Origin of the sequence: Glutamicibacter protophormiae (genome assembly GCF_014647495.1) — a bacterium.
GTDB lineage: Bacteria > Actinomycetota > Actinomycetes > Actinomycetales > Micrococcaceae > Glutamicibacter > Glutamicibacter protophormiae.
Genome location: NZ_BMPH01000011.1, coordinates 1 through 57,671, shown reverse-complemented (window position 1 = coordinate 57,671; position 57,671 = coordinate 1). Strand labels below are relative to the sequence as shown.

Annotated in this window: 46 protein-coding genes; 19 read left to right on the top strand and 27 right to left on the bottom strand. The window is 63.2% G+C overall.

The window, feature by feature from the left end; all coding sequences use genetic code 11:
- Positions 1 to 173: 173 nt before the first annotated feature.
- Both IEY43_RS13080 and IEY43_RS13075 read left to right on the top strand, forming a co-directional pair.
- Positions 174 to 1,538 (top strand): hypothetical protein, encoded by a 1,365-nt coding sequence (locus tag IEY43_RS13080; RefSeq protein WP_188949021.1) that lies wholly within the window; start codon positions 174 to 176, stop codon positions 1,536 to 1,538.
- A gap of 315 nt (positions 1,539 to 1,853) precedes the next feature.
- The gene (locus tag IEY43_RS13075) at positions 1,854 to 2,183 is read left to right on the top strand and encodes an ATP-binding protein (RefSeq protein ID WP_161449274.1); all 330 of its coding nucleotides are present in this window, start codon (positions 1,854 to 1,856) and stop codon (positions 2,181 to 2,183) included.
- On the opposite strand, the gene IEY43_RS13070 is transcribed toward IEY43_RS13075, so the two are convergent.
- Entirely contained in the window at positions 2,129 to 5,137 is a 3,009-nt protein-coding gene (locus IEY43_RS13070; RefSeq protein WP_188949020.1) for an alpha-mannosidase, read from the bottom strand. The genes IEY43_RS13075 and IEY43_RS13070 overlap by 55 nt on opposite strands.
- 454 nt (positions 5,138 to 5,591) lie before the next feature.
- Between IEY43_RS13070 and IEY43_RS13065 the strand changes: the two genes are divergently transcribed.
- Positions 5,592 to 6,167 (top strand): TetR/AcrR family transcriptional regulator, encoded by a 576-nt coding sequence (locus tag IEY43_RS13065; RefSeq protein ID WP_188949019.1) that lies wholly within the window; start codon positions 5,592 to 5,594, stop codon positions 6,165 to 6,167.
- A 9-nt stretch (positions 6,168 to 6,176) separates the two neighbouring features.
- Here IEY43_RS13065 and IEY43_RS13060 read toward each other — a convergent pair whose 3' ends face one another.
- Positions 6,177 to 7,514, bottom strand: a complete 1,338-nt coding sequence (locus tag IEY43_RS13060) for an MFS transporter (protein WP_188949018.1) — start codon at positions 7,512 to 7,514, stop codon at positions 6,177 to 6,179.
- 151 nt (positions 7,515 to 7,665) lie between these two features.
- Here IEY43_RS13060 and IEY43_RS13055 point away from each other — a divergent pair, with 151 nt between their 5' ends.
- The 5 genes from IEY43_RS13055 to IEY43_RS13035 all read left to right on the top strand — a co-directional run bounded on the left by IEY43_RS13055 (position 7,666) and on the right by IEY43_RS13035 (position 15,019).
- Positions 7,666 to 8,442 carry a DUF4303 domain-containing protein gene (locus IEY43_RS13055; protein ID WP_188949017.1) on the top strand — a complete coding sequence of 259 codons (777 nt, stop codon included), beginning with the start codon at positions 7,666 to 7,668 and terminating at the stop codon, positions 8,440 to 8,442.
- Positions 8,443 to 8,539: 97 nt separating this feature from the next.
- A complete protein-coding gene (gene purH, locus IEY43_RS13050; RefSeq protein WP_188949016.1) occupies positions 8,540 to 10,210 on the top strand; it encodes a bifunctional phosphoribosylaminoimidazolecarboxamide formyltransferase/IMP cyclohydrolase in 1,671 nt (556 codons plus the stop codon).
- A 421-nt stretch (positions 10,211 to 10,631) separates the two neighbouring features.
- The gene (locus IEY43_RS13045; protein ID WP_229777397.1) at positions 10,632 to 12,632 is read left to right on the top strand and encodes a BCCT family transporter; all 2,001 of its coding nucleotides are present in this window, start codon (positions 10,632 to 10,634) and stop codon (positions 12,630 to 12,632) included.
- A 344-nt stretch (positions 12,633 to 12,976) separates the two neighbouring features.
- The gene (locus IEY43_RS13040) at positions 12,977 to 14,197 is read left to right on the top strand and encodes an NRAMP family divalent metal transporter (protein ID WP_188949015.1); all 1,221 of its coding nucleotides are present in this window, start codon (positions 12,977 to 12,979) and stop codon (positions 14,195 to 14,197) included.
- 12 nt (positions 14,198 to 14,209) lie between these two features.
- On the top strand, positions 14,210 to 15,019 hold the full coding sequence (locus tag IEY43_RS13035; RefSeq protein WP_188949014.1) for a putative hydro-lyase: 810 nt from the start codon (positions 14,210 to 14,212) through the stop codon (positions 15,017 to 15,019).
- Positions 15,020 to 15,097: 78 nt separating this feature from the next.
- Here the strand turns inward: IEY43_RS13035 and IEY43_RS13030 are convergent, their stop codons facing one another.
- From IEY43_RS13030 to IEY43_RS13020, 3 genes are all read right to left on the bottom strand, one after another.
- Positions 15,098 to 16,603 carry an APC family permease gene (locus IEY43_RS13030; protein WP_188949013.1) on the bottom strand — a complete coding sequence of 502 codons (1,506 nt, stop codon included), beginning with the start codon at positions 16,601 to 16,603 and terminating at the stop codon, positions 15,098 to 15,100.
- Between the two features lie 85 nt (positions 16,604 to 16,688).
- A complete protein-coding gene (locus IEY43_RS13025) occupies positions 16,689 to 17,348 on the bottom strand; it encodes a PDC sensor domain-containing protein (RefSeq protein ID WP_188949012.1) in 660 nt (219 codons plus the stop codon).
- Complete coding sequence (locus tag IEY43_RS13020; RefSeq protein WP_188949011.1) at positions 17,348 to 18,100, bottom strand: FadR/GntR family transcriptional regulator; 753 nt, start codon at positions 18,098 to 18,100, stop codon at positions 17,348 to 17,350. The genes IEY43_RS13025 and IEY43_RS13020 overlap by 1 nt, the downstream gene beginning before the upstream one ends.
- Positions 18,101 to 18,422: 322 nt before the next feature.
- On the opposite strand from IEY43_RS13020, the gene IEY43_RS13015 reads away from it, so the two are divergent.
- On the top strand, positions 18,423 to 19,691 hold the full coding sequence (locus IEY43_RS13015; RefSeq protein WP_188949010.1) for an MFS transporter: 1,269 nt from the start codon (positions 18,423 to 18,425) through the stop codon (positions 19,689 to 19,691).
- A gap of 21 nt (positions 19,692 to 19,712) precedes the next feature.
- Here IEY43_RS13015 and IEY43_RS13010 read toward each other — a convergent pair whose 3' ends face one another.
- The 4 genes from IEY43_RS13010 to IEY43_RS12995 are packed head-to-tail and all read right to left on the bottom strand — an operon-like array spanning position 19,713 to position 24,578.
- Positions 19,713 to 20,408 carry a GntR family transcriptional regulator gene (locus IEY43_RS13010; RefSeq protein ID WP_374189868.1) on the bottom strand — a complete coding sequence of 232 codons (696 nt, stop codon included), beginning with the start codon at positions 20,406 to 20,408 and terminating at the stop codon, positions 19,713 to 19,715.
- A 41-nt stretch (positions 20,409 to 20,449) separates the two neighbouring features.
- Positions 20,450 to 22,192, bottom strand: coding sequence for an acetyl/propionyl/methylcrotonyl-CoA carboxylase subunit alpha (locus IEY43_RS13005; protein ID WP_188949008.1), 1,743 nt, complete (start codon positions 22,190 to 22,192; stop codon positions 20,450 to 20,452).
- Positions 22,189 to 23,823 (bottom strand): 5-oxoprolinase subunit B/C family protein, encoded by a 1,635-nt coding sequence (locus tag IEY43_RS13000; RefSeq protein WP_188949007.1) that lies wholly within the window; start codon positions 23,821 to 23,823, stop codon positions 22,189 to 22,191. The genes IEY43_RS13005 and IEY43_RS13000 overlap by 4 nt, the downstream gene beginning before the upstream one ends.
- Complete coding sequence (locus IEY43_RS12995) at positions 23,820 to 24,578, bottom strand: LamB/YcsF family protein (protein WP_188949006.1); 759 nt, start codon at positions 24,576 to 24,578, stop codon at positions 23,820 to 23,822. The genes IEY43_RS13000 and IEY43_RS12995 overlap by 4 nt, the downstream gene beginning before the upstream one ends.
- Positions 24,579 to 24,825: 247 nt before the next feature.
- Between IEY43_RS12995 and IEY43_RS12990 the strand changes: the two genes are divergently transcribed.
- Positions 24,826 to 26,931 (top strand): catalase, encoded by a 2,106-nt coding sequence (locus IEY43_RS12990; RefSeq protein ID WP_188949005.1) that lies wholly within the window; start codon positions 24,826 to 24,828, stop codon positions 26,929 to 26,931.
- 74 nt (positions 26,932 to 27,005) lie between these two features.
- Here the strand turns inward: IEY43_RS12990 and IEY43_RS12985 are convergent, their stop codons facing one another.
- Together IEY43_RS12985 and IEY43_RS12980 are read right to left on the bottom strand one after the other, a co-directional pair.
- Positions 27,006 to 27,167, bottom strand: coding sequence for a hypothetical protein (locus IEY43_RS12985; RefSeq protein WP_188949004.1), 162 nt, complete (start codon positions 27,165 to 27,167; stop codon positions 27,006 to 27,008).
- A 163-nt stretch (positions 27,168 to 27,330) separates the two neighbouring features.
- A complete protein-coding gene (locus tag IEY43_RS12980) occupies positions 27,331 to 28,788 on the bottom strand; it encodes a DHA2 family efflux MFS transporter permease subunit (RefSeq protein ID WP_229777396.1) in 1,458 nt (485 codons plus the stop codon).
- A 145-nt stretch (positions 28,789 to 28,933) separates the two neighbouring features.
- On the opposite strand from IEY43_RS12980, the gene IEY43_RS12975 reads away from it, so the two are divergent.
- The 3 genes from IEY43_RS12975 (at position 28,934) to IEY43_RS12965 (ending at position 32,795) form a co-directional block, all read left to right on the top strand.
- Positions 28,934 to 29,527 (top strand): TetR/AcrR family transcriptional regulator, encoded by a 594-nt coding sequence (locus IEY43_RS12975; RefSeq protein ID WP_188949003.1) that lies wholly within the window; start codon positions 28,934 to 28,936, stop codon positions 29,525 to 29,527.
- Between the two features lie 213 nt (positions 29,528 to 29,740).
- The gene (locus tag IEY43_RS12970) at positions 29,741 to 31,975 is read left to right on the top strand and encodes an NADP-dependent isocitrate dehydrogenase (protein WP_188949002.1); all 2,235 of its coding nucleotides are present in this window, start codon (positions 29,741 to 29,743) and stop codon (positions 31,973 to 31,975) included.
- Positions 31,976 to 32,315: 340 nt separating this feature from the next.
- Positions 32,316 to 32,795 (top strand): GtrA family protein, encoded by a 480-nt coding sequence (locus IEY43_RS12965; RefSeq protein WP_188949001.1) that lies wholly within the window; start codon positions 32,316 to 32,318, stop codon positions 32,793 to 32,795.
- A 192-nt stretch (positions 32,796 to 32,987) separates the two neighbouring features.
- Here the strand turns inward: IEY43_RS12965 and IEY43_RS12960 are convergent, their stop codons facing one another.
- The 4 genes from IEY43_RS12960 to IEY43_RS12945 all read right to left on the bottom strand — a co-directional run bounded on the left by IEY43_RS12960 (position 32,988) and on the right by IEY43_RS12945 (position 37,858).
- Positions 32,988 to 34,520 carry a deoxyguanosinetriphosphate triphosphohydrolase family protein gene (locus IEY43_RS12960; protein WP_188949000.1) on the bottom strand — a complete coding sequence of 511 codons (1,533 nt, stop codon included), beginning with the start codon at positions 34,518 to 34,520 and terminating at the stop codon, positions 32,988 to 32,990.
- 114 nt (positions 34,521 to 34,634) lie between these two features.
- Positions 34,635 to 35,582, bottom strand: coding sequence for an ornithine cyclodeaminase family protein (locus IEY43_RS12955; protein WP_188948999.1), 948 nt, complete (start codon positions 35,580 to 35,582; stop codon positions 34,635 to 34,637).
- Between the two features lie 36 nt (positions 35,583 to 35,618).
- A complete protein-coding gene (gene brnQ / locus IEY43_RS12950) occupies positions 35,619 to 37,019 on the bottom strand; it encodes a branched-chain amino acid transport system II carrier protein (RefSeq protein ID WP_188948998.1) in 1,401 nt (466 codons plus the stop codon).
- Positions 37,020 to 37,183: 164 nt separating this feature from the next.
- On the bottom strand, positions 37,184 to 37,858 hold the full coding sequence (locus IEY43_RS12945; protein ID WP_188948997.1) for a GntR family transcriptional regulator: 675 nt from the start codon (positions 37,856 to 37,858) through the stop codon (positions 37,184 to 37,186).
- Between the two features lie 191 nt (positions 37,859 to 38,049).
- Here IEY43_RS12945 and IEY43_RS12940 point away from each other — a divergent pair, with 191 nt between their 5' ends.
- Positions 38,050 to 39,270, top strand: coding sequence for an NAD(P)/FAD-dependent oxidoreductase (locus IEY43_RS12940; protein ID WP_188948996.1), 1,221 nt, complete (start codon positions 38,050 to 38,052; stop codon positions 39,268 to 39,270).
- Here IEY43_RS12940 and IEY43_RS12935 read toward each other — a convergent pair.
- On the bottom strand, positions 39,267 to 40,193 hold the full coding sequence (locus IEY43_RS12935) for a 2-hydroxyacid dehydrogenase (protein WP_188948995.1): 927 nt from the start codon (positions 40,191 to 40,193) through the stop codon (positions 39,267 to 39,269). The two genes, IEY43_RS12940 and IEY43_RS12935, sit on opposite strands and share 4 nt — an antisense overlap.
- Positions 40,194 to 40,338: 145 nt before the next feature.
- Here IEY43_RS12935 and IEY43_RS12930 point away from each other — a divergent pair, with 145 nt between their 5' ends.
- On the top strand, positions 40,339 to 40,539 hold the full coding sequence (locus IEY43_RS12930) for a hypothetical protein (protein WP_188948994.1): 201 nt from the start codon (positions 40,339 to 40,341) through the stop codon (positions 40,537 to 40,539).
- A gap of 59 nt (positions 40,540 to 40,598) precedes the next feature.
- Here IEY43_RS12930 and IEY43_RS12925 read toward each other — a convergent pair whose 3' ends face one another.
- From IEY43_RS12925 to IEY43_RS12875, 11 genes are all read right to left on the bottom strand, one after another.
- Complete coding sequence (locus IEY43_RS12925) at positions 40,599 to 41,342, bottom strand: SDR family NAD(P)-dependent oxidoreductase (protein ID WP_053797442.1); 744 nt, start codon at positions 41,340 to 41,342, stop codon at positions 40,599 to 40,601.
- A 468-nt stretch (positions 41,343 to 41,810) separates the two neighbouring features.
- Positions 41,811 to 43,310 (bottom strand): Y-family DNA polymerase, encoded by a 1,500-nt coding sequence (locus IEY43_RS18215; protein ID WP_229777395.1) that lies wholly within the window; start codon positions 43,308 to 43,310, stop codon positions 41,811 to 41,813.
- Positions 43,311 to 43,801: 491 nt separating this feature from the next.
- Entirely contained in the window at positions 43,802 to 44,593 is a 792-nt protein-coding gene (locus tag IEY43_RS12910) for a cytochrome c biogenesis CcdA family protein (protein ID WP_188948993.1), read from the bottom strand.
- Positions 44,593 to 44,943, bottom strand: coding sequence for a TlpA family protein disulfide reductase (locus IEY43_RS12905; protein ID WP_188948992.1), 351 nt, complete (start codon positions 44,941 to 44,943; stop codon positions 44,593 to 44,595). Before IEY43_RS12905 ends, IEY43_RS12910 begins: the two co-directional genes overlap by 1 nt.
- Before the next feature lie 104 nt (positions 44,944 to 45,047).
- Complete coding sequence (locus tag IEY43_RS12900) at positions 45,048 to 46,574, bottom strand: multicopper oxidase family protein (protein WP_188948991.1); 1,527 nt, start codon at positions 46,572 to 46,574, stop codon at positions 45,048 to 45,050.
- A 284-nt stretch (positions 46,575 to 46,858) separates the two neighbouring features.
- Positions 46,859 to 47,536, bottom strand: coding sequence for a GNAT family N-acetyltransferase (locus IEY43_RS12895; RefSeq protein WP_047118363.1), 678 nt, complete (start codon positions 47,534 to 47,536; stop codon positions 46,859 to 46,861).
- Positions 47,533 to 48,408 (bottom strand): F510_1955 family glycosylhydrolase, encoded by an 876-nt coding sequence (locus IEY43_RS12890; RefSeq protein ID WP_188948990.1) that lies wholly within the window; start codon positions 48,406 to 48,408, stop codon positions 47,533 to 47,535. The genes IEY43_RS12895 and IEY43_RS12890 overlap by 4 nt, the downstream gene beginning before the upstream one ends.
- An 84-nt stretch (positions 48,409 to 48,492) precedes the next feature.
- Positions 48,493 to 49,098, bottom strand: a complete 606-nt coding sequence (locus tag IEY43_RS12885) for a DUF305 domain-containing protein (RefSeq protein WP_013348043.1) — start codon at positions 49,096 to 49,098, stop codon at positions 48,493 to 48,495.
- Between the two features lie 121 nt (positions 49,099 to 49,219).
- Positions 49,220 to 49,606, bottom strand: a complete 387-nt coding sequence (locus tag IEY43_RS18210; protein ID WP_268240072.1) for a DUF6153 family protein — start codon at positions 49,604 to 49,606, stop codon at positions 49,220 to 49,222.
- A 186-nt stretch (positions 49,607 to 49,792) separates the two neighbouring features.
- Complete coding sequence (locus IEY43_RS12880; RefSeq protein ID WP_229777394.1) at positions 49,793 to 51,865, bottom strand: copper-translocating P-type ATPase; 2,073 nt, start codon at positions 51,863 to 51,865, stop codon at positions 49,793 to 49,795.
- A 278-nt stretch (positions 51,866 to 52,143) separates the two neighbouring features.
- Positions 52,144 to 52,551 (bottom strand): four-helix bundle copper-binding protein, encoded by a 408-nt coding sequence (locus IEY43_RS12875; RefSeq protein ID WP_038992381.1) that lies wholly within the window; start codon positions 52,549 to 52,551, stop codon positions 52,144 to 52,146.
- A 335-nt stretch (positions 52,552 to 52,886) separates the two neighbouring features.
- Here IEY43_RS12875 and IEY43_RS12870 point away from each other — a divergent pair, with 335 nt between their 5' ends.
- The 4 genes from IEY43_RS12870 to IEY43_RS12855 all read left to right on the top strand — a co-directional run bounded on the left by IEY43_RS12870 (position 52,887) and on the right by IEY43_RS12855 (position 57,622).
- On the top strand, positions 52,887 to 53,153 hold the full coding sequence (locus IEY43_RS12870) for a type I restriction endonuclease subunit R, EcoR124 family (RefSeq protein WP_047118367.1): 267 nt from the start codon (positions 52,887 to 52,889) through the stop codon (positions 53,151 to 53,153).
- A gap of 96 nt (positions 53,154 to 53,249) precedes the next feature.
- Entirely contained in the window at positions 53,250 to 53,618 is a 369-nt protein-coding gene (gene cmtR, locus IEY43_RS12865) for a Cd(II)/Pb(II)-sensing metalloregulatory transcriptional regulator CmtR (RefSeq protein WP_047118370.1), read from the top strand.
- Positions 53,615 to 55,555 carry a heavy metal translocating P-type ATPase gene (locus IEY43_RS12860; protein ID WP_188948988.1) on the top strand — a complete coding sequence of 647 codons (1,941 nt, stop codon included), beginning with the start codon at positions 53,615 to 53,617 and terminating at the stop codon, positions 55,553 to 55,555. The genes cmtR and IEY43_RS12860 overlap by 4 nt, the downstream gene beginning before the upstream one ends.
- 516 nt (positions 55,556 to 56,071) lie before the next feature.
- Positions 56,072 to 57,622, top strand: a complete 1,551-nt coding sequence (locus IEY43_RS12855; protein WP_229777392.1) for a DNA methyltransferase — start codon at positions 56,072 to 56,074, stop codon at positions 57,620 to 57,622.
- Positions 57,623 to 57,671: the final 49 nt, after the last annotated feature.

The window sequence follows — 57,671 nt, the reverse complement described above, 5'->3', positions numbered from 1 at the left end:
TAACGCGGGATTCGCCCTTGTGCATTCCGGCTCTTTCGCGCTATTTCATTGTCGCACTTCGGCAGCGCAGACCTGTGTTCATCGTTGTACGCGGTCAGAGATGGTCAGAGATGGGAGGACGCGCCTGTCAAGACGGGACTTCCTCGTCGTTGTCGGAACCCTATACTGGACGCATGCAGAGTTCATTCGATGCTGTGCGCGAGGCGCTTGGCGAATCGGCGGGCCCCGACCTGACGTCGGCGATCGACGCCCTTTCACCGGACCGGGTCGATGCGCTGGCGGAGACGATTCTCTCCGTGCCGAGGTCCGGAGCGCTGCCGAAACGCCCTGTCACCGAGATCTGGCCGCTGATCCCTCTGCGCTCGTCGTTGTTCTTCGACCATCTCAACAACGAGTCGCCAGCGAGCGGGTATGCGCCGTCGGGCATCCGGCTCTCCGCGGCGACCGACCCCCGGGCGAGCGGGACCGGGGAGTTCTCGACGGGGATTATGCGAGCGCTCCTGTACAGCCACGGGCTCGCGATCGAGGACCCTCTGAGTCATGCCGCCGAGATGCACCTGAGCCAGCACCGGGAGCTCCGCGAGGTGACCCGCGCGAGCATATCCGCGGCGGCTGCATCGCTGTCCGAGATCGCGCAGCTCCTTGACCATGATGTTGTCAACGTCTTCTACACCGGTGGCGATGAGCTGGGGGCCGCCGGCGAGCTGGGAGACAGCATCCTGACCACGCTCGACGCCGATGCCTCACCGTACACGGTCGCTGATGCGTGGGACGAGTTCGAGGTCGAGTTCGTCTCCGGCCTGTCACCCGCCCTGCAGACGCTGTGGAAAGAGATACGCGGCGGCAATCGCGCACCCGACCTCTCCTACGTGCAGCGCGCCGTTGACGAGGGCGACGCCGCTCTGGCCGAGACGTTCATCGATGTAGTACGGATCCTTAACCCGAGGAACATCGTCGAGAATGCGATCGCGGGGACCGCGTCGACGCTAGCCCTCATCCGGATGCTCGGTGGATCCTCTGACGTGCTGTGCGCCACGCCGCTGATGGGCCGTCTGCTGTTCATCGGCGCTCCCGACCCTGCCGAGCAGCTCAGAATGCACGAGGTTGCTCGCACTGAGGTTCCGAACATTGACGTCCTCAGCCCTGCAGACCTAGTGACGATTCGTCGATCGAGCGACTCGCTCGCGACGTGGCGCAAGGACCTGGCCGAGGCGCTGGACTACGCCGACCGGAACCGGCGCGCAGGCATCGACTCGCGCACCATCCAGACCGGCGTCGAGGAGAAGCTCGCGGATGCCCGTGAGTCGTTGCGCCGTGAAGCGAAGAAATCGAGGGTCTGGGGTGGGCAGAACACGATCAGCTTCATCGCAGGTGGACTCGGTGGGGCCGGCGGTGCGGCGATCGGCGGGCCGCCCAGCGCGGTAGCGGCCGGGGCGGCCTCCGGCGTGATCGCCGCCTTCATACAAGCGGCTGCGCAGCGACGCAGCGTGCCGGGCTTCCTCGACCGACATTACGTGGCCTTCGCCAAGGCGCGCTGACTCTCCCCCCACGCCTTAAACATCGGATGACCTACCGGGGGCACGGTTCTGTCCTCCCGAACCCGGCAATCGAGACCGTTCTGAGCGGGACCGGCCGGACTCCAGATACGCCGGGGAACCAAAATCACCTGCTCTTGCCGACTCCCTCAAAAACGATTGATTGAAGCCGCGTCACGATTTGATGCAATGGTGGTGTCTCGGTCTGTACCCCCGTGATTCCGGTGGTGAGAGGTAGGTTTTCCTCTCGAAGAGGAGCCGATAACCATCACAGAGCACTGACCTCCCGGCGCGGGCAGTACCCTGCCGGCCAGCTAGCTGCCAGAGATCCTGCCGCCGCTGAACCACCTGCAGGCGCTGGAGGCGACCGCGGTGCATTCGATCACCTACGGTGCGCAGGAGCCGATTACGGCCCTCCGCCGCGAACCGGAGTTCATTGCCCCGCACCACACCGCGTCGCTGACCGTGCTGATCGGCAGCGGCACCCGGAAGATGCTGCCGGGGGCGATCACCCGAGCCCACCACGGGGTGCTGTTTCTTGAAGGACTACGAACCTTCGCCCTGGTGATGCCGGGCCCCGGGACGCGGCAAGCCTACCGCAGCGTGAAGCGCAGGGTGCGCACCTCGAAAGCCCCGAGCTTGAGCTGAACAGAATTTTTGTTCACTTCCACCGGCTCCAACGGATCCTCCAGCAGGCTGGCCGTGGCGGCCGAGGCCACCGGGCGGTTGATGCCCAGCGTGCCGGAGGCGCGGCGTCCCAGCGACTCGTACACGCGCACCACCAGGTCGCCGGAGCGGTCGGCGGCCAGCTTCACGCTGGAGACCACCAGGCCCTCGCCGGAGATCGCCGCCAGCGGCTCGACCTCGCGGGCGCCGGAGCGCACGGTCTGTGCGCTGTTCAGCAGCGCGCCGGCTTCGGTGGCGCTGGCGATGTCTGCGCCGATGACCAGCCCGTAGCGGTGGGTCTGCAGCCCCTGGTCGGTCTGCGGATCCGGGAAGCGCGGGGCGCGCAGCAGCGAGAGGCGCACGGTGGTGGTGACCCGGGCGTCCTCGGCGTCGCGGGTGACGTCGAAGCCGTAGATCGAGTCGTTGACCAGCGCGGCGCCGAAGCCCGGCTCCTGCGCCAGCACGAAGCGGTGCATCGAGGTTTCGAACTTCGCCGCTTCCCAGCTGGTGTTCACGTGGGTGACGCGCTGGTGGTAGCCGAACTGGGTTTCGGCGATGGTCTGCTCCGCGCGGATATCCAGCGGGAAGGCGACCTTGAGGAACTTCTCCGCCTCGTGCCAGTCGGTGCTCTGGGAGATCTGCACGGTGCGCTCCCCGGGAGCCAGCGACAGTTCCTGGACCAGCGTCGAGTTGGAGAAGCTGCGGGTCACCGTCACCGTGGCAGTGCCTCCGGATTCGGAGAGCTGGATGCTGTCCGCCGCGCGCAGGTCGGTGACCTGGTTGCGGTAGTACTTGTCCACGTCCCAGGCGTCCCACATGTTCGGGAAGTCCTGGTGCAGTTGCAGCAGGTTGGCTTCCTTGCCCTCGGCAATGGTTTCGCGGCCGGTGGCCAGGTCCACGGCGGAGGTGATCAGGCCGTCTGAGTTGATGACCACGCGCACCAGCTCGTTGCCCAGCACGTAGCCGCCGTCCAGTGCCTCGGCGCGCACCAGCTGCGCAGTGGCGGGCTCCAGCTCGCGGGCCGCGCCGAAGGCCACCCCATGGCGGGTGTAGGCGGCCGCGTTGAACTCCAGCTGCAGGCCGCCGGTCCCGGACAGCACCTGCTGGGCGCGGGCGATCAAGGCCTGCGCCTGCGTGATGACCTCGGCGTAGCGGGCCACCACTTCGCGGTGCACCCAGGCGATCGAGGTGCCGGGCAGGATGTCGTGGAACTGGTGCAGCAGCACCGTCTCCCACAGCTCGTCGAGCTGCTCGTACGGGTAGGGCTCGCCGGCGTAGACGGCCGCGGTGGATGCCCACAGCTCGGCTTCGACCAGCAGCTGCTCGGTGCGGCGGTTGCCCTGCTTGGTCTGGTGCTGGCTGGTCAGGGTGGCGCGGTGCAGCTCCAGGTAGAGCTCGCCCACCCACACCGGCGGGTTGGGCAGCTCGGCCTTGGCCCGGTCGAAGAAGTCATTGGGATGCTCCCAGGCCACCGTGGCGCTGCCTTCCAGGTTGGCCAGGCGCTTAGCCTTGCCGGTCATCTCCCGGGTGGTGCCGCCGCCGCCGTCGCCCCAGCCCACCGGGGCGATTGAATTGTTCGTGACCCGCGCTTCGCGGAACTGGCGGGCGGCCTTGGCCACTTCCTCGCCCGAGAGCTGGGAATTGTAGGTGTCCATGGACGGGAAGTGGCTGAACATGCGCGACCCGTCGATGCCCTCCCAGTCGAAGGTGTGGTGCGGGAACTTGTTCTGCTGGTTCCAAGAGATCTTCTGGGTGAAAAACCACTCGAAGCCTGCGCGGCGCATCAGCTGCGGCAGCGCGGGGGAGTAGCCAAAGGAGTCGGGCAGCCAGACGCCCTTGGAAGTGATGCCGAATTCCTTGCGGAAGAAGTTCTGTCCGTAGAGGAACTGGCGCACCAGGGATTCGCCCGAAGGCATGACGGTGTCGGATTCCACCCACATGCCGCCCAGCGGCAGGAAGCGGCCCTCGGCCACCTGGCGCTTGACCCGGTCCCAGACCTCGGGCCGGTGGGTCTTCAGCCACTTGTACTGCTGGGCGCTGGACATGCCGTAGAGGAATTCATCCTCGGTCTCCAGCAGCTCCACCATCGAGGAGCAGGTGCGCGAGACCTTGCGGATGGTTTCGCGCAGCGGCCACAGCCAGGCCGAATCGATATGCGAGTGCCCGATGGCCGAGATCTTGTGGGCGCTGTGCTCGGCCGGGGCGGCGAGCACCGCGGCCAGCTGGTCGCGGGCGTCCTGCGCGGTTTCGGTGATGCGCTGCAGGTCCAGCACGTCCAGGGCGTTGTCCATGGCTTGCAGGATCTGGAAGCGGCGCGGGCCGTCGGCCAGCTGCTCCTGCAGGTCGAAGAGCACCTCCAGATCCAGCGCCAAATCGTGCACCACCGGTTCGAAGACCGCCAACTCCAGGCGGCGCAGCGTGTACAGCCGGCGCGAAGAGGACGTGAGGATGTCGCCCTGCTCGGTGGGCAGGAACGGATGGTAGTCCAGCAGCACCGGGTTGGAGGCCGCTTCCATGTGCAGGTCGACCACCTCGCCGCCGGCGGCGGACTCGGCGACCGGCACCCACTGGTTGCGCGGGTTCAGCGCCTTGACGGTGATGCCGTCCGGTCGGTAGATCAGTCCCTCGCACTGGAAGCCTGTCATGTTGATATCGAAGCCCAAATCGATGACTGCCTCGACCCGGCGCCCGGCCCAGGCGGCAGGAACCTCGCCCTGCAGGTGGAACCAGGTGGTGCCCCAGGCGGCGCCCCACGGGGTGCCGACCGCGACCGGGGTGTAGTCCAAAGCCAAGCCTTCGGCCGGGGCCACCGGCTCACCGGGCAGTTCGTGCCACGACACCTGCAGCGGAACGCTCTCCGAGTAGATGGCCGGACGAATTCGTTCGTCTAGTACGCGCTTGACTCGTCCGATGGTCAGCGAAGTGTCGTCGTGCATGAAGACCTTTCAAGGATGGGACCTGCTTCGGTACAGCTCACTGGCCACACTACCGAAAAAACCGGGACGCGAGCTGGTGCGACTCCCAGCTGCCACGGGTCCGTGCCGACAACCTGCGGCAGGTGGCGGAGGGGGAGCCCGGGCCTCCCTCGGCGTGCGAGCCGCACCCGGTCCATGGCCCTGGGCCGCCGGTGCACGGCTCGTTGGCGAGGAGCCCGGGAACTTTCTGCGGTCCGGAAAGTTCGAAGTGGGGCCGGCGAAGCAAGCGCATTTCCAGCGTGGATTCGGCAGAATTCCAGCGGATACTCAAGGTCGGGAACTACGATGGATGCCTTGCAGAATGGAATGAACGCTTCCACTTCGTCAGATCTTCCCTCAACGACTACCGTTAGATCGTTACGGGGCAGGAAGGTTGCCCCGGACACCCCGAAAACTGTGAAAGGTGGGGAAACGCATGCGCGCAGATGCACTACGACGACGTAAGCAAATTCTCCGCACGTCTCGTGAACTCTTTGCAACCCACGGCGCCAATGTCGCCATGGAATCCATTGCCGAGGCAAGCCACGTCGGCATCGGCACGCTGTACAGGAACTTTGCCGCACGCCCCGAACTGGTCGAGGAAGTCACCTTGGACATGCTCCATGATGTCCAGCAGGCAGCCGAGCACGCCGCCGAGGGCTTGTCGCGGGGCGAGCCCCGGGCTTGGCAGGAATTTTTGGATGCACTGATTGAGCTGAACCTCGGTGCGCTCAGCGAATCGCTGAGCCTGCAGCTCCCGCAGACCATCAGCGACCGGATCCTGCAGCCGCAGCGGGCCGCCGCGCAGGCGGTGAGCCGGGCGCTGGAATTGGCCCAAGCCGCTAATCTGGTCCGCCAGGACCTCACCGGCCATGAGCTGATCACCGGCATCGGCTTGGCGACGCGGCCGCTGCCGCGCGCCTTCGCCAGCGCCGCCCCCGGCATTGGCCCGCGGCTGACCCGCATCATGCTTGACGGCATGCTGCCGAACCCCGCGAAGGGAAATTCCTAGCCGGGATTTCTAGCCCAGTTCCCGTCCCCGGGTTTCCGGCGCGAACTTCGCCATGAACAGCACCGCGAGTACCACCAGCACGGTGGCACCGGCGAACAGCCAGGACAAGCCCACCACCGGCCAGAGCGCCGCGAACAACAACGGGCCGAAACCGGCCGCGAAGCGCGACATGGTCGACGCCCAGCCGAATCCGCTGGCCCGCAGCTCGGTCGGATACAGCTCCGAGACGTAGGCGTAGAGCACCGGGACCGCGACCTGGACCACCACGCCGAATACCAGGATCCAGCCCACGGCGGTGGCCGGCACATCCAAGCTCTGCGCCACCACGATCAGCACGAGGCCGGAGAGCGGACCGAAGATGCCCAGCAGCCACTTGCGCCCGACCTTCTCCACCAGCAGCGCGGCGATCACCACTCCGATCAGGCCCATCGCCGCCATCACCGCCGTGGCGAAGAAGGACGCCGACTGCGCCATGCCGGCTTCGGTCAGGATGGTCGGAAGCCAGGTCAAAGCGAGGTAGTAGACCAGCAGGATGGTTACGAAGAGCAGCCAGCTGGTGGCCGTCAGCTTCCACGAATAGCGCCACAGCGAAGCTGCCTGCTCCCACCAGCGCGGAGCCTTGGGCAGCGCGGCCTGCTCGATCACGTAGTCGCGCGGTGCGGCCCCGGTGCGCGCCACCAGCTGGTCGATCACCGCACGCGCCTCGGTTTCACGGCCCTTGGCCGCCAGGAACAGCGGGGACTCCGGGATGGAGCGGCGCACCACGTACACCATGAAAGCCGGCAGGATCATCACCACGAGGATCAGCCGCCAGTTGTCGGAGGTCGCCATGACCCAGCCGGAGACGAAGAAGGACAGGGCGGCGCCGATCGGCCACCAGCCGTCCATCGCGGTCAGCACCCGGCCGCGGTACTTGGCCGGGGTGAATTCGCCCACCAGCGCGTAGTCCACGGGGATGCAGCCGCCCAGGCCCACGCCGGCCAGGAAGCGGAAGGCCACGAAGAAGCCGAAGTTCGGGGACAGGGCGCCCAGCACGGTGAACAGGGCGAACATCAGCAGCGTCAGGCTGAAGGCGTTCTTGCGTCCGTAGCGGTCGGCGATGCCGCCCCAGAGGAATGCGCCGAGGGCCATGCCCACCAGGTTGGAGGTGCCCAGCAGGGCGGCGGTGGGACGGTCCAAGCCCCATTCCTGGGCGACCAGCGGGATCAGGGCGCCGTTGAGCGTCACATCCCAGGCGTCGAACATGAAGCCGAGTCCGCCGATGATGAAGATGGTTCCCTGGACCTTCCACTTGAAGGGAAGCTCCTGCACCACATGGGTGCCGGAGGGGAGGGTGGCTGTGGACACGGTGGTGTACCTTTCGCGCGGTGCAGATGATGCGGCTTCTACCGCGTCGAAGCTTAGCCGAAATTCCCGCGCGGCGCGTAGCCGCCGTACGCCTCTTTGCGGGAGCCGTCAAGGCCTTTTGAAAGTGCAGGCAAGAGAGTAATCTCTGGACATGGGAGTAGATTGGACCGCTCTCGAAGAGGCGATACGGGTTGCAGCCCTTCGACACGCGGCTGAAGTAATTGAGGCACACCCGGAGCAGACCTTCTATGCCGTTGCCCTGCACGGGGTGAGCACCGAAGAGAGCGAATCCATCGCCATGCCGCTGCTGGCGCTGAACTCGCTGCAGGCGCTGGCCCGCGACCGGGCCGCCGAGTCGCGCGAACAGCTGGTCGAACGCGGCGAAGACGTGGACGAGCCGGACGACTACGAGGACCGTCCCGACGCAGACGAGCACAACACCCTGGAACCGGAACCGCTGGTTGTCGACGAGGATTCCCTGGTGATCTCCGACTCGGAACACGACGAGGAATCCGAAGACGATGACGACTCCGACGACGGCGAGGACCTGGACGAGGTGCTTGCCTCCATCGAAGCCGACCTGGACGCGGACGACTCGGAAAGCTTCTACTCGGACAAGTGGGAGCCCAGCGACTGGCACTGGTCCTCCATCGACCTGTGCGAGGAACCGGCGGCCGGCATCTGGTCCGAAGCGCTGACCGACCAGGCCTCCCGCGAGGGCTGGGAACCGACCATCAAGCGCTACTATCACTGCCTCGTGGCGGCGGCGCACTCGCTGCGCGACGAGCTGAACGCCAAGACCTCGGTGGATCTGGTGACCTACGTGGCCGATGAGGACCATGCGGAGAAGCTGCTGCGCCTGTGCCTGACCGACCAGCAGCTGGCCACGCATTTCCCGCAGCTGGGGAACCTGGTCCAGGGGCACTGACACGAACTGAAGGGAAACCGGCAGATTTCGCTAGAATAGGGGCGGCGGCCTTTTCGCCGCCCGCCCCATTCATTCTCACCGCCGGGAGAAAATTTTCGTGAGTAAGACCGTCTTGGACAAAGTCGCTATCCGCCGCGCATTGATTTCCGTCTACGACAAGACCGGCTTGGAGGAACTGGCCGCTGGACTTCACAACGCAGGCGTCCAGCTGATTTCCACCGGCTCCACCGCCAAGAAGATCGCTGCCGCAGGCATCCCAGTGACCGAGGTCGAGCAGGTGACCGGTTCGCCGGAAATGCTCGACGGCCGCGTCAAGACCCTGCACCCCATCATCCACGGCGGCATCCTGGCTGACCGCCGCGTTCCCGAGCACATGGACACCCTGGCCGAGCGCAGCATCGGCCAGATCGACCTGGTCGTGGTGAACCTGTACCCGTTCGTGCAGACCGTCGCCTCCGGCGCGGCGCAGGACGAGGTTGTCGAGCAGATCGACATCGGAGGCCCGGCCATGGTCCGCTCCGCCGCGAAGAACCACGCCGCAGTGTCGATCGTGGTCGATCCTTCCTTCTACCCGCAGGTCATCGAGGCCGCAGCCGCAGGCGGCTTCGAGCTGAAGACCCGCCAGCGCCTGGCCGCCAAGGCCTATGCGCACACCGCCGCCTACGACACCGCGGTCGCCACCTGGACCGCCAGCCAGTTCCTCGACGAAGACGGCGACGGCGTCATCGACTGGCCCGCCTACTCCGGCGTCGCCCTGCAGCGCGCCGCCGTGCTGCGCTACGGCGAGAACCCGCACCAGCAGGCAGCCCTCTACGTGGACGAGGCCGCCCCGGCCGGCATCGCCCAGGCAGACCAGCTGCACGGCAAGCCGATGAGCTACAACAACTACGTGGATGCCGATGCGGCGCTGCGCGCGGCCTTCGACTTCGACAAGCCAGCCGTGGCGGTCATCAAGCACGCCAACCCGTGCGGCGTGGCCGTGGCCTCCGACGACGCCGCAGACCCGATCGCCGACGCGCACCGCAAGGCGCACGCCACCGACCCGGTCTCGGCCTTCGGCGGCGTCATCGCAGCCAACCGCACCGTCACCAAGGGCATGGCCGAAACCGTGAAGGGCATCTTCACCGAGGTCGTCATCGCACCGGACTTCGAGCCGGAGGCCGTCGAGATCCTCTCGGCCAAGAAGAACATCCGCCTGCTGGCCCTGCCGGACGGCTATGCCCGCAACTCCAACGAGCTGCGCCAGGTCTCCGGCGGCATGCTGGTCCAGGCCGGCGACAAGATCGACGCCGACGGCGATGATCCGGCCAACTGGACCCTGGCCGCCGGCGAAGCCGCCGAGGCCGCCACCCTGGCCGATCTGGCCTTCGCCTGGCGCTCGGTGCGCGCCGCGAAGTCCAACGCCATCCTGCTGGCCAAGGGCGGCGCCGCCGTGGGCATCGGCATGGGCCAGGTCAACCGCCTGGACTCCTGCAAGCTGGCCGTGGAGCGTGCCAACACCCTGGGCGTGAAGATCGAATCCGGCGCGGACGCCGCCGGCGGTGCCGAGAACGCCGACACCGCGGCTTCCGAGCAGCGCGCCGTGGGCGCAGTCGCGGCTTCGGATGCGTTCTTCCCGTTCGCCGACGGCCTGCAGATCCTGATCGACGCCGGCGTCAAGGCCGTTGTCCAGCCGGGCGGTTCGGTGCGCGATGAGGAAGTCATCGCCGCCGCGAATGAAGCAGGCATCACCATGTACTTCACCGGTGCACGCCACTTCTTCCACTAGGAACTAGCCACGCCGTTTCGGGCCGTGCAGCCAGCGCTTGCCGCGCTGGCTGCACGGCCCGCGGTAGTTAAGGGACTTTCCGGCACCTCCGACGTCGAAGCACCATGCTGCGCCGCAGTGGACCGCGCTCCCGAAGCGTGGCCCGACGAAGCCTGCTGCCGGGCGGCTGACGAGCTGCCATCCAAGTACCTCCCAGTCAGGGGCGAAAACGACCATTAATCCAGCCTGCGCGGGCCTGGAAAATGTGTGGTGAACTCCCGAAAAGCGGTGCGTCACGCGGTCAAAAAGCATCTTTTTTCTGCGCTTGGCGAATCCCTGTTTGGCCCCGGGATCATGGGGCAGGATCGAGGTCAGACCCGGCGGGTTCGCGCTGGAATGGGGTCAAAAACCGCGGAATCTCAAGGTTTTTATAGTAAACTTGATGGCTATGGATTCTGATACGTCACGTCCACACCCGCCAGCTGCGGGGTCCAAAGCCACTGACAAGGGAAGTGAAAAAGACCAAAAACCGGTCCGGGGACACAAGGGCGAACGCGTACTCAACGCCCTGCGCCATGCCAAGGAACCCTCCTTCGGCATCCACCCGGGACTGATCCCCGGCATCAGCGTCGAAGACACCAACGCCACGTTCCCCACCCGCCGCGGGGTGTTCATTTCAGCACTCGTTGCAGTCCTCGCGGTACTGCTCTGGGCCATCATCGCCCCAACCAACCTGAACGAGGTCGGCGTGGGCATGCAGGAGTGGGTCGTCACCCACTTCGGCTGGCTGTTCAACGTCATCGTACTGGGCATCGTGCTATTCATGCTGGTGGTCGGCTACGGACCCACCGGAAAGATCCGCCTTGGCGCGGATGACAGCAGCCCTGAATATTCCACTACCTCGTGGATCTCCATGCTGTTCGCCGCGGGCCTGGGCATCGGCCTGATCTTCTACGGGCCGCTGGAACCACTGAGCCACTTCACCGCGCCGCCGCCATCCACCGATGCTCAGGCAGGCACCAACGAGGCAGTGCTCCCGGCCATGACCGATTCCTTCCTCCACCAGGCGACCTTCGCATGGTGCATCTACGCATTGGTCGGCGGCGCCCTGGCCTACGTCTCCTATCGTCGTGGACGCCTGCCGCTGATCTCATCACTCTTCGAGCCGGTGTTCCCGGACGGCAATAACCGTCTGCTGGGCAAGATCATCGACGTCTTCGCCGTGCTGGTGACGCTGTTCGGCACTGCGACCTCGCTGGGCATCGGTGCGCTGCAGATCCGCACGGGTACGAGCATCATCACCGGGATGGAACTGGGCAACGGGTTCGTGGTCGTGGCGATCAGCCTGCTGACGGTGGTCTTCACCATTTCGGCCGTGGCCGGCATCAAGAAGGGCATTCGCCTGCTCTCCAACACGAATATGGCCCTGGTGATCTTCATGGCGATCTTCGTGCTGGTCGCCGGTCCGACCATGTACATCCTGGATCTTCTGCCGGCCGCCGTGATCTCCTTCTTCGACAACCTGCCGCAGATGCTCACCGTCTTCGCCAGCGAGGGCACCGTCGAGAAGGAATACCTGACCGCCTACACCACCTTGTACTGGGCCTGGTGGATTTCATGGTCGCCGTTCGTCGGCATGTTCATCGCCAAGATTTCCAAGGGCCGGTCGCTGCGCCAGTTCGTCACCGTGGTGATGCTGGTTCCTTCGGCGATCTCCGTGACCTGGTTCACCGTCTTCGGCGGTTCGGCGATCTGGATGAACCTCAACGGACAGGAAATCGAGATCCAGGGTTCGGGCGAAAACGTCATGTTCGACTTGTTGGCCAACCTGCCGATGAGCCCGGTGATGTGGATTGTCGCCCTGCTGGCGATCCTGGTGTTCTTCGTGACTGCCGCGGATTCCGCTTCCAACGTCATGGGTTCCATGTCGCAGTCCGGACGTCCGGTGCCGTCCAAGCCGGTCACCATCGTCTGGGCCGTGGCGCTGGGGCTGATCTCCATGTTCCTGCTGCTGGCCGGCGGGCGCAATGCGCTCTCCGGTCTGCAGTCGATCATGGTCACCTGTGCCTTGCCGTTCGCGATCATCCTGATCGGCGTCATGATTTCCTGGGGCATCGAGTTGCGCAACGATCCGCTGATGATCCGCCGCCGCTATGCGCTGGAAGCCATCAAGGGCGGTGTCCGCCAGGGCATCGACGAGCACGGCGACGACTTCGTCTTCGGCATCTCCCAGGTTCCGGAGGAACTCGGCGCCGGCGCCGACTTCGATAGCGAGGACCCGGCGCTCACCGAGTGGTACACCGACAATGCTCCGGAATTCACCGGAGAGCTGCCACAGGTCGAGGCCCGCGACCCGAAGCCTGCACAGCTGACCGGGAAGGACGTGCGACCGAGCCTTGAGAAGTCCACGGACGACGACGCTTCGGAGCCGGTCAAGAACTGATCAATTTTTTTGATCTGAATTTGAAAGTCCACCGATCCTCGGCACCTGCCGAGGACCGGTGGACTTCGTGCATCCGGGCATTAAACGGGGTCTCCATGGCATACGAGCAGTGCATGCCATCGGATCACAAGCCATGACGCTATCTGCGCTGTTGGGACTAGGTTTTGGTGTCAAGGACGCGAGCTAATGCGCTGACCCTGCGTCCCTTGCAGCCGCTGCCCGAATTATGTCCTCCATGTAAATTGTTCAACAACTACTTGCCCAGATTGTTCAACAACCTGTATTGTCTTGTGCGTTACATTAGTTCTGTGACAGCAGTCACCGCTACCGCAACGGATGAAACCATGTCTACTCAAGATTCGAAGCCCCAGGCTAGTTCGAAGGCCCGGCGCACAGCGCTGCTGGGCGCCATGTTCCTCATGGCTACCAGCGCCATCGGCCCGGGCTTCATCACCCAGACCACTGAATTCACCGTGCAAATCGGTGCGGCGTTCGCCTTCGCGATCGTCGTATCGATTCTCGTGGATATCGCGGTGCAGCTGAACGTCTGGCGCGTGATCGGCGTCAGCGGCCTGCGCGCACAGGAGCTGGGCAACAAGGTGCTTCCCGGTGTGGGCTGGGTGCTGGCCGCGCTGGTCTTCGTGGGCGGCATGGTGTTCAACATCGGCAACATCGCCGGCACCGGCTTGGGCTTGAACGCGATGCTGGGTGTGGATGCGAAGGTCGGCGGCGCCATTTCCGCGGTGATCGCCATTTTGGTCTTCCTGTCCAAGAAGGCTGGCATGGCCCTGGACCGAATCGTCGTCTTGCTCGGTGCGATCATGATCCTGCTGATGCTCTATGTCGCCATCGTGGCCGCACCTCCGGTCGGCGACGCCCTGCGCAACGTGGTGCTTCCCGAGCAGGTCGACTTCCTGATCATCACCACCCTCATCGGCGGCACCGTGGGCGGCTACATCACCTATGCCGGTGCGCACCGCATGCTGGACTCCGGCACTGCAGGCGTGGAGCACGTCAAGGAAATTTCCAAGACTTCGGTGCTTGCCATCATCGTCACGGGTGTCATGCGAGTCCTGCTCTTCCTGGCAATCCTCGGCGTCGTGGCCGGCGGTGTGGCATTGACCAGCGACAACAAGGCCGCTGAAGCATTCGGCGCCGCCGCTGGCGACATCGGGCTGCGCTCCTTCGGCATCATCCTGTGGGCCGCCGCGCTGACCAGCGTGATCGGCGCCGCCTACACCTCGGTCTCATTCGTTACCAAGAGCACCACCCCTGAACGCACCCGCAACCTGATCACCGTTGCCTTTATCGCCGTCTGCGCGGTGATCTACCTTCTGCTGGGCAAGGCCCCGGCCACGTTGCTGATCTTCGCCGGCGCCTTCAACGGCCTGATCCTGCCGGTCGGACTGGCCGTGCTGCTTTGGGTGGCGTGGCGCCGCCGGGATCTGCTGGGTGGCTACAAGTACCCTAAGTTCCTGCTGGTCATCGGCGCCCTGGCATGGCTTTTGACGGTCTTCCTCGGCTACAACTCCCTGGCAGGGCTCTCGGCCCTGTGGAATGCATAAGGCGGATTTCCCATGGCAAATGTTCGTGATCTGACCCTGGCCGAGCGAGCGGCCCTGAGTCCCGGCGAAGCGCGCGAATACTTCCGCCAGGGGCAGGTAATCCCCACCGCCGGCATCAGCGCAGGGTATGCGCAGGCGAACCTGATCATCGTGCCGCAGGCGCTGGCCTTCGACGTGCTGCTCTTCGCCCAGCGAAACCCCAAGTCCTGCCCGATCCTCGGGGTCCTGGAAGCGGGGCAGGTGTCCAATGAGCTGCTGGCTGGCGGAGACATCCGCACTGACGTGCCCCAGTATGTGGTGTATGAGAATGGCGAAAAGATCGCCGAGCCAACGGATCTGGCCGAGTACTGGCGTGAGGATCTGGTGACCTTCATCGTCGGGTGCTCCTTCACCTTCGAGGCGGCGCTCATCGAAGCCGGCATCTCGGTGGCCCATATCGACCAGAACGTCAATGTGCCCATGTACAAGACGACCGTGCGCAGCGCCTCCGCAGGGTCCATGTCCGGACCCATGGTGGTGTCCATGCGGCCGATTCCGGCTTCGCAAGTGGCCGACGCCGTGCGCATCACCTCCCGCTACCCTGCGGTGCACGGGGCACCGGTGCATATCGGCAACCCTCAGGAGCTGGGCATCATGGATCTTGGCAAACCGGACTTCGGCGACGCGGTGCAGATTCCGGAAGGCAGCATCCCGGTGTTCTGGGCCTGCGGCGTCACCCCGCAGGCGGCGGTCATGGAATCACGCCCGGCCCTGGCCATCGGCCACGCCCCCGGGCACATGCTGATCACGGACGTGAAGGATGCCTTCTACCAAGTGCCATAGGTGCCAGACGTGCAGCAACGCCGCAGGCGGCGCATCCCTGAGGGGTGCGCCGCCTGCGGTGTTTTTATCAGGTGCCGGTCAGCCCGTCGCCGCTGCTGCGCGCTGGGCTGCGCGCAGCTTCTCGGCGACCTCGATCGCGTCGCCGCTCGGGGCATCGGACTTGGCGTCCGGCCGCGCGATGAACAGGTAGAGCGCGCCGGAGCCGGCAACGACCGCCAGACCCAAGAGCACCACCCAGTCGGCGAAGAAGTCGCCGGAGGTTCCGGGCTTCGCCAGCAGGTACATGGCGAACAGGCCGTAGGCCAGTGCCAGCACGTTGACGATGAACCCGGCCGCGCCCAGCGAGAACGGGCCGGCCGGCTTCCAGCCCTTGATGCGCTGGCGGAGGGCGGCGAGCACCACGGCCTGGAAGGAGACGTAGATGCCCAGAATGGCGAAGCTGGTCACCTGGGTGAGCAGCTGCTCGGAGCCGAAGTAGATCATGATGCAGATCAGCAACGGGATCGAGCAGGCGACGATGAGCGCGTTGGTTGGTACCTTGGTGGTCGGGGAGACCTTGGAAAGCCAGCGGTGTCCCGGGATCATGCCGTCGCGGGCGAAGGAGTACATCAGGCGCGAGGCCGCTGCCTGCAGCGAGAGCACGCAGGAGAGGAAAGCGGTCAGCGCGATGACCAGGAAGATCTTGGCGCCCGCCGGGCCGAGTGCGGACTCGAGGATCGCCGGGATGGGGTCGACGTCCTCGCCGTTGACAATCGACTGCAAGTCAGGGGCGGCCAGCACGTAGCCGCCGAAGGACAGAAGTGCCGAGACGCCGCCGACCAGGATGGTCATCATCATCGCCTTGGGGATGCGGCGGGCCGGGTTGCTGACCTCTTCGGCCACGTCGCCGCAGGCCTCGAAGCCGTAGAAGAGGAACAGGCCGGCCAGGGCCGCGCCCATGAAGGCCGCCGAGTAGCTTCCGTCGCCCTCGACGCCCATGGAATCGAAGAACACGCTGAAGGGTTGCTCGCGGGCAAAGATCAGCAGGTAGAGGCCGACGGCGATCACGCCGATGAGTTCGGCCGCCAAGCCGATGCGGGCCACGCGAGCCAGCATCTTGGTGCCGGTGAAGTTCAGGACCAGAGCGACCAGCAGCAGTGCCACGGAGAACAGCAGCGTGGTTTCGCGGGTGAGCTCGAGGCCGAAGGTGCTTGCCACGAAGCCCGAGCCGAACTGCGCCACGGCGGTGATCGTGACGATCATCGCCCAGATGTAGATCCAGGCCGCCATCCAGGCGTAGCGCTTGCCCCATAGCCTGCGCGTCCATGGATAGATGCCGCCGTGGATCGGGTACTGCGAAACCACCTCGCCGAAGACCAGTGAAACCAGGAACTGGCCGCCGGCCACGATGAAGATCCAGAAGATCGAGGGCGGCCCTCCGGTGGCCATGGAAATGGCAAAGAGCGAGTAGACGCCAACCAGTGGCGAGAGGTAGGTGAAGCCGAGGGCAAAGTTGGCCCACAGGGACATGGAACGTTCGAAGGACTGTTCATAGCCCAGGACGGCCAGATGGTTCCCGTCTTGGAGATCGTGATGTGAATTCATGGAATCCTCGTTGCGAGCGTACGCAAAAGATGCGTGTGAAGTGTGACACACCGAGAATAACACTTAAAGATTCTATATAGAAGGTTTAATTTTGGCTGGGTGCCACCAGCAGGCTCGTGCCGGTCACCTTCTCCGACTTTTCAAGGGAATCCGGGGCGAGCAAGGCACCCAGCCCGTGCCGCGGATCCGAGGAAGTAATCACCCGTCCGTGCGCGGAGACCAGCGCGGCGGGGCCGTCCAGCCGCAGCAGCAGACGCTGGAGCGCCGGCTCGATGTCCCTGACCCGAAGATCCAAACCGACAATGCCCTCGGCGCTGCCGGTGACCGGAATGGTCAGCGTCAGCACGTAGTCGCAGATGCACAGGTGGTCGACGAACGGGCCGGTGATGTGCCGGCGCCCCGAGGCATGGGGAGCTGAATACCATTCCAGGCTGCGGTAGTCGCGGACATAGTCCGCGTACTCGCGCTGCTCCAACTGCAACCGGTTGATTTCAGAACCGGCGGCGAACAGCGGATTGTCCCGCATGGGTGCGAGCCACCATTCGAAGCGCATCTGCCTGGCGCTGTCGCCAATGTATCCGGCGCCGACGATGCCGTTGGCGTCATCCAGAAGCCATGGCCGCACCAGATCCTGGACGGCGCCGCCCAATTGCTCGGCAGGAAGTTGCGCGATCCGGGTGTGGAGTGCATCAAGGCGCTCGAAATATCGCTCGAACCATTCTCCAAGCTCTGCTGCGACGACCATCAAGCCACCTCCAGTTCTTGTTTGCGGCTGATCAGCCAGGTTGACAGCAGCGTGAAGGATTCCTGGCATGCCGCGCGGCCCGGCGCCGCATCGCGTGATGCCAGTGCATGCACCATGGCGCGGTCCAGTGCTGCGATCCGTCCGGCGAGCGCTTCATCGCGCAGGCCCAGCCACATGAGCTGCCCGTACTGGGCCTGGAATCCGATCTGCTCGCGCACCAGCCGCGGGGACTGGGACAGCACGCACAGTTCCAGCAGGAATCCGCCATGGTCGCGGGCGGCGCTGGCAGGGGTCGAGAAATCCGCGCGGTCGAGCCAATCCTCCAAGGATTGCGCTTCAGCCGCCGTGCAGATCTGGGTGGCCCGGTCGAGCGCACCGCTGGTGATGACGTCGAGGTAGACCGCGGCATCGAGCAATTCGGTGCGCGAGATGCCGCGCAGCCTGGAGGTCATCAACTGCTGGGAGGCATCGGGGGCTTCGGCGCGGACGAAGGAACCGCCTTCGCGGCCACGGCGGGTTTCCAGCAGACCTTCCTTGCGCATGTCCGCCAACGCTTCACGTGCCGTCACGACGGCAACACCGAACTTCTTGGCCAGATCCGATTCGGTGGGCAGGCGCTCGCCGGGTGCCAGTACACCCAGCAAGATGGCATCCGTGAGCCGCTGTGCGACCTGCGCGGTGCGGGTGTCGGCGCTCAATGGCGCGAAAACAGCCGTGCGGGAACCCTTGGCTGGTGGCGTCTTGTCCGCCATCAGGCCCCCCGGCGCCCGGGGCGGAAGACGGAGCGGCATCGACTGGTCTGCATTGTGAATGCTGTACGCATCTGTCGACCTCTCTGGGGTTTGGGTTGATCTGCTGTCGTTTTCCCTGCAAGGCAATGCGATCAGCTCAGGATTGATCATATCGACAAGCTCCGGGGGACGGATGGCCAGCTGCGCCGTTGGACGGCGGGGTGCCGGCATGGAAGTGCCGTCATGAATCCGCCATGGCCCTGTGAATCATGACACACTGGCGTGAATGGCGGCCAGCAGGCCGCCCATCATCAACTTGAACGTGTGAAAGAAACAGCGGTCCATGGCGCAAAAGGCAAGATATTGGTTCCCCGCAGCATTGAGCCTGCTTCTGGTGGGATGGGGAGCCAACCAGTACGTTGCCCTGCTGGTGCATTACCGGCAGGAGCACGGCTTCTCGGAAGTGCTGGTGACCTCCCTGCTGGGCATCTACGTGCTGGGACTGGTTCCAGCCCTGCTGCTCGGCGGGCGGGCCTCGGACCTGCGCGGACGAAAACGGCTCACCATGGTCGCGGTGCTGATCTCCATTGCCGCAAGCCTTGCCCTGATGCTCTCCCACCTCGGTCCCTTGCCGTTGTTCGCCGGCAGGCTGCTGGCCGGCACGGCAACCGGCCTGGGCATGGCGGCCGCAACGAGTTGGGTCAAGGAGCTCTCCCAGGCGCCGTGGGATCCAACGTCGGCGGCCGGATCCGGTGCCCGACGCGCCTCGCTGCTGACCTCCACCGGTTTCTGCCTGGGCCCGGTGGCCGGGGGATTGCTGGTGTCGTGGGCGCCGATGCCGGATATTCTTCCCTACGCGACGCATATCCTGTTGTGCCTGCCGGTCCTTTTTCTGCTGCGCCGGCTCCCCGAGACCAGGCAGCGCCAGCTCCCGAAGGCCAAGGCTCCGGGAGACCAGGCCCGGCGTGTACCGGGTGGCGCCGTGCAGCAGACCGGTGGCAAGCGGTTTTGGGCGGTCATCGCACCTGCCGCACCGTGGGTGTTCGCCGCGGCGACCATGGGCTTCGTGGTGATTCCTCAGATGGTTCCCGCCATGGGTGGTGAAGCACGCCATGCCTACACCACCGTGGCAGTGGCCTTGACCATGGGATGCGGTGTTCTGGTCCAGCCGCTGGGACGCAGAGTCGACACCGTCAACAGCGCCCGCACCCTGCTGCTGGGCGTCTCGGTGGTGCTGGGCGGCATGCTGGCCATCATCGCGGCGATCCTGCTCAACAGCCCGGCGGCCGGGCTGGCCGCGTCGGTGCTGCTCGGCTGCGGCAACGGGTTGCTGATGGTCGGCGGACTGCTTGAACTGCAGCGCGCCGCCGGGCCCGATGAGCTTGGGCTGCTCACCGGGTTCTTCTATACCTTTGCCTACGCAGGGTTCCTGGCGCCCACGGTGATCGCGCTGGTGGCCCAGTGGGTCGGCAGCTTGTGGATCATGGGCGCCGTGGTGGTCCTGTGTTCGCTGTCCCTGGCCATTGTGGCCGTGAACTCGCGCAAGCACCTGCCCCGTACGCTGGAGCGCATTGGCTCCGGGGCTGCACTCGCGGCCCGGGACAGCAGCTGAACCGAATCGGTCCCGGCAGGCCTAGCTGCCGTCCGCGGCCATCCGATCCTTCAAATGGGCCAGCAGCTCGGTTTCGGCGGTATCCAGATAGCCGCGCAAGGCCTGTGCGGCCTGGTCGCGCTCGCCGGCCCGCAACAAGTCCACCAGGGAAGCGTTGAGCTCGACATAGTGCGAGTGGAAGTCCGGCGCATCGCTCATGGCATGGAAAACCAGTCGCATCTGGGCCAGCACCCGGGTCATGAGCTCCTGCAGCTGGGCGCTGCCGCTGGCGCGCACGACCTCCTCGTGGAAGCGCTGGTTCGCGTCCGCCATCGCCTCGATCTTTCCGGAGGCCAGGGCGGCGCGGGCCCGCTTGACGATCCGTTCAAGGCCCGGCACGTTCAGTTCTGGTCCCCACTGCAGCGCCGCGGGCTCGATCATGCGGCGCACCGCGTAGATTTCCCTGACGTCGTCCATGCCGGGGGAGGCGACGAACACCCCGCGGTTGGGGATGCGGGTGAGGATCAGTTCATTGCCGAGGACGGTGAATGCTTCGCGCAGCGTATTGCGCGAGACTCCCAGGGCCTGAGCCAGGGACTGCTCGGAAAGCTTGCTCCCCGGGCGAAGCCGCCCCTCGGCAATCCTGGTGCGCAGCACCGAGGCAACCCAGGCGCCGGTATGGGCGTGGGTCGCCTCCTCGTCCAGTGGCAGAGCGCGGAGCAATTCATTCATGGGCATGCAACCAATCTAATTCACCCCGCCGGACGCGGTGCAAAGCGTTAAGCGATGCTCCCCATGGCCTCGCCGCGGGAAATCATGGTGCCGGGGGCCTGCCCGCCCCGGGTGAAGGTCCCGGAGGCGTGCGCGGTGACATTGGATTCCATCTTCATGGCTTCCAGCACGGCGATGGTGTCGCCGGCGGCGACCACGGCGCCGTCCTCGGCTACCCACTTGACCAGGTTCCCGTTCATCGGGGCGGCCAGGGTGGCGGCGCTGGCGGAGGACTCGACGCTGTCCGCGGCGGCTTCCATGGCTGCCCCGTGGCCGCCGTGGCGGATGGAATCCACCAGCGAGGCCGGCAGGCCGATGTTCATGGCCTTGCCCTCGATTTCGATGGTGAGGGTCTCGCGTTCGGCACCTGGCTGGGCGGCGGCGATTTCCGGGCTGGATGCCAGGTCCTCGGCGAATTCCGTCTCGATCCACGTGGTGTAGACGCCGTAGGTATCGTCCCGGGTGAACTCGGCGTTGCGCACCACAGCACGGTGGAAGGGCAGTACCGAGGGCACGCCGGTGATGGTCATTTCATCCAGTGCCTGCTTCGCGCGGCGCAGCGCCTGGGCGCGGGTGGCGCCGGTGACGATCAGCTTGGCCATCAGGGAGTCGTAGTAGGAGGGGACCACCGAGTTGGTGCGCACGCCCGAATCCACGCGGATGCCCGAACCGGTCGGCGCCTCGAACCCGGTGATGCGTCCGGGGCCGGGCAGGAAGCCGCGCGCCGGGTCCTCGGCGTTGATGCGGAACTCGAAGCTGTGCCCGGTGGGCTCCGGGTCCTCGGTGAAGGACAGCGGCTGCCCGGCCGCGATGCGCAGCTGCTCGGCCACCAGGTCCACGCCGGTGGTTTCCTCGGTGATCGGGTGCTCCACCTGCAGGCGGGTGTTGACCTCCAGGAAGGAGATCAGCCCGTCCGGGGCCACCAGGTATTCAACGGTTCCGGCGCCCACGTAGCCTGCCTCCAGGCAGATGGCCTTGGCCGAGGAATGGATCGATGCGCGCTGCTCATCGGTGAGGAACGGGGCCGGAGCCTCCTCGACGAGCTTCTGGTGGCGGCGCTGCAGCGAGCAGTCGCGGGTGCCCACCACCACGGCATTGCCGTGGCTGTCGGCCAGCACCTGCGCCTCGACGTGGCGCGGCTTGTCCAGGAAGCGTTCGACGAAGCACTCGCCGCGGCCGAAGGCCGCGGTCGCCTCGCGCACCGCCGAATCGTAGGAGGCCTCGATGTCCTGAAGCGCGCGGACCACCTTGATGCCGCGTCCGCCGCCGCCGAAGGCCGCCTTGATGGCCACCGGCAGGCCGAACTGCTGCGCGAAGGCGCGCACCTGCGCCGCGTCGGCCACCGGGCCGTCGGTGCCCGGCACCAGCGGGGCCCCGGCGCGCACCGCGATCTCGCGGGCGGTGACCTTGTTGCCCAGGGCGCGGATGGCTTGCGGGGACGGGCCGATCCAGGTCATGCCGGCGTCGATGACGGCCTGGGCGAAGTCGGCGTTTTCGGCTAGGAAACCGTAGCCCGGGTGCACCGCGTCGGCGCCGGCGCGGGTGCCGATCTCGATGATCTTCTCGATGTCCAGGTAGGTGTCGGCGCTCTGCGAACCGTTCAGCGCGTAGGCCTCGTCGGCGCGGCGCACGTGCAGGGCGTCGGCGTCCGGGTCCGAGTAGACCGCCACGGAGACCAGCTGGGCATCGGTGCAGGCGCGGGCAATGCGGACGGCGATTTCGCCGCGGTTGGCGATCAGTACTTTTTTCATGCGCGGGGTTCCTTCACGGTGGTGCGGGTTCCGGGGTGGGGCGTCAGTTTGAAGCGGATCAAGGCGCCCGGGGGCAGCTGGGCGGCGGCCGAAAGGTCCTCATCGAGCACCGCGGCGATCACCGGGTAGCCGCCGGTGACCGGGTGGTCGGCCAGGAAGAGCACTGGCAAGCCGGAGGGCGGGACCTGCAGCGAGCCGAGGGCCACGCCTTCGGACGCCAGTTCGCCCTCGCGCACCCGCTGCAGCGGTTGGGCGTTCTCCTCGCCCAGCGCCAGCCTGATGCCCACGCGGTTCGAATCCGCGGAAGCCTTCCAGAGCTGGCCGGTCAGCCGTGCCAGCCCCGGTGCGTCGAACCAGTCGTCGCGCGGGCCGGGGGTGATGCGCAGCGTGAAGACGCCATGCTCATCGGGCACCGGCAGCGGCGAGGGTTCGGGGTTGCCGACCACCTGCAGGCCGTCGAGCCGGCCGACCGGGAGCAGCTGCCCGGCGCGCAGCGGTGCGGGGCCGATCCCCGACATCGAATCGGTGGAGCGGGAGCCGAGCACCTGCGGGATGTCCAAGCCGCCACGCACGCCCAGGTAGCTGCGCAGTCCGGCGCCGGTACCTGACAGGGTGAGCGTCTCGCCGTCGAGCAGCGCGAAGGGGGTGTCCATGGGGATCTGCCGGGCCTCGTGGAAGTCGTCTCCCGGAACCGGGGTGATGTCCACGGTGGCGGCGGCGCCGGAGACCGAGAGCACAGCATCGCCGCGGGCGCGCAGGGTGAGCGTGCCCATCAGGTTTTCGATGACGGCGGCGCCGGGGCGGTTGCCGACCAGGCGGTTGGCCTGGGCCGCGGAGATGGCATCGGCCCATCCGGCGGTGCTGACCCCCAGATCGCCCAGGCCCGGACGGCCCGCGTCCTGGATCAGCGACTGCAGGCCCGGATCCAGGATTTCCAGCAGGCCGGAGGACTGCCCCGGGGCCGCGGTGTCCCGGGCGGGCACGGGGTCAGCAGGTGTCGACACGGTCAGCGCGGTGCGGCTGGGGATGAACTGCACCCGGTCCTGCGGACGGATCAGCGCGGGGTTTTCGCGCTGGAGGTCCCACAGCACCGCGTCGGTGTGGCCGATCAGCTGCCAGCCGCCGGGGGACCGGCGCGGATAGACGGCGGAGTACTCCCCGGCCAGGGCCACCGCACCGGCGGGGACCGCCTTGCGCGGGGTGGCGCGGCGCGGCACGTTCAGCAGCTGGTTATCGCCCAGCAGGTAGGCGAAACCCGGGGCGAAGCCGCCGAAGGCCGCCCGCCAGGTCTGCCCGGAGTGGGCGTTGACCACCGCCTCGGTGCTCAGCGAGGTCAGCCGGGCCACCTCGGCCAGGTCTTCGCCGTCGTAGTGCACGGGGATCTTGACCAGGGAACCGGCGGCGGCCGCGGCCACGTCGAGTTCCAGGGTGCGCACGGTGTTGGCGATGGCTTGCGCGTTGGCCAGGCAGTCGGCCTTGATGAACACGGTGCCCGCGGCGGCCAGCACATCGACCTGTCCGGGCAGCGGGCTGGTGCGCAGCAGGGCCGACAATCCCAGTACGGAATCCAGATCCGGGAGCTCAACCAGCACCGAACGGCTGCCGGCCAGCCGGACGTCGCGCAGGCTCATGCAAAACTCTTAATGCTCACGCCGGCGGATTCCAGGCCTGCGCGGACCGCGGCCGCCATGGCCACCGCTCCGGCGGTGTCGCCGTGCAGGCAGATGCTGTCGGCGGGCATGGCGATGATGCTGCCGTCCACGGCCACCAGGGTGCCCTCGGTCGCCAGGCGGATCATGTTCGCGGTGACGGCCGCCGGGTCGTGCAGCACCGCGTTGGCCTCGCGGCGGGAGACCAGGGTGCCGTCCGGGGTGTAGTTGCGGTCGGCGAAGGCCTCGGCGACCCCGCGCAGGCCTGCCTTCTCGGCCTTGGCCAGGGCCACGGAACCGGGCAGCAGCAGTACCGGCAGGTCTTCGCCGAAGGCCTTGATGGCATCGACCACGGCTTGGGCGTGCACCTCATGGTGCACGATCGTGTTGTAGAGCGCGCCATGCGGCTTCACGTATTTGATCTCGCTTCCGGCCGAGCGCGCCAGCGCATGCAGGGCGCCTAGCTGGTAGAGCACGTCGTCGGCCAGTTCGCTGGCCGAGCAGTCCACGAAGCGGCGGCCGAAGCCTGCCAGATCCCGGTAGCCCACGTGCGCACCGATGGTCACCCCGGCGGCTGCGGCGTCCTTGCAGGTCTGGCGGATGGTGCTGGGGTCTCCGGCGTGGAAGCCGCAGGCGACGTTCGCGGAGGAAACGGAGGCGAAGATCGCGGCGTCATCGCCCATCGTCCAGTTGCCGAAGGACTCGCCGACATCGGAGTTCAGGTCTATGAATGGCATTGTGATCCCCGTCTCGAAAAAATGTGCTGATTACAGAATGCACCAAAATCAAAGATTGTTCAACAATCTTTCCTCGGGTTGCGCTGGGAGCGACAGTCTGGAAGGACCATGGGAATCGGCAGACTTCATGGAAACGCCCTGCCCGAGCCCATAGCGTGGCAATCACCTTGCTGTCCGCCGCATCGCGGAGCGCCGCGCGGGGCAGCCGAAGGCATTCCGCACGAATTCCAGGACGAAGGAGCATGCAATGACCAATGAATCAGCACATCCAACCGAGTCTCGAAAGAATCGGGAGGGCAAAGCCCCCAGCCAAAGCGCAGAGCACCTGACCACCAGCCAGGGCTCTCCGCTGAGCGACACCGACCACTCGCTCAAGGTGGGCGAGCGGGGGCCGATCCTGCTGCAGGACCACCACCTGCGTGAAAAGATCATGCACTTCGACCACGAGCGCATCCCGGAACGCGTGGTGCATGCCCGCGGCGCCGGGGCGCATGGGACATTCACCAGCTACGGCAACGCCGGGGACTTCTGCGCCGCCGACTTCCTGAAGCCCGGAAAACAGACCGAGGTGTTCGTCCGCTTCTCCACCGTGGCCGGATCACGCGGATCCATGGACACCGCCCGCGACACCCGCGGCTTCGCCACCAAGTTCTACACCGACGAAGGCGTCTTCGACCTGGTCGGCAACAACATCCCGGTGTTCTTCATCCAGGACGGCATGAAGTTCCCTGACGTCGTCCACGCGGTGAAGCCCGAGCCTGATCGCGAGATCCCGCAGGCGCAGTCGGCGCACAACACCTTCTGGGACTTCGTGTCCCTGCATACCCCGGCGCAGGCCCATACCCTGTGGAACATGAGCGACCGCGGCATCCCGCGCTCCTATCGCATGATGGAGGGCTTCGGCGTACACACGTTCCGTCTTATCGGCCCGGAGGGCAAGCCCTCCTTGGTGAAGTTCCATTGGAAACCGAAGCTCGGGGTCCACTCGCTGACGTGGGAAGAAGCGCAGCTTGCCGGTGGTGCGGACCCGGATTTCCACCGTCGCGACCTGGCCGACGCGATCGAGGCCGGCGCCTTCCCGGAGTGGGAGCTGGGGGTCCAGCTCTTCGAGGACGACGGCACCGCCACCTTCCAGGGCATCGATCTGCTGGACCCGACGAAGTTCGTGCCGGAGGGATTGGCCCCGGTGCAGCTGATCGGCAAGATGGTGCTGGACCGCAATCCATCCAACTACTTTGCCGAAACCGAGCAGGTGGCTTTCCACCCCGGCCACCTGGTGCCGGGCATCGACATCACCGACGACCCGCTGCTGCAGGCCCGGTTGTTCTCCTACCTCGATACCCAGCTGACCCGGCTGGGTGGGCCGAACTTCTCTCAGATCCCGGTCAACCAGCCCAAGAACCCGGTCAACGACATGTTCCGCGACGGGTTCCACCAGCACAACATCCACGAGGGGGTAGCTCCCTATCAGCCCAATTCCCTGGATGGCGGCTGCCCGTTCATGGCGGACCTCGCCGAGGGCCAGAGCTTCCCGGCGTTGGAATACCCGCAGGAAACCTCTGGAGCCAAGAAGCGCAGCGAACCGGTCAGCTTCTCGGACCACTATTCCCAGGCCCGGCTGTTCTACCGCAGCCTCAGCGCGCAGGAACGCGAGCACATCAAGCAGGCTTACAGCTTTGAGCTGGGCAAGTGCACCGATGCAGCGATCCGCGAACGCCAGGTGCAGTGCCTGGCGGAAATCGACGGCGACCTGGCGGCGTCGGTGGCCACCGCGCTGGGCTTGGAAGCCCCGGCCGCCCAATTGGACGTCGAGGACCTGCCAACCAGCTCGGCGCTGTCCCAGATCGGTTCCAGCTGGCCGGTGGACGGCCGGCAGATCGGAATCGTCGTGGGCTTGCGGGGTTATCCGCAGGACCGCGCGCTCGCCGAGGCGATCAGTGCCAAGGGCATGACGCCGCTGATCGTCGCCCCGCACGCCGGGGCCACCGACTCGGGCTTGGAGATCGACCGGACGTATTTCACCACGCGGTCCATCGAATTCGACGCGCTGGTGCTGGCCGGGGCGCTGCCTCCGGTCGGGGATGCCCGGGTGCCGCTGGATACCAAGGCCGGGGCAGACGTCTCCGACTCCCCGGCGGCCGACCCCCGCGTGGTCCTGCTGGTCCAGGAGGCGTACCGGCAGAGCAAGCCGATCCTGTGCCTGGATGAAGCGTCCTTCGGGGCGCTGAGCGCCGCAGGCATCGCGGGCGAAGCCCCCGGCGTGGAACTGGTCGATGCCCAGGCGCTTGCCGGCACCTTGGCGGAGCTGGTCGCCGCGCACCGGGTCTGGGGCAGGTTCCCTGCCGAGGGGTAGCCTCGGCGCTGGCAACGGCAATGGGCCGGCAGGTACATGAGGTACCTGCCGGCCCATTGCCGTTGCGCAAGAGACTAGTCTTCGGAACGCTTGGTGGAATCCTTCTTGTCCTCGTCCTGCCCGGGGTGGGCGAAGGGGATCGGGGACGACGTCGGCGAGTCCGGCACGGTGGTGTTTTTTCCGTGCGGATCAGGGGTCTTGTCTGGAGCGACGGTTTCGTCGTGGTTGCTGCCCATGTTCTCTCCCTTTGCTTCGGTACTGTGCCGATCTTACAAGCTGTTCGGCATCCGCCGGGACCGGCAGATGCCCCCCACCCTAGCGAGCGGCATGGATGGCGCATCGGAACCTTGAAGCAGGCTGGGAAACCGCAGGCCGTCGTCGGGGAAAAACCGTGGACGGCTATCGTGCCGGCTGCGCCGCGCCCCGCCCGATGAACAGCGTCAGGACCACTGCCAGGGTGGCCAGTGCGGCGCCGATGATGAACGCGATGTGCGCCCCGCCGAACAGCGCCTGGGCCGCGCCGGATCCGGAGGCCAGCTGCGCCTTGGACAGCAGCGTCAGAACCGTCACGAAAATCGTTGTGCCGATGGCGCCGCCCAGCTGCTGGCCGGTATTGAAAATGGCCGAGCCGTGGCCGAACAGGCGCGGATCCACCGAGGCCATGGCGGAGGACATCAGCCCGGTCATGAGCAGCGCAAAACCGATCGAGAACACGATATGCGCGGTCATGAACAGCCACAACGGGCTGTCGACGCGCACCGACACATACAGCCACTGGCCTGCTGCCAGCAGCACCGCGCCGGGAATCAGCACCGGGCGCGGCCCGTGGCGGTCGTAGATGCGGCCGAAGATCGGCGCGGCCACGGCCTGCACCAGCCCGCCGGGAAGCAGCATGATGCCGATGGTCAGCGAATCCAGGCCCTGACCGGATTCAAGCAGGATCGGCACGATCATCAGCGAACCGAGCAGGGTGCCGAAGGCGATCATGATCAGCACGATGGCCAAGCGGAAGGTCCGCGAGGCAAAAGGCGACAGGTTCAGCAGCTCGCGGCCGCTGGCTGCCAGGGCGCGCTGGCGGCGGATGAACACAACCAGCGATGCCGCTCCCGCAACGAAGCAGGCAATGGTCGTCGCAGGGTTCTGCGCCGCGTGCTCAATGCTGGAGATTCCGTAGACCAGCAGGCCGAAGGCCAAGGCCGACAGCAGCACCGAGGCGGCATCGACGCGGATCTTCCTGGCGGACGTGGGAACCTTGAGGAAGACCGCGCCCAGCGCCAGCACCAGCACGGCGATGGGCAGCATCATGACGAAGATGTAGTGCCATCCCCATGCGTGCACGACCGCGCCGGCGACCGTCGGGCCGATGGCCGGTCCCACGCCGATGACAATGGAATTCAGCCCCATGATGGTGCCGCGCCGCTGCGGCGGCACCAATGTCAGCGTGGTGGTCATCAGCAACGGCAGGACGATGGCCGTGCCCAGGGCCTGGACGATGCGCGCGGCAAGCAGCATGGCGAAGCTCGCAGCGAGCGCCGCGGCCGCCGAGCCCAGGATGAAGCTGATGACTGCGACCAGGAACAGCGAGCGGTGGTTGAAGCGCTGGAGCAGGAATCCCGTGGTGGGGATGACCACCGAAAGCGTCAGCAGGAAACCGGTAGTGAGCCACTGGCCGGTGGCCGCGGAAATCTGCAGGTCCGACATGATCCCCGGCAACGCCACGGTCAGCACCGTTTCGTTGAGGATCATCATGAAGGCAGCCAGCGCCAATGCGGTGATGACGCCGGTGATCTGCCGGGTGGACAGCGACGGGGCGGCGGGAGGCGCGGCGATGTCGATCGGAGGGTGTTCGGTGGGCACGGGGACCTCGTTCTCGGATGATTGAAGTGAAACTCTGTCATACTCTGCCACATTTTTACGATAAATCTGTCATACTGTGACAGAAAGCAAGCGGTACTTGCCGGGATAGCATGGCAGCAGAGGACTTGAACGCTAGGAGTGCACGGTGGGAATCCGCGATGAACGCAAGGCAGCGACGCTGCGGGGCATCCGGGCCGCGGCCCTCGACCTGCTGGAGGAGCAGGGGTTCGACGCGGTGACCGCGGGGCGGATTGCGCGGCGCGTGGGCATCTCCGAGCGGACCATATTCCGCTACGTCCCCTCCCTGGAGGCCGCCATGCTTCCGGCCGAAGGCGAGTTCTCGCAGGCCATCATGGCCTGCGAGATTCCTTCGGGGGCCGATGGCGCGGGTGTGCTGCGCGTCCTGCTCGGCGCATGCCGCGAGATCCTGCTGCATGAGGTCGGGGGCAACGAATTCCGCCGTGTCTCCCGCCTGATGGCTGTCGAGCCGAGGCTGCTGCTGGTCGCCACCAGGCAGGAGCAGGAGCTGGTGGCAGCGGTGACCGAGTACCTGGTGGGCCGCGGGCTGCTGCCGCGCATGGAGGCGCTGCTGGTTGGCGAAACGCTGGCCACCGCATGGCGCGTGACCTGGCAGTGCTTCGGAGCCGAAGAGCGCGCCGGGCGGCCGGCGGATCCATTGGAGCTGTTCGACAGGGTCGTGGCCTCGCTGGCGGCGCTGGTGGGGGAGCCATCCGAATAGCGAATAACGCGCTTGAGTTATCGGTGATTAACTTAAATGTGACGAACTGCTCGTAGGCCGTCCAGCCCGGCAATTGGGCGAATATTCGGGCTCTTTCGGCGAATTTTCCGGGACCGGAAAGTGTGGCGCGAGGCAAAATCGGGTAGATTTGGAACGTTGAGTTCAGGGCGGATAACCCCGCTTCCGCACGACGTTCAGGGAGAAGCCACACCTATGGCCAAGATTATTTACACCCACACCGACGAAGCGCCGATGCTGGCGACCCACTCGTTCCTGCCGATCGTGGAGGCCTTCGCCTCGACCGCCGGTGTGGAGCTTGAGACCCGCGACATCTCGCTGGCCGGCCGCATCATCGCCACCTTCCCGGACTACCTCACCGAAGAGCAGCGCATCGGCGACGCCCTGGCCGAGCTTGGCGACCTGGCCAAGACCCCGGAAGCGAACATCATCAAGCTCCCGAACATCTCCGCGTCGATCCCGCAGCTGAAGGCCGCCGTCGCCGAACTGCAGGCCGCCGGCTACGCCCTGCCGGACTACCCGGACAACCCTTCCTCCGATGAAGAGACCGACGTCCGCGCCCGCTACGACAAGATCAAGGGCTCCGCCGTGAACCCGGTGCTGCGCGAGGGCAACTCCGACCGCCGCGCACCGCTGTCGGTCAAGAACTACGCCCGCAAGTACCCGCACTCCATGGGCGCCTGGGCCTCGGACTCGAAGACCAACGTCGCCACCATGGGCGCCGACGACTTCGCCTCCAACGAGAAGTCCATCGTCATCGACAAGGACAAGTCGATCTCCATCCGCTTCGTCGGCGAAGACGGAGAAGTCAAGGTCCTGAAGAAGCCTTTCAAGGTGCTCAAGGACGAGGTCATCGACGGCACCGTCATGCATGTGGCCGCTCTGCAGGACTTCCTGAAGGCCTCCGTGGCCCGCGCCAAGGAAGAGGGCATCCTCTTCTCGGCGCACCTGAAGGCCACCATGATGAAGGTTTCCGACCCGATCATCTTCGGCCAGGTCGTCAAGGCCTACTTCTCCGAACTGTTCGACACCTACGGCGACGAGCTGGCAGCAGCCGGCCTGAACCCGAACAACGGCCTGGCCGCCATCCTGAATGGCCTGGACGAGCTCTCCGACGACGTGCGCGCCGGCGTTGAGAAGCTGATCGCCAAGGGCCTGGAAGAGGGCCCGGCCGTTGCCATGGTCGATTCCGACAAGGGCATCACCAACCTGCACGTCCCATCGGACGTCATCGTCGACGCTTCCATGCCGGCCATGATCCGCCTGGGCGGCAAGATGTGGGACGCCAAGGGCGACACCGCAGACACCCTGGCCGTGCTGCCGGACTCCTCCTACGCCGGCGTCTACCAGGCCGTGATCGAGGACTGCCGTGCCAACGGCGCCTACGACCCGACCACCATGGGCACCGTGCCGAACGTCGGCCTGATGGCCCAGAAGGCCGAGGAATACGGCTCCCACGACAAGACCTTCGAGCTGGCCGCCAACGGACATGTGCAGATCGTCGACGAGAACGACACCGTGCTCATCGAGCACCAGGTCTTCGCCGGCGACATCTGGCGCGCCTGCCAGACCAAGGACATCGCCATCCGCGACTGGGTGAAGCTGGCCGTGAACCGCGCCCGCGCCTCCCAGACCCCGATCGTGTTCTGGCTGGACGAGCACCGCGCCCACGACGCCGTGCTGATCGGCAAGGTCAACGAGTACCTCAAGGAGCACGACACCGAGGGCCTGACCATCGAGATCCTGTCCCCGATCGAGGCCACCAAGTACTCGATCGAGCGCATCCGCAAGGGCGAGGACACCATCTCGGTCACCGGCAACGTGCTGCGCGACTACCTGACCGACCTGTTCCCGATCCTGGAACTGGGCACCTCGGCCAAGATGCTGTCCATCGTGCCGCTGCTGGCTGGCGGCGGACTGTTCGAGACCGGAGCCGGCGGCTCCGCACCGAAGCACGTCCAGCAGCTGGTCAATGAGAACCACCTGCGCTGGGACTCGCTGGGCGAGTTCATGGCGCTGGGCGCCTCCTTCGAGCACCTGGCTGTCACCACCGACAACGCCCGCGCTCAGGTTCTGGCAGACACCCTGGATGCCGCCACCGGCACCTTCCTGCTGGAAGACAAGTCGCCGAAGCGCAAGGTCGGCGAGCTGGACAACCGCGGCAGCCACTTCTACCTGGCCAAGTTCTGGGCTGAGGAACTGGCCAAGCAGGACAAGGACACCGAGCTGGCATCGGCCTTCGCCGACGTCGCCAAGGCACTGGGCGAGAACGAGGAAGCCATTGTGGCCGAACTCGCCGAGGTCCAGGGCAAGCCGGTCGACCTGGCAGGCTACTACCGCCCGAGCGAGGAAAAGACCGCCGCAGTCATGCGTCCAAGCGCCACCTTGAACAAGGCCCTTGAACTGCTGACCAACGCAGTCTCCAAGTAACCCTCACCGGTTAAATGCCGCACGGCACCGCCCCTTCGGGGATGGTGCCGTGCGGCATTTAACCACCGGTTTCCCCGGGAGCATCGAGCCACCTGCAACTGGCCGCGAACCGGCCGGGGAACCTGAAAACGGCTGGCCGCGGAGTGTTTTCGGCAGACTCCCAGGTTTTGCGGTGCAACTCACACAGCGCAGGAAATTTCCTTGTGGGCACTGGGTATTTTCGAAGTCCCACGAGGTAACCAACAGGTGAAAACCGATTGTCTCTTTGGCTCTTCCCAGAGTGTGAAACTAAAATCGGTGTGTTAGGCGTTTTTCCGCGCTCACCGAACTCAGGAGAAGTATGGCTCTACGTGAAAATCCAGTGGTAGTCCGTGCCCTGCGTTTCCTCGGCGTCGGTGGGTTCTGCTTCATCGTGACCTTGGCCGTGAACTACGGCCTGAAGTACACCGTGATGGAAGACCATCCGACCACTGCTTTCCTGATCGCCAACACCGTGGCGACCGTGGTGTCCTACGTGCTCTCGCGCCAGTACACCTTCCAGGACCGCAATGATGCGCACCGCCAGCGCATCCAGGTCATCGGCTTCTTCGCGGTATCCGCGATGGGCATCGTGATCAACTCGGCTCCGCTGTACATTTCGCGTTGGGTCTTCGGCCTGCACTACCCGAACGTCTCCTTCCTGTTCCAGGAAGCCGCCGACTTCATCTCCGGACCGATCATCGGTACCGCGCTGGCAATGGTCTTCCGCTGGTGGGCCCTGCACAAGTTCGTCTTCCCTGATACCTCCAAGAAGGAGCAGAAGGTCGAGCTGGCCGCCTAGCCTGCATGCCGCTTCGCGGGAACGCCTCCCGCAAGTTCTTGGACACACAGAAACAGCCGCCTTCGGAAAGATGGAACTTTCCGAAGGCGGCTGTTTCTGTGCGTGCGCAGCTGGGAGCCGTTGCTGCCGCAACGGCAGTCCCGTTCCCAGCCGTTGGGCAGCAGCTGGGAACGGGGCTGCGCGCATGCCGGTCTAGAGTCCCCGGCCGGCTTCCCACAAATTGTCTGCGGTGCCGGTGAGCAGCGCGTTCAGCGATACCGCCTGGGCATCGGTGAACGACGCGATGTAGTCCACGATGGCGCGTGCCTGCCCCAGGCGCTGCACTTCGTCCGGGCCCGCCTGGAGGAACAGGTGCGGGCTGCCTTCGCGCAGCTGCCGGTATTCCTCCGTGGTGGCTTCCACCGAGTCCAGCAGGCGGCGCGGGGCGCGGCCTGCGTCGTCGGGGTCGTTGAGCCAGCCATGGAAGCCTTCGGCCAGCGAGCGGATGATCCGGGTCTGCCCGCGCTGGTACACGGCCAGATCCGGGCGTTCGAGCACGAAGCGGGAATGCACGAACTTCAATACGATGACGTCATGCCAGGCCGCGTCGCCGAGCCGGACGTGGCCGCTGCGCACGGTCGGGGTGCGTTCCACGGACACCGACTCCTGCAGCCGGTCGATCCAGCGCCGGGTGAAGGCGGTGACCGCCCGGTCCGCTTCCAGGCCGCCGTCATAGGGCACCGCGAGCAGGCCTTCGACCAGGTCGTGCCCGACCCTTTCCACGGATTCACGGAAGGCATCTGCTTCAGCGATCCATGGATCCTTGGCGCGGGTGCGCCGCCAGGTCAGTTCCAGGGCATGGCCCGGGCGGCGCGCATCCAGCTCGGACTGCTTCGTGCTGTTCAGCTGCGTGGAATGCTCCAGCCAGGCACGCAGCTCGGCGGAGACGCTGGTGTACTGCAGCACCCCTGCACGGTAGAAGTCGTCGAGGTCGTGCACCGCGTAGGCGATGTCGTCCGCGATATCCATGACCGAGCTTTCCACGGTCTGCTGGTACTTGGCGATGCCCGGGAAGACCGAGAGCACGTCCCGCATTTCGTCGGCATCCACGTCATAGGCCGAGAACTTCACGGCCCCGGCGGCAGGGTCGATGCCCACGCCACGCGGCAGCAGCTCCGGCGCCAGCGGGGCCAGGGCGCGCCACTCGTTGCGGGTCCACGGGTACTTCAGCACCGCCGCGCGCACGGCCCGGGTGAGATTCATGCCGCGCGCGGTCGCGTCGCAGCTATCCAGCGCGGTCAGGATGCGGAAGGTCTGCGCATTGCCCTCGAAACCGTCCGGAAGCTTGAGCACGCTGCGGGCCACCCGGTCCAGTTCCTGTTCGCCCAAATGGCCGAAGGGCGGGTGGCCGAGGTCGTGGGCCGCGGCGGCGGCCTGCACGACCACGGGGTCGCAGCCACCCAACTCACTGACTAGTCTTCTAGTTGCTTCATCAGCTGTCCGCAGCCTGATGGCGATGGAGCGTGCCACGGCGGAGACCTTGAGCGAGTGGGTCAGCCGGTTGTGCACCAGCGTGCCGGAACCCGCCTGCGGGATCACCTGGGTGACCGAAGACAGGCGCGAAAAATAGGGGGAGAAGCGGATCCGCTCGATGTCGACGCGGAATTCGTCCTCGTTGGCTACGCGCGGCTCGGCGATGGCTCGGTCGCGGCCGCCGCTCTGGTGTGTTTTTTCCCTGATATCCATCGTAGGATCCAGCCTAGATGACACCGGGCAGGGAGGGATGTTTTGCTGTTGGTTGCGTGTCTGCACACGGCTGCTGGGCCGTCCCCGAAGGGACGGCCCCGCAAAAGGACGAGCTTACGCTCGGCTGGCAAAATGTTCATGGACGCCTACTGCGACCACGAGATCCTGCCAAGCCATGCCCGTGCCCTTGAAGACGTTCGGCCGCTGGGTGCTGCGCGCGACCTCGCCCCTGACAAGTTGGCTGACCGTTGAGAAGCCGTCGCGGCCCAGCGTGCCGTCGGCGATGGCCTGGATGACGTCGCCCGCTTCGCGCAGGGCGGTCGCCGGGTCTTCGACAATGACAACCGAGCGGCCCATGAGATCGGCATCCAGCTCCCGTGCTCCTGGCTCGTGGGATCCCATCGCCACCACGCAGGCGCCCGGCTGGACCAGGGTGCCGTCGAAAAGCGGTTCCCTGGCGCTCGTGGCGCAGACGACGATCTGGGCTTGGGCCACCTCAGCGGGCGCCGCCGCCCGCGCCTGCAGCCCGAACTGCTTGGTCTGCTGGACCAGGTCCTCGATTCGCTGCTCGTTGCGGGCCGAGACCAGCACCTGGCTGATGGGACGGATACGAGACATCGCTTCGATATGGCCCCAGGCCTGTGGGCCAGTGCCGAAGACCATGAGTGTGCACGGCCCGGCTGGGGCCAGATGATCGGCTGCCACAGCGGACATGGCGGGCGTGCGAAGCTCGGTGAGCATGGCGCCTTCCAGCAGCGCCTGGGTGGACAGCGTCTTGGAATCCATGAGCAGGTAGGTTGCCTGGATACGGGGCAGGCCGTGCTCCGGGTTCTCAGGCGCCACGGAAACGACCTTGATCCCTGACCAGTCGCCGATGGTGGCCGGCATCAACAGCAGCTCTCCAGAACCGGCCGGCTTGCTGGTGCGGTCGGGGTCCGAAGCTGGATCGAATCCGCCTGCCAGGGCATTCTCGATCAGGCGCCGGGCATCATCAGGACTGACTGCTTCGCGGACCTGCTCCGTGGAGTACCAGATCGGTGCGGTACTTGCAGTGGTTTGCATTGGTTCTCACTTCATTCTTCAGGGGTTGCGGTCTTGCTAGTTTGCGGCGGGGTGGCCAGCCGGGCTGGCTGTTTGCGGCGCGGGGGTCGCTGCTTCGGGCCGGGGTTCGTAGCTGCGCGGTTGTTCCTTGCGCAAGCGCGCAACGAGATACCCCACGCCGGCTCCGATCAGGGCTGGGATGATCCAGCCTCCGCCCTGGAGGAACATCGGAATGAATCCCAGGGCGCTGTCGATCTGCTCGACGAAGAATCCGGCGGATTTCACGGCGTCGAAGACCGCGATGAATCCGGCTCCGATCATTGCTCCGACGTAGACGGACTGGTATCCCGAGAAAAGCCGGTTGCACAGGACCAGCAGGATGAGCGTGATGGCTAGCGGGTAGAGGAACATGAGCAGCGGAATCGCGGTTTCCAGGACGATTTCCAGTCCGAAGTTGGTGAAAAGCAGTCCTGCCGCGCCGAAGATGTATACCCACACGCGGTAGGAAATCGATGGCATGGTATTGCCGAAGTATTCAGAGACCGAGGACAGGCAGGCGATATTGGTAGTGACGCCGGTCAGGAAGACGATCACGCCCATGGCGACAACGCCGGCGGTGCCGAGCAGGTAGCGCGAGGACTCGGCAAGCACTGCCCCGCCGTTGTCCAGGTACCCTATGGCTTCTACGCTGGAGGCGCCGATCCATGCCATGGAGATGTGTAGCAGCGACAGGCCGATGACGGTGATGATGCCGGCCTTGATGAACACCTTGGTGATCTCACTCGGCTTGGTGACGCCCACGGCTCGGATCGACTGGATGAACACGCCGCCGAACACCAGAGCGGCCAAGGCATCCATGGTGAAGTAGCCCTCGGTGAAGCCCTTGAGGAAAGCTCCCGACAGGTATGGTTCCACGGGATCCTGCGGGGTTCCCATCGGGGTGATCAGGGACTTGCCGATGATGAGCAGCAGCAGGACCGAGAAAACGGGGGTGATGAGCTTGCCCAACCGGTTCACGAGCTTGCCGGTATCCAGCGACAAGTAGATTGTCAGCGCGGTGAACGCGGTGGAGAAAACCAGAAGGATAACTCGGCTTGCATCCGCAGAAACTTCCATGTGCGGCTTGATGGCGATTTCATAGACTACCGAGCCGGTGCGCGGAATGACATACAGTGGGCCCAGCGCGAGGAACATCAAGGCGCAGAATCCGCGGGAGAACCAGGGATGCACGCGATCGGACAGCGGTTCCACACGCCCGCCGGCCCGGGCGAGGACGATGATGGCCAGCAGTACGAGTCCAACACCTGTCAGCAGAAATGCCGACATGGGGACGAATGACGACTGTCCGGCCTGCTGCCCGACAAGGGGCGCGAAAATGATGTTGCCTGCGCCGAGGAACATGGCGAGGAGCATTAGTCCGATAGTTAATGTCTGCAGCGGAGAAATCTTGGTGTTCATATGTGTGTTTCCTTCGAGACTGATCTTGTGATCAGCTCTGCCAAAATGCACGGGGCAGGCTGTGATCCACATCAAGTGTTGTGTTATATATTACACAACACTTGATATATGCCAAGAGGGTTAGAAAAAGGCCGGAACGGCAAGCGCTCCGGCCCGAGATGCAGTTAGCTACCCGAAGATTCCGGGCGGTCAGCCCAGATGCCGCGACTGTGCGCCAAATGCTTGTTCATGAGTGCGGCAGCTCGCTCGCCGTCATGGGCGGTGATCGCCTCGAGGATTTCCAGGTGTTCGACTGCGGACTCGGTCAGGTCGCCGTGGTCTGCCAGCTTCTGCAGCCCCTGCATTCGCGCCTGGTCACGCAGCTGCTCGACGGTATTCACCAGGCGCCGATTTCCGAGGGTTTCAAGCAGGGCCTTGTGGAACAGGCGGTCGCTTTCCAGGAATGCGCGGACATCGCCTGACTTGGCGGCAGAGATGATGTCCTCGGCAAGGAGGCGGAATGGCTCGGGATCGCGATCCCCGAATTTTTCCGCGGCTTCGCGCATCGCCGGAACTTCGAGCATGGTGCGAATCTTGAAGATTTCATCCAGATCCTGATCGGTCAACTGGGGTACTCGGAACCCCTTGTTCCGGATGACCTCTACGATCCCCAGGTTGGCCAGATCCATGACTGCTTCGCGGACGGGGGTGATGGAGACGCCTAGTTCCGCTGCGACCTTGACGACACTTTCCACCCGCCCGGGTGCAATCTCGCCCATGACGATAGAGGTGCGAATCGCATTCCGCGCCTGCTCTCTGAGGCTGACGGCTCGGAGGGGAGCGTGGCTGCTTGTAGTCATACTACTTGTTTATCACGTTAGTTTGACGCGGCAATCATCCGCGAACCCTGTGATGCGTTAATCGCCGAAAACTTAAATATCGGATCAATAATGTGTAAGGTATAACACAATACAAAATTCATGGAGTGGGTATCCGGCCGCTGATGCAGGCCATCACACGCATGGAGCGCAGCAACTTGAGGAGCACCTTCATGAGCCTTGAACGGGCGGACGTCGCAATTGTCGGCGGCGGAATCATTGGATCCGGCCTGGCGAGTGCGCTCAGCAGGGAAGGGCTGGATGTCGTAGTCATTGATCCGCATCCCGGGCTGGGCTCATCCCTGGGAAATGCCGGATTAGTGGTCCCGAGCTACTCCACGCCGATGTCGACCCCCGGAAACCTCTGGGAAGGCGTCAAATCCTTCGGCAGCGACCATGCGCCGGTGACCTTCTCGCGCCCGCTCGGCCTTGAGACGCTGAAGTTCCTGGCAAGCTTCGCCGCCGCTTCCCGTCCGGGGCGGGTGAAGCGGGATACCGCCAAATTGCATTCGATGGCGACCCGGAGCCTTCAGCGCTATCACGAGCTCCAAGACAGCGGTCTCGATCTGGGACTTACGGTCCAAGGCTGGTTGTGGCTGTCGACCTCCCAGGGCAATCGCGATGCCCTGCGCGGCGATTCCGAGCGCATGCAAAGCGCCGGAGCGAAATGCGAAGTGGTTAACCGCGCCCAGGCGGACGAGCTTCAGCCCGGATTGGGCAACGAGGTCTCCGGCGGGATCTGGTTCCCCGACGAAGCATTCCTTGACCCGGAGGCCGCATCACGCCGCTGGCTGCAAGACGCCATGGACCACGGAGCCAGGCTCATTCGCGCGGAGGTGACAGGATACCGGAAGCAAGGCGAGCGGATCACGGATCTCACGACCACCGAAGGCGATCTCGGCGCCAAGCAGGTCGTGCTCGCCACCGGAGCCGACAGCCGTGCCGCAGGCAGGCTGCTGGATATCCGGGTACCGGTTGAACCGGGCTATGGCTGGTCGGTCACCTTGTCGGATCCCCAGAACCAGCTGAATCGCGCGTTGATGGGGATCGAGGATCATGTGGTGATCAGCCCCATGCCGAGCCGAGTTCGCATCACCGGCGGCATGCGGTTCGGTGCGGCGTCGGGGCAGGATCCCGCCGATCACGACATTGCCAAGCTGCGGGAGCACGCGGCGGCAGTCGTTCCAGCACTCGCAGATTTGGAAGAGCTGACACGTTGGCAGGGCGCGCGCCCGATGACAGCCAGCGGCGTGCCGATCATTGAACGCCGCGGATTCGACAACCTGGTGATTGCCGCCGGGCACGGTCCGTTGGGCGTTACCCTCGCACCGATTACCGTAGATCTGGCCAAGGAGTTGGTCACTGCCGGGTTGAGCGCGGCGCGACCCCGCTAGTTCCTGTCGGTCACCACGTTGAACGGCTTCTTGCCGGCGTGTATCCCGCGGACCTGTTCGATGGCCAGCTCGCTGACCAGCTTGAGGAACTCCCCGGTGTCCCCGGCCATGTGCGGGGTGATGATGCAGTTCTGCGCGGTCCACAACGCGTGGTCGGCCGGCAGAGGCTCGGGGTCCGTGACATCCAGCGCGGCGCGGATGCGTCCGCTGTTCAGCTCCGGCAGCAGCGCGTCGGTGTCGACAATGGGGCCGCGGCCGATATTCACCAGCAGGGCACCGTCGCGCAGGCGGGCAAGGAAATCTGCATTGACCAGCTTTTCGGTTTGCGTGGTGTGGGGCAGTGCCACTATGACAACGTCCGCCTGCGGCAGCAGTGCCTCGACCTCGTCGATCCCATGGACGACTTTTCCATTGGGCAGGGTCCTCGGCGTGGAGGCCACCGTGATGACCTTGGCGGGTTTGAACGGGGAGAGACGCTCGGAAATGGCGCTGCCGACGCCCCCGGCACCCAGCAGCAGGACCGTCGCGCCGTGCAGCGAGGAAGTCCAGGTCCGCTCCCAGCGCCGTTCCCGCTGCTGTTCCAGGGCCTTGGGCAGTTCGCGCAGGCTGGCCAGGACCAGGGCCAGGCAGTGCTCCGCCGTGGCGTCTTCCACGGCGCCGCGGGAATTGGTCAGCGTGGCCTGCTGTGGCAGGTGCTCCAGGACCCACTCATAGCCGATGGACAAGAGGTGCACGTGCTTCAGGCCCTTGACCCGTGCGACGCGGGCCCGCAACGCGGGGTTCACCGGTCGTTCGGTCACCAGCACATCGGCTTCCGGGGCATCGTTCGGATCATCGTTGATGTGCCAGAGGATCGGTTCGATTCCGGGAAGCTTCAACCCGTCGACGAGTTGTTGCCAGGGGACGAGAACACGCAGGGTCACGGAGCTTCCAATCGTCGGTGGGTACCTGGCTATTGTGTCTGCTGGGGCCGCAGCTGGACAAGCCGGGACACCATCAAAGTAGTTGAACTACAAGTTTCCAAGCTATTGGACTGTATAGAAATGATCCAATGGATAGAATCTGGCCATGACCCAAACTTCAGAACGTGCCGGCACAAAGGCCACCGCAGGATCCACCGCGACAATGGTTGTCGGCTGGACGCTGCTGGTGATCGGCCTGGTCGTTTTCGTGCTGGGCGAACCGGTGGGCGGCGGGCTGCTGGTGGTGTCCGGGGCCGTACTTCACGCGGGAGCGATGATTGCCGAGTCGATTCGGGCCAGGCATTAAACAGTCCAGGCCCCGGGGCAATATCCCGGAGCCTGGAGTGTAGGAAAGAGGTCTAGAGGTTAGTAGAGCTTATTGGCACCACCATCTGCCATGAGAGTCTGGCCGGTGACGTACTTGGCGTCATCCGAAAGCAGGAATGCGACAACCGGTGCGACGTCGGTTTCCGGATCGCCGAAGCGGCCCAGCGGAACCTTGGTCAGCGACTGCTCGTACAGGTCTGGGAAGGCCTGGCTCCAGGCCTTGACGCCGTCGGTCAGCGCCATTGGCGAAACGACGTTGACACGGATGTTGTTGGCCGCCCATTCGTTGGCGGTCACGCGGGACAGGCCGCGGATGGCTTCCTTGGCCGAGGCGTAGGCGGCCTGGGTCGGCTGGCCCACCATGGCCGAGCCGGAGCCGAAGTTCACAATCGAACCGCCGTTGTCCTTCAGATGCGGGTAGGCGGCGAGCATGAACTGGCGGGTGGCCAGGAAGCCGGTGTTGAACGAGAGATCCCAGGCAGCCTGGTCCAGATCGGTGAACGGTGCCTGGCGGGAAGCATGGGCGTTGTTGACCAGGCCGTTCAGTCCGCCGAAGTTCTCCACGGCTGCGGCAACGGCTGCATCTGCGGTTTCCTGCTTGCTGACGTCGCCGGCGATGAAGGCCAGCGAATCGCCGGCTTCTTCCTTAAGCTTGGCTCCCGCTTCGGCGTTGAGGTCCACTGCGACGACCTTGGCCCCGCGGCGGAGCAGGACGCGGCTGATGGCCCCGCCGATGCCGGACGCGCCACCCGTAACAATGATGACCTTGCCTTCAAGCTGCATTCTGAACTCCCTTCGAAAATCATGGCGATCCGAGGTAACTCATCTCGGGTCGGTGGGGGCAACCCCCTGAATAACTCAGAGTCTACTCGCTATATTCGACAGCTCGTAGAAAAGGTCACCTAAGTCAATCGTTCAGCTGACGGCGGAGTGAAACCCTTGTCTGATCAAGGGGTTTCGCGATTCAATCCAGAGGCGAATCGTTCCAACCTGTTGCTTCTGTTTTCCTCGGTTCTGGCAATCAACAGTTGATGCAGGATGTCGTACCTCGGCTGCGATTTCAATGAGGCGAAATTATGGGATCAGCAACAGTCCGACGACTAGAACGGTCCTTTGTTTTTCCTCACCGATTTCCTCATGGTCTACGCATGTGGAACGGGTGTGGCGAGCACTTAAAGAATTCTTCATGAAGCCGAGTCAGGACGCCAATAACCCGTTTGAAAATACTTGGACATCGTTATTCAGCGCGCGTCACTCGGACTCTTCGCCCAATTGCGCAATAAAACGTGCGATGCGCGCAGCTCTGGTCTTCTCGGTCTTGGCAATCATCAGCTGATGCAGGATGTGATAGCGCGGCTGGGATTTCAGCGTTTCGAAGGCGGCTTTGGCAGACGGCTGCGCATCCAAGGCGCGTTGCAGGTCCTCGGGAACCTGAGCCGTCGCTTGCCCTTGGTAGGCGCGGTTCCACCTGCCGTCGGCCTTCGCCTTGTCGATCTCTAGCTGTCCGTGTGGGCGCATCCTGCCCTGCTCGATCAGCGCTGCCACGAATTGCGTGTTTTTCTCCGACCAGACTGACGCCTTGCGGCGGGGAGTGTAGCGCTGCAGGAATGTTGCTTCGTCGCGGCTGCGGCGCTGACCGTCGATCCATCCGCTGCACAATTCTTCTTGCAGCGCGTCGGCAACCATCAGGGATGTTGGTTCGGTGGTGCCCTTCTTGGCTACGAGCAGCCACACTCCGTCGCTGGTTTCTTCATTCTCGTCAAGCCAGGCACGCCATGCAGCGACATCTTTGAGGATCAGCGGGTTGTCATAGTCCATGGCAACTATTGTGAAGTGGATCGTTCCCGTTGGAAACAGTGGGGCTGAAAGCTTGTGCAGACGTGCGGAGGCTTGCTGCGCATAAATCCCCATCACCTGCTCCATCCCCACCCTGTCAGTGATCGGATCGGAGAAGCTGCGGGAGAGGATCAACTGATCCTTGATCACCCGTTCTTCTTCCATCGGAATGCAGGGAATTCCGCGCAGCTCTAAAACGGTGCGCATCTGCACAATGTAGAACTTATCCCTGATCCGCACCTCGTTCGCATCCCGGAGGTCTTTAGCCGTCCAGATCCCTAACCCGCGCAGTCGTTTGGTTAGCCTGGGGCCGATACCCCACACCTCCACCGCTGGCAGACGCGCCAGCAAGTTCTCGGTGGTCTGTGCTGGGGCACGATCCCACACGCACACTCCCGCCAGTTCCTTGAGGTGCTTGGCGGTCTTGTTCGCCATTTTCGCCAAGGTTTTGGACTTGGCGATCCCCACGCAGACCGGCAGCCCGGTCAGCCAGAACACCTCAGCTTTGATCCGCTCACCGAGGGCTTGCAGCTCATCCAGGGTGCCGGAGACGCCCAGGAACGCCTCGTCAATGGAATAGACCTCCACCCACGCCGAGAAACGGCCTAAAAGCTTCATGACGCGGGTCGACATTTCCCCGTACAGCTCGTAATTAGAGGACTTCGCAACCAGCCCGAGACGCTCAGCGTCGGCCGCGAGTTTGAACCAGGGCGCACCCATCTCAACGCCCAGGGTTTTGGCTTCGCTGCTGCGCGCGACCGCGCAGCCATCATTATTGGATAGCACGATCACCGGGCGGGCATCGAGCTTCGGGTCAAAGACCCGTTCGCAGGAGACATAGAAGCTGTTCACATCCACGTGAGCGATGTATTCGCCCCGCTGTGCCGGGGTGGGGGAGTCTATGTTGGTAACCATCGGTATCACTTTCGTGGATATTCGCTAAGAAGAGTTGACCCAATGACACCTTTATTGAACCCATGATCTATCTAAGCGAATTGGTTTCTTAAAATATAGAACATAGGTTTGACAGTTTGGATAAATAAATGGGTAGCCACCTCGAACTCTTCGCGAGGTGCCTACCCATAAGGTGGTTGTTATTTCTTGCTTGAGATTCGGTGAATCCATGGAGGAATCCGAGGGTGACCGGCTGTGGTTCACCGCAGCATCTTCGGGTAACAATCACAGCGACTCGGCCATATCTGGACGGCTCTGGCCTCATCGGAAAAGATTAGTAACCAATACTTTGTCGCCGATTCTGGGTTTACCAAGTGCCGGAGAAGAACTATGCCTAGCTACAGCGACGGTTCAGCAGCAGAGTGTCGGTATACACGCTGGTGGGCTGTGTTCAGAGCGAGTGCCACATGCCTGTCCAGGCAGTAGCTGTGACCATTACATCTTTTGTGCCATTAGATGGGCAACCTGATCTCATTGGCGAACCAGTCCTGCAATTGCGTCACCCAGGAGCCCCACAGGCCGGTGGCCATCAGAATTCCAAGAAGAATCAAGATGCCGCCGCCCGCGCGCATGATCGATAGCTGGTGCCGACGCAGGAACTTCATGGCACCCATTCCGCGTCGCAACCCCACTGCGATGAAAAGGAATGGCAGCCCCAGCCCCATGCAATAGAAGAATGTCAGTAAGGCGCCCTTCGCAGGGTTGGGGTCAAGGCCGGTACTCATTGCCAACACTGCGGCAAGTGTGGGTCCGATACAAGGTGCCCAACCAAGCCCGAAGGTCACACCCAATACCGGGGCACCCCACAAGCCAGCCGGTGGTTTGCGGTGCATCTTCGCGTCGCGTTGCATGAAAGAAAATCCACCCATGAACACAATGCCCATGAAAATCACCACCACACCGAGAAGCTGAGTGACCCAGGCACCTTCGAACCGCATCCATGCGGCGATTTGAGAAAAGACCACTCCGGCGAGCACGAAGACGGCAGTGAATCCGAGGATGAACAGAGCAATACCCGCGACCATGCGGCCACGTTTCTGCTCGACGAGATCAGCACCAGATAGCCCAGTCACGTAGCCAAGATAACCCGGAACCAAAGGAAGAACGCACGGCGACAGAAACGAGACGAGGCCGGCAAGGACCGCCACGGGAACCGCAAGCAGCAAGGATCCATCTTGGATAACCTCAGCAAAAGGGTTGCTCTGGACCGAAATTGCCAAGGTGGTGGTGAGCGGCAAATTCATCACAGCGACTCCTGAAGGGAGGTATCTATCAGGGCCTTAAGCGTGGCCTTTTCGGCCGCTCCAAGGACACGTGACGCGACCCGTCCCTGTTTGTCGAGCACCAGCGTGGTGGGCACTGCCTGCAATGGGACATATTGGGTCATAGCCAGCCGGATTTCACCTTGGGTGTCTTGCACCGATGGGTATGAGATCCCGAAAATGCGCTCGAAGGCTTGTGCGGCTTCTTTCTCGTCACGGATATTGATGCCGATAAATTCGGCCTTCACTTTAACTAAGGCAGCAAGCATGCCGGCGCGCAAGCAGGTACGCCGTCCCAAGCGCTGTGCGTGGGACTCGCTGAGGGTTTTCATGTTGTCAGACTCCTGAGAAGTTTGCAGAGACGGTTTGTGAGATCGGCGCCGGTTTATACATGGTTGTAGAACTGGATTTATGCACATGCCCATGGTTTCGTGAGCTACTTGACGTAGGAGAATACTCCCATCATGCCGCGTTCCGCATGATAAGCATTGTGGCAATGTGTGAGCCATTGGCCCGGGTTATCGGCATCAAATTGGACGGTGACAGTTTCCCGTGGACGGACAATCACGGTGTCCTTTCGTGCCCCGGACTGCCCGATTTGGAAGGTATGGCCGTGGATGTGCATCGGGTGCCACATGTCGGTGTCGTTGATGAATTTCACTTCCACGCGCTGTCCTTCTTTCAGATCAAAGGTATGCTCAAATGGCTTGGCCATGTCGAAACGATGGCCGTTGATGCCCCAGTCGTAGTCCTCCATTCCGCCGGTCAACCGCAGCTCGTGGACTTGGTCCGGCGTCTTGACCGCAAGATTCACGGAAGGGTCGGCGGTGAGCTGTCCACCGTCAACGATCTCTCCGGTCAAGGCCGTCGGGAGATCACCCTTTCTTGGGGCCGTCCCTGTCCCGGTTGCAATGAGACCGTAGGCCATTTGGGCTTTCCCTTCGGCCAAGGCCAACAACGGTGTGAAACCATCTTGGATCGTCAAAAGCGCGTCGATGCGCTCTCCCATGCCCAAGACGACGGCGTCAACCTCAGCGTGAACGACCGGGAATCCATCGGTATGGGTCACGATAAGTTTCTGTTTCGGAACTCCGACCCGGTAGGCAGTGTCGCCCGCGGCGTTGATAATACGCAATCGAACTCGATCCCCGGGTTGTGCCATAAAAACCTCGGGTTTTTCGATGGTGGTGCCGTTGAACAAGTGCAACGGATAGGCCACGTCACCGGCATCTCCGCCCAAAAAATCGCTGGTTGCACCCATGAGCATATGGCCCATCACCATGCCGCCGTCTTCGCTACCGTGGCTCATTCCACTCATCGGAGCCATTCCCTTAGCGAGCTCCTTCATCGCTTCATCAGGCGTTCCGGTGACACCATCAAGCCAGTCATCCAAGACGATCACCCACTCCTTGTCGTACTGCAATGGTTCTTGCGGATCATCAATGATCAGAGCGCCATAGAGGGCGCGTTCGCGCTGCATCTCGACGTGGGAGTGATACCAATACGTGCCGGGATGTGCCAACTTGAAGTCATAGGAATAACTGGTCGCGGTCTCCACTGCCTCCTGTGTGAGTCCAGGCACGCCGTCGGCGTTGTTGCGTAAGGCAAGACCGTGCCAGTGGATGCTGGTGGATTCAGGAAGCTCATTGGTGAGATTCAGATTGAGCTGGTCACCGACCATGCCACGTAGTGTGGGGGCGACCAGCTTCTTGTCGTATCCCCATGTAGTGATCTTCTCTCCGGCCATTGCCGTGCTTATCGACTCTGCCTTCAGCGTTTTCGTGACCGTCTTTCCGGTACTGGGGCGCAGGTTTTCGACTTCTGCGATGAGCGGGTCGGTGGGCAGGACTCGGGACACCCCGGTGGAGTTCTGGGCCTTGGGTGCGCAGGCGCTTAGGGCAGCAGCTGCGGTCGTGGCAATGGACAGTCCAAGGAAGGAACGTCGGTTGAATTGGTAAGTCATGAAGCAGTCCTTTATGAAGTGTGAGTCTTGGGGGAGCATAGGAAAATAGAGGATGGCGGCCAGCTCGTGGCACGCAGTCAATCCAACGGATTACGGTTTTTACGCAGCCTCATGCCGCTTTGGCGGTCCGCCGTGTCTGCAATGCCGCTGGCCGCCGTCTGGTATTTCGACTCCTAGCTCTTTGATCTTGGAGGAACACGGTGCCTAAGAGCTAACCTGCGGTGATTAGAGATCGTGACCGATGTTCGGCGGGTCGTTGATCCGGCCGAAGCCTACATTTCCGGTTACTGAAGATAGCGGTGGTAGATACTGGTTGCCATTCCATCCTTGGAGAATCGCTGCTCGACGCATGTCCAACCGTGCTTCTCATAGAATTTACCTGCCCCGTTGGCACCGGCCGCGGTGGCGAGCTCGGCCAACCTGGCATGGTCCGCTGTTGCACGTTTAAGGAATGCGTCCATCAGAAAGACGCCTATTCCTTCACCACGCCGATCTGGCAACACCACAAGTGATGTAATGACAGCAGGCGACGGTATCACTCTGTCGCTGGATACCGGGCTAGCGGTGCGTCCTAGCAGACGACGGGCGTAGGGACGTGCGCGGGTGCCCAGAAAATGAAGAAGTACACGTGGCCGGATGGAGAGCGCCGCGAGACCCGAGAGGAGAAGTCCCCACTTCTGGTTGGCAAGTACGTCAGCGATGTGGCGGACTTGGTTGGTCGAGCCAATTAGGAAGCCTATTGGCTGTTCATCGTCACTCACGGCGACAAGGGCAATCCCGAATCGTTCGGTGAGGAACGTTTTCATCCAACGACGTACGAAGTGGTTTCCTAAGTGGGGGAATAATCCATCTGGAAGGTAGCGGATCATGTCCGAGGCCATCCTGCTCAGGTCTTGTTCTGTGGCATCTCTGATGACGACAGGTGAGCCGGTGCCGGGATTCTTTGAGGTTATTCGGCTCATGGGGTTTTCTCGGTGAAAGTCGCTCCGTCGTCCGTGGAGTGTGAGATACCCGTACTGGTGGCCACCCAGATCCGCACCTGTCCGCCATCGTCGCCGGTGGCGGCAATGGCAGCCGGTTGCCCGGTGACGACTCCACCAGTCTCTTGCCAAGTGCGTCCGGCATCGCGGCTGAGCTGCACCGCACCATCCGGTTCCACTCCGACGGCGACCGATTTGCTGGCAACAGCGGTCAGCAGCAGGACCGGAGCGTCTTGGGGTAAGGTCCAGGTTTTCCCGCCATCTTCAGAACGGTGTACTCCTTGTTCGGTGGTGGCCAGCACGACTTGGGACAGCGGGCTTCCGGCGAGATGATAGGGCTGGATGCCGGCATCTATGGTGTTCCATGTGACCGTGTCATCGGTCACCCGCAGTGTGCCGTCAAAACCGATGACGCTCTCGCCGGTGACGGCCAAGGCGTGGAAATCGGATTTGCCTTGAAGAGAGAGCGGTTCCCACGTGGACCCGCCATCAGTTGATCGGATCAAACCCGCCGGGTCGGGCAGACCGGTCTCAGTCGACGGGTGCCCGGAAGCGTAATACTCGTCTTTTCCGGCGGTGGCGAATCCCATCAGGTCAATGGTGGGCCCGATTTTCTGCGGTTCGTCAGCTGTGGCATCGAAGAGTCCCTCATGGGTGGCCAAAAGGATGCGCCCGGAATCCGGGTCAACGCTCATGCCGTGGACGTGGCTGAAGACTGCGACGCTGGCAGCTTCTTGCGCAGCGGGTCCTTCGCTGATTGACTGCGTGCAGCCCGTGAGTAGGGCCATAGAGAGCGCGGCGACGGACAAGACTGCGCGTTTTTGAGCGCGCAAAAGTGAGTTCTGTGTAAGCATGGTGGTTCCTTGAATCAATCAGAAGTGCTGCTCAGATGGGTCAGGGGAGTCGGCACCCTAGGCAGCAGCGGCAACGTGGAGTCTTTAGAGGTCGGCTAGCAGGGTCTTCATGGCCTGAATTTCGGTTCCCTGGCTGGAGACAACATCCTTAGCCAGCTCGACGGCTGCAGGATTCGATCCGTTGGCGACTTCGTCCTCGGCCATAGTGATGGCCCCCTCATGGTGGGCGATCATTTGGGTCAGGAACAACCGCGAAGCTTCGGTGCCCTGGGTGGCTTCGAGGTTGGAAAGGTCCTCCGGGGTCATCATCCCGTCCATCTCATGGCTTCCGGACATCTTCATAGGCTCGCCCCAGGTCTGGAGCCAGTCGTTCATTTTCTTGATTTCCGGCCCCTGGGCGGCTTTGATGTCCTGGGCAAGCTCGGTAACCCGGGGATCCAGGTTTTTCTTGGCCAGCATGATGTCGCTCATCTGGACAGCCTGTTCGTGATGAGGCGTCATCATCTGCGCGAACATGGCATCGGCACTATTGTGGTCGGCTGCAGCATCGGAGGCCGACGGCGGCATGCTGCCATGATCCATGCCGGACATAGTGCTTTCAGGTTCGGTGGTGCCAGCGTCCGTGGAGCATCCGGACAGGACGAGCGCTGCTGCAAGAGCGGTTGCCGAAATGGAAGTCAGGCGTTTCATGTGGGTATTCCTTCAAAGTGTTCTCAAACGGGGTATCCATCAATACCCGGCCAAGGCGGCACACAAGGGTGAGCACGAATAGCCGGAGCTCTCCCCGGTATGGGGAAAGCGACCGGCGTTTTTATGTGCGACTGATAGAGAGTTCGATGAGTGAGGGAGTCCACGGCAACCGGTTTGCCGGTGCAGGCATGACTGGCGGGGCGCGCAGCCCCTTGCCAGGAATAATGAACCAACGCTTAGGAAGAAACCACAAGACGGCCAGGACAATGACTATGAGTACGCACATGGCAGCCATGAGATGATGTTCGCCATTGCATGGCCCGTAGCAGGTACTATCTGCCTCGCCACCGACCGTCCCATCTGTGGCCATTACGGCTGGACCGTGATCGTGGGAGACTGCTTGGTGCGCAGAGGCCGCGCTCAGACCAGCAGTATCTGGCGCTTGGTGGGACGCTCCTAAGACATGCATCCCCAAGATTCCGAGGATGATTCCGGCCAAACCCAGCATAAGAATAACCGGGCGGCGGCCAGCAGGATTGCCCGGCGCAGGGACAAGCAGAGACAGGAAACGACGAGGCATCATAACCTGATTCATCGCATCCTGCCTTTCCACCAGAGTGAAGGTTTTCATCTCAAGGGTACTGGCGCATCCTGTGCCCGGCAAAAGAAAGCGCTTGAAACTGGTCTAGTGTGATTAATGTATGGTGTCTGGATCGAGATTGATGCGTCGCAGCAATTGGGCGTTGAGCGCGACCACGATGGTGGACAGGGACATCAGGATCGCTGCGATGGCCGGAGAGATCGACACCCCAGCAAACGCCAGTGCTCCGGCAGCCAGCGGGACCGCAATCACGTTATAGCCGGTGGCCCACGCCAGGTTCTGGATCATCTTGCGGTAGCTGGCTCTGGATAGTTCCAGCATAGACATCACCGCCCGCGGGTCGTTGCCGGCCAAGACAACCCCCGCCGATTCTATTGCCACATCGGTGCCGGCACCGATGGCAATGCCAACCTCGGCCCGAGCCAGTGCTGGGGAGTCGTTGACCCCGTCCCCGACCATGGCCACTTTCAGGCCGCGGGCCTGCAGCTCGGCAACCTTCTTATCCTTGTCCTGGGGCAGAACTTGGGCGAAGACCTCGTCGATGCCCAGCTTTCCAGCCACTGCTTCGGCGACCTGCTGCGCATCACCGGTGATCATCGCGACTTTGAGGCCCCGGGACTGCAACGCGGCAACGGCCTGGCGGGAATCGGCGCGGATCTCATCTTCCAAACTCAGGGCACCAATCACTTGCCCAGCACGAACCACGTGGAGTACGGAGGCGCCTCGCTCGACCCAAGGCTGAGTCTGCTCCTGCAGTTCTCGCGGGATCGTCAGGGCTTGGGAGTCAAGCAAGTTCGGTCCGCCGATCATGATGTCGGCTCCATCGACGCTGGCGGTCACGCCACGCCCGGTCAGCGAGGTAAATTCGGTAGCAGTCGGAATCCGGATGTCTCGGGCCCGGGCCGCTGCGACGATAGCCCGGGCCGAGGGATGTTCGCTGTCCGCCTCAACTGCGGCCGCCAGTGCCAGCAAGTCGTTATCGCTGAGACCAGGGGCTGTGGAAATGCCGGTCAGAGCAGGCTGGCCCAGAGTTAGAGTGCCGGTTTTGTCGAAGAGGACTACATCGATGGTGCGCATCCGTTCCAAGGCCATGCGGTTCTTGATCAGCACTCCAGCCCGGGCCGCCCGTTCGGTGGAGATCGCGATGACCAGTGGAATGGCAAGGCCCAGTGCGTGCGGGCAGGCGATGACCAGAACGGTGACGGTGCGGATCACCGCCTCGTTGGGACTGCCCAGGAGCACCCAGGTGAGGAAAGTGATGATGCCGGCGCCAAGAGCGAAGTAGAACAGAAAAGCCGCTGCACGGTCCGCTAGCGCTTGGGCTTTCGAGGAGGAGGCCTGGGCCTCAGAGACCAGACGCTGGATTCCGGCTAGAGCGGTATCTGACCCGACGGCTGCCACCTTGATGCGCAGGGAGCTGTCCGTGGCCACAGTGCCGGCCACTACGCTGTCTCCGGGACCTCGCGGTACGGTCTTGGATTCGCCGGTGATCATCGATTCGTCCAGTTCCGCTTGGCCTTCGGTGATTTCCCCGTCAGCAGGCAGCCGGCTACCGGAGCGGACCAGTACGATATCGCCGACGGATAGATCGCTGATTCGTACTGTGTCCGTGCCCTCTGCGGTGACGCGTTCGGCTTCATCAGGTAGCAGTTCTGCCAGAGCATCTAGTGCGCCGCGCGCCGAGCCTAGGGCGCGCATCTCGATCCAGTGGCCCAGAAGCATGATCACTACCAGCAGGGCCAGTTCCCACCAGAAGTCGAGGTTGAAGTTGCCGATGCCTAGCGTGGTGATCCACGAGGAGAGAAAGGCGATAGTGATTGCCAGCGTGATCAGCAGCATCATTCCAGGCTGCTTGCTGCGCAGTTCTTTCCAGCCGCCCTTCAGGAAGGGCAGTCCTCCGTAGAAGAAGATCACCGATCCGAGCACCGGAGCGATCCAGGCGGCGCCGGGGAAGTCCGGGATCTGATAGCCGAAGAGGTGGGCGAACATCGGGCTGAAAATTACCACCGGGATTGAGAGTGCCAGGCTCAGCCAGAACTTATTCTTGAACATCGCGGTACTGTGTCCTGCGTGCTCGCCGTGGCTGTGGACGGCGTGTTCATCGTCAACTGCCGAATGCGCATGGCCAGCCGGCGTCGCCTGGCCATGAGTCGGCTGTTCAGACATCGGGTGTCCCGTGTGACTGTCTTTGGATGCGAGAGTGCGACCCCCGTGTCCAGGGGAGACTGAGTGGCCGTGTTCCCGGTTCTCCGGTGCGTGGTTCATGATGGCTTCCCTCCTGGACCCCCGAGGGCGGCCTCGAATTCTCGTCTGAATACGCCGGTCCTAACACTGGGGGGCAACCGCCCGTTAAGTCCCGCGTAGGTTCAGAATATACCCCAAGGGGGTATAAATCGAGTTGTCTGGCAAGACTCATCTGTCCACTCGTGCCCAACAACAGACGCTTAGCCGATGGCCGCCAACAGCAGGGCACAAGCTTTTTCGCATCGGCGGCAAGCTTCAGCGCAGACCTGGCAATGCTCGTGCATGCCAGCATGCTTCTCGCATTCGGTGGCACACTGCTGGCAGGCTGTCCGGCAGGCTTCAAGCATTGCCTTGACTGCCGATGGGTTCTGGCCGGTTTGGCGGGTCAGCACGTTGACGGTGGCGTTGCAGATATCGGCGCAGTCGAGATTGGTCCGGATGCAGAGACGCAACTCGGCGACCATGTCTTCGGCCAAGCACGCGTCGGCACACGCGGTACAGCTCTGGGCGCATTCGAAACAGGCGGCGATACAGTCCGCAAGCTTTTGAAGGACCGGGTCATTGGGTTTGTTGGGGTGGGTTTTCAGCATGGAGATGATGTGACTCATTGATTTTGCTCCTTAGTCTCGATGGATACCGCGGACGCTACCACTTTGAGATCGTGAACTGAAGCCTTTAAGCAACTTGTACAGTAGCGCAACAAACACGACCCCGCATGAGCGTCGGATATACAAATTTCAGCGATGGCGCATAGCCGTTTCCTTACCGTTAATGCAGCATCGTTTCCAAGAGTGAGTATGTCTGCTGCCGGGGTATCGGAAAGGTTACGGATCGAGTCCACGAGCAGTACCACCGGTCAGCTTAAGCACCGCCAAGAACCGTAAATCTTGGTGCCGAGGAAGAAGAAATTTGCAACTATATAGCTTCTCGGGTCCAGGGTCCGGTGACTGCATACTTGGAAGCCCAGCGGGAGAAGGAACTGGGCGAGATCATCGCTGCGGAGAATTTGAAGCCGGAAGAAACAGCCCAGTTCATCGATGCTGCGTTCCGTGAGGGAAGCATTCGGGCCTCGGGAACAGCGATCACCAAGGTCTTGCCTCCGGTGTCTCGTTTTTCAAAGGAGAAGAACCATGGGGAGAAGAAACGGCGGGTGGTGCAGAAGCTTGGGGAGTTCTTTGAGAGGTTCTTTGGGTTGGTCTCGAAAAGATAGGGATGGCTGAGGTCGGACGGTGGCGCACTGACCGTCCCATAATCGATCGATTTTGGGCGGTGCCACTAGTACATCAAGTGCTGTACAGTACATCGTATGATGAACATTGAATCACGGATCGATGCGATGAACCGGCTTGGCCGCGCCATGGCCGACCCCACCCGGTCACGCATCCTCCTGTCCTTGCTGCACGAACCCGGATACCCAGCGGAACTTGCCCAGGCCCTAGGACTGAGCCGCGCCAACGTTTCCAACCATTTGACCTGCCTGCGCGGCTGCGGAATTGTCGTGGCGAAAATGGAAGGCCGCAAAACCCGGTACGAAATCACCGATCCTCACCTCACCACCGCCCTGAGCGCCCTGGTTGACGTGACGTTGGCCGTCGATGATCAAGTACCTTGCCTGGACTCTTCCTGCCCTGACTGCGCCACCAGCGCCGATCGAGAACAAGAGGAGCAAGCATGAGTTCCGCCTGCGGTTGCGATTCACCGGAACCCACCGAAGAATTCGAAGAGGAACTGCCCTGGTGGCGGGATTGGCACGTGCTCGTCCCCATAGCCTCAGGCGTTTTCTTCCTCGCTGGGCTCGTCCTTGAATGGAGCACCCACGGCGAAAGCGCCGCCATCGTGGCCTTGGTGCTGTTTTGGATCGGCCTGCTGCTGGGCGCTTTTACCTTTGTGCCCGGCGCCCTGCGAAACCTGTTCACGAAACGGAAACTCGGCATTGGGCTGCTGATGACCATCAGCGCCACCGGTGCGGTCATCCTCGGATATATCGAAGAAGCCGCAGCCCTGGCATTCCTGTATTCCATTGCCGAAGCCCTGGAAGACAAAGCCATGGACAGGGCACGCTCGGGCCTGCGCTCTTTGTTGAAGCTCGTCCCGGAAACGGCCACCGTCATCCGTGACGACGCACCGGTCGTGGTCAGTGCAGCAGAGATCAAGATTGGCGATGCCCTGCGCGTGAAGCCTGGTGAACGCTTGGCAACCGATGGCGTGGTCAGCCAAGGATCAAGCAGCTTGGACACCTCCGCTATCACGGGGGAATCAATTCCCGTGGAAGTAACCGTAGGCGACCAGGTTGCTGCTGGTTCCATCAATTCATCCGGCGCGCTAGTAGTCACTGCAACGGCAAACGGCACGGACAACTCCCTGACCACGTTGGTGAGCCTGGTCGAGCAAGCCCAGTCGGAACGTGGCGAACGGGCACGGCTCGCTGACCGCATTGCCCGCCCGCTGGTTCCCGGTGTCATCGTCCTGGCCGTACTGGTTGCTGTGCTTGGAGCGATCTTCGGCGATCCCGAAACCTGGATCACCCGCGCACTGATCGTGCTGGTCGCAGCCTCGCCTTGCGCGATGGCCATCGCCGTTCCTGTCACCGTTGTTTCCGCCATCGGAGCTGCCAGCAAGTTCGGTGTCATCATCAAAAGCGGAGCAGCCTTCGAACGGCTTGGTTCCCTGCGCCGCATCGCGGTAGATAAAACTGGAACACTCACACGCAATCAGCCAGTGGTCACGCAAGTCCAGACCGTTGATGATGCGACTCGCGAAGAGGTGCTCGCCGTTGCTGCCGCCCTGGAACAGCACAGCACCCACCCTCTAGCTACGGCCATCACCGCAGCAGTACCCGCGATCCCGGAGGCAGCGGCGGTTAACGAAGAGCCAGGACACGGCATTACCGGCGTCCTGGATGGTGTTCAGGTCGGGGTCGGCAGTCCTCGATGGATTGCCCCAGGATCGCTTGCTTCCGCTGTTGAATCCATGGAGGCCTCCGGGCAAACCTGCGTCATGGTCACCCGTGCAGAGCAGGTCATTGGCGTGATCGGCGTGCGCGATGAACTACGCCCTGAAGCGGCCGAGGCAATTCGAGACCTGCATAACCAGGGAATCGACGTGGTGATGCTCACCGGCGATAACTCCCGTACTGCCCACGCGCTGGCTTCAATCGCCGGTATAGACACCGTTCATGCCGAACTGCGACCTGAAGACAAGGCCCGTGAAATCGCTTCGTCGGTGCAGCAGGTTCCTACAGGGATGATCGGTGACGGGATCAACGATGCCCCTGCCTTGGCTAGCGCTACCGTGGGGATTGCGATGGGCGCTACCGGTGCCGATGCCGCCATAGAATCAGCCGACGTAGCCTTCACCGGCCATGACTTGAGACTGATCCCGCAAGCCTTGTCCCATGCCCGACGGGGCCGAGCGATCATGAATCAGAACATCGTCCTGTCAATGGCGATCATCGTTGTCCTGCTGCCCTTGGCTATTACCGGAGTGCTTGGATTAGCCGCGGTAGTGCTGGTTCACGAGGTCGCAGAAGTCATCGTGATTGCCAACGGCCTTCGTGCTGCCCGTATCCACCGCAAGCAGCTCACCCAGCAGCCGGGCAACGTCCTGCATTAGCGCTGGTTTCGTTGCCGTTGAAGGCGGGGCACTATTTCCACCGGGAAATTAGCGCCCCGCCTTCAACCATCTAAAACCAAAGTGGGTGGTGCTGTGCGATGCTCCATTTTTAACGGTGATAAACCGCCAATTGAAACTAACAGTCATACGCCGGGGATTCCTGGTTCTTGGTTGTCTGGTCAAAAACGGTGGTTTTCGGGATGAAAAATAGCGCCATCCGAGCTGAGTGATCGAATGGCGCGATGGTGCTGCCAACGGATTCCCGAAACTAGGGGCCGATACCGTGGAGGACCAAAAGGGCGAACTAGCGTTTTCGGGACATGCTCGAACTCTTTCTTCTCCGGAGACTCCAGGAGTTCTCGGTGCCTCTTTGACGGTCGGGGAATATCACGTTGTCCTAGCGCACCGGTAAGATTCGGGTAGGTGCGCCTTGCAAATCCGCTCCCCCTGTGTTGGCTGTGATGTGCAAGGGTTTGTCGTGAGGCCGAAGCCAGGGGCTCGGTAGAAGGAGTTGCTTTGGTAAAGCTTAATCTCAAAGCTGTCGAGGAACGTGTCGCTCCCCTGGGAGGGCAAGAAACCTACACCCGAGAATTCATCTTCGATCTGCTGGCGGCTTATGGCAGAGCCCAGGGCAATATCACCCGGCTGCGCAACGGCTCTTTGAACGTTGCAGAAGATCCAGCGACCGAAGTGGCACAGAAGAATGTGGTCTACTTCAAGGAAACCACCGAGGACCCTCTGACGGTCATTGAAGAACTCCGCACGTCCCCGACAGTGGTGCGCTACAACACCCGATTCGTCATCGTCACCGACTTCGCCGAGCTGGTCGCGATCGATACCAAGACGAACGAGACTCTGATGATCCCCATCCGGGAGATCGATCAGCACTTCACGTTCTTCCTGCCCTGGGCTGGAATGGAAAAAGCCCAGTATGCCGCCGAAGCCCACGCGGATGTCAAAGCCGCAGAACGCATGGGCAAACTCTTCGACGAGCTTCTCCAAGCCAACCCCGGACTCTTCGATGACCCTACGGGACGTCATGCTTTGAACACGTTCTTCACCCGGTTGTTGTTCTGCTTCTTCGCTGAAGACACCGGAATTTTCACGGAGAACCAGTTCACCAACGCTGTGGGCTCGCATACCCAAGCGGACGGTTCGGATGTCGCTGAATTCCTGACCGACTTGTTCACTGCCTTGGATACGCAGTTCGCTTCCGCGAAACCTGCTCATCTGGCAGCGTTCCCGTACGTCAATGGCCGGCTTTTCCAAATTACCGCGGAGCAGACTGTCCCTCAGTTCACGAAGAAAGCACGTGACCTGTTGATTGAGGCCGGGTCGCTGATCTGGCGTGAGATCAATCCAGATATTTTCGGTTCGATGTTCCAAACGATCGTCACCCCTGGTAAGCGTTCGAACCTGGGACAGCATTACACCTCGGTACCGAACATCCTCAAGACCATTGAACCGCTGTTCATGGACGAGTTAAAAGAGCAGTTCGGCAACGCTTACAACTCGGTTCCTCGGCTAGAGAAGCTGCTGGATCGAATCGGCAAGATTAAGATCTTCGATCCGGCCTGTGGGTCGGGGAACTTCTTGGTCATCGCTTACAAGCAATTACGCCAGTTAGAGCACGCTATCCTTGAACGCCTCGGTGATTTGAGCATCAAATACCAGCGGATCTCCCTGGAGTCCCGTATCAATATTGAGAACTTCTACGGGATCGAGATCGACGACTTCGCTGTAGAAGTCGCGATCTTGTCGTTGTGGATTGCCAAGCACCAGATGAACGCTGAATTCTACGAGAAGTTCAATCTCAAGATTGAGCTGATCCCGTTGAAGGAAGCCGGGCAAATCGTCCAGGGCAACGCGACACGCGTCGATTGGAATATGGTCTGTCCGAATGACGGTGGTGAGATCTACCTAATCGGAAACCCACCGTATGTAGGGGCAAAAGTACAAACCAGGGAACAAAAAGAAGACTACGAATTCGTCTTCGGTAGTCGCCCTTATAACAAGAACCTGGATTACATTGCCCTATGGTTCGTGAAAGGGGCTCTTCAGGATTGAGAGTGTAGCCACCTAAAACCAACACCCGGGACCCCGGGCATGTCGCCAA

Excerpts from the sequence above, each read along its gene's own strand:
- IEY43_RS12875 (WP_038992381.1), bottom strand. The coding sequence starts at position 52,551 with ATGAGTCACATCATCTCCATGCTGAAAACCCACCCCAACAAACCCAAT.
- IEY43_RS13045 (WP_229777397.1), top strand. The coding sequence starts at position 10,632 with ATGGCTATGGATTCTGATACGTCACGTCCACACCCGCCAGCTGCGGGG.
- IEY43_RS18210 (WP_268240072.1), bottom strand. The coding sequence starts at position 49,606 with ATGCTGGGTTTGGCCGGAATCATCCTCGGAATCTTGGGGATGCATGTC.
- cmtR (WP_047118370.1), top strand. The coding sequence starts at position 53,250 with ATGATGAACATTGAATCACGGATCGATGCGATGAACCGGCTTGGCCGC.
- IEY43_RS12910 (WP_188948993.1), bottom strand. The coding sequence starts at position 44,593 with ATGAATTTGCCGCTCACCACCACCTTGGCAATTTCGGTCCAGAGCAAC.
- IEY43_RS13015 (WP_188949010.1), top strand. The coding sequence starts at position 18,423 with ATGGCGCAAAAGGCAAGATATTGGTTCCCCGCAGCATTGAGCCTGCTT.
- brnQ (WP_188948998.1), bottom strand. The coding sequence starts at position 37,019 with ATGAACACCAAGATTTCTCCGCTGCAGACATTAACTATCGGACTAATG.
- IEY43_RS12965 (WP_188949001.1), top strand. The coding sequence starts at position 32,316 with ATGGCTCTACGTGAAAATCCAGTGGTAGTCCGTGCCCTGCGTTTCCTC.
- IEY43_RS12925 (WP_053797442.1), bottom strand. The coding sequence starts at position 41,342 with ATGCAGCTTGAAGGCAAGGTCATCATTGTTACGGGTGGCGCGTCCGGC.
- IEY43_RS12960 (WP_188949000.1), bottom strand. The coding sequence starts at position 34,520 with ATGGATATCAGGGAAAAAACACACCAGAGCGGCGGCCGCGACCGAGCC.
- IEY43_RS13065 (WP_188949019.1), top strand. The coding sequence starts at position 5,592 with ATGCGCGCAGATGCACTACGACGACGTAAGCAAATTCTCCGCACGTCT.
- IEY43_RS13025 (WP_188949012.1), bottom strand. The coding sequence starts at position 17,348 with ATGGTCGTCGCAGCAGAGCTTGGAGAATGGTTCGAGCGATATTTCGAG.
- IEY43_RS12990 (WP_188949005.1), top strand. The coding sequence starts at position 24,826 with ATGACCAATGAATCAGCACATCCAACCGAGTCTCGAAAGAATCGGGAG.
- IEY43_RS12995 (WP_188949006.1), bottom strand. The coding sequence starts at position 24,578 with ATGCCATTCATAGACCTGAACTCCGATGTCGGCGAGTCCTTCGGCAAC.
- IEY43_RS13055 (WP_188949017.1), top strand. The coding sequence starts at position 7,666 with ATGGGAGTAGATTGGACCGCTCTCGAAGAGGCGATACGGGTTGCAGCC.
- IEY43_RS12860 (WP_188948988.1), top strand. The coding sequence starts at position 53,615 with ATGAGTTCCGCCTGCGGTTGCGATTCACCGGAACCCACCGAAGAATTC.
- IEY43_RS12895 (WP_047118363.1), bottom strand. The coding sequence starts at position 47,536 with ATGAGCCGAATAACCTCAAAGAATCCCGGCACCGGCTCACCTGTCGTC.
- IEY43_RS13000 (WP_188949007.1), bottom strand. The coding sequence starts at position 23,823 with ATGAGCCTGCGCGACGTCCGGCTGGCCGGCAGCCGTTCGGTGCTGGTT.
- IEY43_RS12900 (WP_188948991.1), bottom strand. The coding sequence starts at position 46,574 with ATGACTTACCAATTCAACCGACGTTCCTTCCTTGGACTGTCCATTGCC.
- IEY43_RS12930 (WP_188948994.1), top strand. The coding sequence starts at position 40,339 with ATGACCCAAACTTCAGAACGTGCCGGCACAAAGGCCACCGCAGGATCC.
- IEY43_RS13010 (WP_374189868.1), bottom strand. The coding sequence starts at position 20,408 with ATGCCCATGAATGAATTGCTCCGCGCTCTGCCACTGGACGAGGAGGCG.
- IEY43_RS13005 (WP_188949008.1), bottom strand. The coding sequence starts at position 22,192 with ATGAAAAAAGTACTGATCGCCAACCGCGGCGAAATCGCCGTCCGCATT.
- IEY43_RS12945 (WP_188948997.1), bottom strand. The coding sequence starts at position 37,858 with ATGACTACAAGCAGCCACGCTCCCCTCCGAGCCGTCAGCCTCAGAGAG.
- IEY43_RS13040 (WP_188949015.1), top strand. The coding sequence starts at position 12,977 with ATGTCTACTCAAGATTCGAAGCCCCAGGCTAGTTCGAAGGCCCGGCGC.
- IEY43_RS12970 (WP_188949002.1), top strand. The coding sequence starts at position 29,741 with ATGGCCAAGATTATTTACACCCACACCGACGAAGCGCCGATGCTGGCG.
- IEY43_RS13080 (WP_188949021.1), top strand. The coding sequence starts at position 174 with ATGCAGAGTTCATTCGATGCTGTGCGCGAGGCGCTTGGCGAATCGGCG.
- IEY43_RS12905 (WP_188948992.1), bottom strand. The coding sequence starts at position 44,943 with ATGAAAACCCTCAGCGAGTCCCACGCACAGCGCTTGGGACGGCGTACC.
- IEY43_RS13070 (WP_188949020.1), bottom strand. The coding sequence starts at position 5,137 with ATGCACGACGACACTTCGCTGACCATCGGACGAGTCAAGCGCGTACTA.
- IEY43_RS12880 (WP_229777394.1), bottom strand. The coding sequence starts at position 51,865 with ATGTCTGAACAGCCGACTCATGGCCAGGCGACGCCGGCTGGCCATGCG.
- IEY43_RS13020 (WP_188949011.1), bottom strand. The coding sequence starts at position 18,100 with ATGGCGGACAAGACGCCACCAGCCAAGGGTTCCCGCACGGCTGTTTTC.
- IEY43_RS12985 (WP_188949004.1), bottom strand. The coding sequence starts at position 27,167 with ATGGGCAGCAACCACGACGAAACCGTCGCTCCAGACAAGACCCCTGAT.
- IEY43_RS12890 (WP_188948990.1), bottom strand. The coding sequence starts at position 48,408 with ATGCTTACACAGAACTCACTTTTGCGCGCTCAAAAACGCGCAGTCTTG.
- IEY43_RS12885 (WP_013348043.1), bottom strand. The coding sequence starts at position 49,098 with ATGAAACGCCTGACTTCCATTTCGGCAACCGCTCTTGCAGCAGCGCTC.
- IEY43_RS13030 (WP_188949013.1), bottom strand. The coding sequence starts at position 16,603 with ATGAATTCACATCACGATCTCCAAGACGGGAACCATCTGGCCGTCCTG.
- IEY43_RS18215 (WP_229777395.1), bottom strand. The coding sequence starts at position 43,310 with ATGGTTACCAACATAGACTCCCCCACCCCGGCACAGCGGGGCGAATAC.
- IEY43_RS12940 (WP_188948996.1), top strand. The coding sequence starts at position 38,050 with ATGAGCCTTGAACGGGCGGACGTCGCAATTGTCGGCGGCGGAATCATT.
- IEY43_RS12955 (WP_188948999.1), bottom strand. The coding sequence starts at position 35,582 with ATGCAAACCACTGCAAGTACCGCACCGATCTGGTACTCCACGGAGCAG.
- IEY43_RS13035 (WP_188949014.1), top strand. The coding sequence starts at position 14,210 with ATGGCAAATGTTCGTGATCTGACCCTGGCCGAGCGAGCGGCCCTGAGT.